The organism is Streptomyces megasporus (assembly GCF_000718985.1).
Lineage (GTDB): Bacteria > Actinomycetota > Actinomycetes > Streptomycetales > Streptomycetaceae > Streptomyces > Streptomyces megasporus.
This window is the reverse complement of the sequence record NZ_JODL01000006.1, coordinates 1-56,132: the sequence shown is the minus strand read 5'-3', so window position 1 is coordinate 56,132 and position 56,132 is coordinate 1. Positions and strand designations below refer to the sequence as shown.

Annotated in this window: 48 protein-coding genes, 1 tRNA gene and 1 pseudogene (1 of these 50 running past the window's edge); 16 read left to right on the top strand and 34 right to left on the bottom strand. The window is 72.2% G+C overall.

All coding sequences use genetic code 11. The annotated features are described in order from the left end of the window. From IF47_RS0107930 to IF47_RS0107880, 11 genes are all read right to left on the bottom strand, one after another. A protein-coding gene (locus IF47_RS0107930; protein WP_031507606.1) for a DEAD/DEAH box helicase crosses the window boundary here: on the bottom strand, nt 1–2,780 show its 5' portion. 28 nt of this gene lie to the left of the window's left edge; the window shows 2,780 of its 2,808 coding nt (coding positions 1–2,780); it begins with the start codon at nt 2,778–2,780; the stop codon falls past the left edge of the window. 45 nt (nt 2,781–2,825) lie between these two features. Continuing rightward, entirely contained in the window at nt 2,826–3,734 is a 909-nt protein-coding gene (locus tag IF47_RS0107925) for a diacylglycerol kinase (protein ID WP_031507605.1), read from the bottom strand. Between the two features lie 17 nt (nt 3,735–3,751). Then, on the bottom strand, nt 3,752–4,660 hold the full coding sequence (gene tatC, locus IF47_RS0107920; RefSeq protein WP_051717237.1) for a twin-arginine translocase subunit TatC: 909 nt from the start codon (nt 4,658–4,660) through the stop codon (nt 3,752–3,754). 113 nt (nt 4,661–4,773) lie between these two features. Continuing rightward, a complete protein-coding gene (tatA, locus tag IF47_RS0107915; protein WP_031507603.1) occupies nt 4,774–5,052 on the bottom strand; it encodes a Sec-independent protein translocase subunit TatA in 279 nt (92 codons plus the stop codon). 254 nt (nt 5,053–5,306) lie between these two features. Next, the gene (locus tag IF47_RS0107910; protein WP_031507602.1) at nt 5,307–5,507 is read right to left on the bottom strand and encodes a hypothetical protein; all 201 of its coding nucleotides are present in this window, start codon (nt 5,505–5,507) and stop codon (nt 5,307–5,309) included. Nucleotides 5,508–5,570: 63 nt separating this feature from the next. After that, complete coding sequence (locus IF47_RS0107905) at nt 5,571–6,533, bottom strand: helix-turn-helix transcriptional regulator (protein ID WP_031507601.1); 963 nt, start codon at nt 6,531–6,533, stop codon at nt 5,571–5,573. Between the two features lie 17 nt (nt 6,534–6,550). Beyond that, nucleotides 6,551–7,540: a helix-turn-helix transcriptional regulator gene (locus tag IF47_RS0107900; protein WP_031507600.1), complete on the bottom strand. Its 990-nt coding sequence runs from the start codon at nt 7,538–7,540 to the stop codon at nt 6,551–6,553. Nucleotides 7,541–7,698: 158 nt separating this feature from the next. After that, on the bottom strand, nt 7,699–8,070 hold the full coding sequence (locus tag IF47_RS0107895) for an FKBP-type peptidyl-prolyl cis-trans isomerase (protein ID WP_031507599.1): 372 nt from the start codon (nt 8,068–8,070) through the stop codon (nt 7,699–7,701). A 77-nt stretch (nt 8,071–8,147) separates the two neighbouring features. Continuing rightward, nucleotides 8,148–9,161, bottom strand: coding sequence for an FKBP-type peptidyl-prolyl cis-trans isomerase (locus tag IF47_RS0107890; RefSeq protein ID WP_031507598.1), 1,014 nt, complete (start codon nt 9,159–9,161; stop codon nt 8,148–8,150). A 175-nt stretch (nt 9,162–9,336) separates the two neighbouring features. Beyond that, nucleotides 9,337–10,698 carry a Pup--protein ligase gene (gene pafA / locus IF47_RS0107885; protein WP_031507597.1) on the bottom strand — a complete coding sequence of 454 codons (1,362 nt, stop codon included), beginning with the start codon at nt 10,696–10,698 and terminating at the stop codon, nt 9,337–9,339. Between the two features lie 9 nt (nt 10,699–10,707). Further along, nucleotides 10,708–11,991 carry an MFS transporter gene (locus IF47_RS0107880; protein ID WP_031507596.1) on the bottom strand — a complete coding sequence of 428 codons (1,284 nt, stop codon included), beginning with the start codon at nt 11,989–11,991 and terminating at the stop codon, nt 10,708–10,710. Nucleotides 11,992–12,142: 151 nt separating this feature from the next. Here IF47_RS0107880 and IF47_RS0107875 point away from each other — a divergent pair, with 151 nt between their 5' ends. Continuing rightward, nucleotides 12,143–13,207, top strand: coding sequence for a LacI family DNA-binding transcriptional regulator (locus IF47_RS0107875; RefSeq protein ID WP_031507595.1), 1,065 nt, complete (start codon nt 12,143–12,145; stop codon nt 13,205–13,207). 31 nt (nt 13,208–13,238) lie between these two features. Here IF47_RS0107875 and prcA read toward each other — a convergent pair whose 3' ends face one another. From prcA to arc, 5 genes are all read right to left on the bottom strand, one after another. Then, nucleotides 13,239–14,024 carry a proteasome subunit alpha gene (gene prcA / locus IF47_RS0107870; protein WP_031507594.1) on the bottom strand — a complete coding sequence of 262 codons (786 nt, stop codon included), beginning with the start codon at nt 14,022–14,024 and terminating at the stop codon, nt 13,239–13,241. 22 nt (nt 14,025–14,046) lie between these two features. After that, complete coding sequence (gene prcB / locus IF47_RS0107865) at nt 14,047–14,892, bottom strand: proteasome subunit beta (protein ID WP_031507593.1); 846 nt, start codon at nt 14,890–14,892, stop codon at nt 14,047–14,049. 122 nt (nt 14,893–15,014) lie between these two features. Continuing rightward, on the bottom strand, nt 15,015–15,233 hold the full coding sequence (locus tag IF47_RS0107860; protein ID WP_031507592.1) for a ubiquitin-like protein Pup: 219 nt from the start codon (nt 15,231–15,233) through the stop codon (nt 15,015–15,017). A 163-nt stretch (nt 15,234–15,396) separates the two neighbouring features. Next, nucleotides 15,397–16,908 (bottom strand): depupylase/deamidase Dop, encoded by a 1,512-nt coding sequence (gene dop, locus IF47_RS0107855; protein WP_031507591.1) that lies wholly within the window; start codon nt 16,906–16,908, stop codon nt 15,397–15,399. Nucleotides 16,909–17,192: 284 nt separating this feature from the next. Then, on the bottom strand, nt 17,193–18,959 hold the full coding sequence (arc, locus tag IF47_RS0107850) for a proteasome ATPase (protein ID WP_031507590.1): 1,767 nt from the start codon (nt 18,957–18,959) through the stop codon (nt 17,193–17,195). 277 nt (nt 18,960–19,236) lie between these two features. Between arc and IF47_RS0107845 the strand changes: the two genes are divergently transcribed. After that, nucleotides 19,237–19,548: a ferredoxin gene (locus IF47_RS0107845; protein ID WP_031507589.1), complete on the top strand. Its 312-nt coding sequence runs from the start codon at nt 19,237–19,239 to the stop codon at nt 19,546–19,548. A gap of 14 nt (nt 19,549–19,562) precedes the next feature. Here IF47_RS0107845 and IF47_RS0107840 read toward each other — a convergent pair whose 3' ends face one another. The 3 genes from IF47_RS0107840 to IF47_RS0107830 form a co-directional block, all read right to left on the bottom strand. Beyond that, nucleotides 19,563–20,255, bottom strand: coding sequence for a hypothetical protein (locus tag IF47_RS0107840; RefSeq protein WP_342667245.1), 693 nt, complete (start codon nt 20,253–20,255; stop codon nt 19,563–19,565). A gap of 184 nt (nt 20,256–20,439) precedes the next feature. After that, a complete protein-coding gene (locus tag IF47_RS0107835) occupies nt 20,440–21,339 on the bottom strand; it encodes a tRNA (adenine-N1)-methyltransferase (RefSeq protein WP_031507587.1) in 900 nt (299 codons plus the stop codon). A gap of 75 nt (nt 21,340–21,414) precedes the next feature. Beyond that, the gene (locus IF47_RS0107830; RefSeq protein ID WP_245641045.1) at nt 21,415–22,590 is read right to left on the bottom strand and encodes a site-2 protease family protein; all 1,176 of its coding nucleotides are present in this window, start codon (nt 22,588–22,590) and stop codon (nt 21,415–21,417) included. 183 nt (nt 22,591–22,773) lie between these two features. Here IF47_RS0107830 and IF47_RS0107825 point away from each other — a divergent pair, with 183 nt between their 5' ends. Together IF47_RS0107825 and IF47_RS0107820 are read left to right on the top strand one after the other, a co-directional pair. After that, nucleotides 22,774–23,703, top strand: coding sequence for a RecB family exonuclease (locus IF47_RS0107825; protein WP_245641039.1), 930 nt, complete (start codon nt 22,774–22,776; stop codon nt 23,701–23,703). A gap of 46 nt (nt 23,704–23,749) precedes the next feature. Continuing rightward, nucleotides 23,750–24,421, top strand: a complete 672-nt coding sequence (locus IF47_RS0107820) for a response regulator (RefSeq protein ID WP_031507584.1) — start codon at nt 23,750–23,752, stop codon at nt 24,419–24,421. A 93-nt stretch (nt 24,422–24,514) separates the two neighbouring features. Here IF47_RS0107820 and IF47_RS0107815 read toward each other — a convergent pair whose 3' ends face one another. The 4 genes from IF47_RS0107815 to metH all read right to left on the bottom strand — a co-directional run bounded on the left by IF47_RS0107815 (nt 24,515) and on the right by metH (nt 32,671). Then, the gene (locus tag IF47_RS0107815; protein ID WP_031507583.1) at nt 24,515–26,104 is read right to left on the bottom strand and encodes an ABC transporter substrate-binding protein; all 1,590 of its coding nucleotides are present in this window, start codon (nt 26,102–26,104) and stop codon (nt 24,515–24,517) included. A gap of 97 nt (nt 26,105–26,201) precedes the next feature. Continuing rightward, the gene (locus tag IF47_RS0107810; protein WP_031507582.1) at nt 26,202–27,797 is read right to left on the bottom strand and encodes an ABC transporter substrate-binding protein; all 1,596 of its coding nucleotides are present in this window, start codon (nt 27,795–27,797) and stop codon (nt 26,202–26,204) included. 385 nt (nt 27,798–28,182) lie between these two features. Next, nucleotides 28,183–28,908: an HAD family hydrolase gene (locus IF47_RS0107805; protein WP_031507581.1), complete on the bottom strand. Its 726-nt coding sequence runs from the start codon at nt 28,906–28,908 to the stop codon at nt 28,183–28,185. 211 nt (nt 28,909–29,119) lie between these two features. Continuing rightward, complete coding sequence (gene metH, locus IF47_RS0107800) at nt 29,120–32,671, bottom strand: methionine synthase (RefSeq protein WP_031507580.1); 3,552 nt, start codon at nt 32,669–32,671, stop codon at nt 29,120–29,122. Between the two features lie 222 nt (nt 32,672–32,893). Between metH and IF47_RS0107795 the strand changes: the two genes are divergently transcribed. From IF47_RS0107795 to IF47_RS30590, 5 genes and pseudogenes are all read left to right on the top strand, one after another. After that, nucleotides 32,894–33,658: an IclR family transcriptional regulator gene (locus tag IF47_RS0107795; protein WP_031507579.1), complete on the top strand. Its 765-nt coding sequence runs from the start codon at nt 32,894–32,896 to the stop codon at nt 33,656–33,658. A 326-nt stretch (nt 33,659–33,984) separates the two neighbouring features. Further along, a complete protein-coding gene (locus IF47_RS0107790; RefSeq protein WP_031507578.1) occupies nt 33,985–34,746 on the top strand; it encodes an MIP/aquaporin family protein in 762 nt (253 codons plus the stop codon). An 87-nt stretch (nt 34,747–34,833) separates the two neighbouring features. After that, entirely contained in the window at nt 34,834–36,351 is a 1,518-nt protein-coding gene (gene glpK / locus IF47_RS0107785) for a glycerol kinase GlpK (RefSeq protein ID WP_031507577.1), read from the top strand. A gap of 5 nt (nt 36,352–36,356) precedes the next feature. Continuing rightward, nucleotides 36,357–37,838: pseudogene (locus IF47_RS30595) on the top strand (glycerol-3-phosphate dehydrogenase/oxidase); the annotation flags it as partial. A 261-nt stretch (nt 37,839–38,099) separates the two neighbouring features. Then, nucleotides 38,100–39,179: a PAC2 family protein gene (locus IF47_RS30590; protein ID WP_425423562.1), complete on the top strand. Its 1,080-nt coding sequence runs from the start codon at nt 38,100–38,102 to the stop codon at nt 39,177–39,179. Nucleotides 39,180–39,308: 129 nt separating this feature from the next. Here the strand turns inward: IF47_RS30590 and mshC are convergent, their stop codons facing one another. The 4 genes from mshC to IF47_RS0107760 form a co-directional block, all read right to left on the bottom strand. Beyond that, complete coding sequence (gene mshC / locus IF47_RS0107775; protein ID WP_031507575.1) at nt 39,309–40,538, bottom strand: cysteine--1-D-myo-inosityl 2-amino-2-deoxy-alpha-D-glucopyranoside ligase; 1,230 nt, start codon at nt 40,536–40,538, stop codon at nt 39,309–39,311. Between the two features lie 86 nt (nt 40,539–40,624). Further along, nucleotides 40,625–41,572 (bottom strand): SCO1664 family protein, encoded by a 948-nt coding sequence (locus IF47_RS0107770; protein ID WP_031507574.1) that lies wholly within the window; start codon nt 41,570–41,572, stop codon nt 40,625–40,627. Next, nucleotides 41,536–42,126: a DUF3090 domain-containing protein gene (locus tag IF47_RS0107765; protein ID WP_031507573.1), complete on the bottom strand. Its 591-nt coding sequence runs from the start codon at nt 42,124–42,126 to the stop codon at nt 41,536–41,538. The genes IF47_RS0107770 and IF47_RS0107765 overlap by 37 nt, the downstream gene beginning before the upstream one ends. 93 nt (nt 42,127–42,219) lie before the next feature. Then, nucleotides 42,220–42,924 carry a histidine phosphatase family protein gene (locus IF47_RS0107760; RefSeq protein WP_031507572.1) on the bottom strand — a complete coding sequence of 235 codons (705 nt, stop codon included), beginning with the start codon at nt 42,922–42,924 and terminating at the stop codon, nt 42,220–42,222. A gap of 74 nt (nt 42,925–42,998) precedes the next feature. On the opposite strand from IF47_RS0107760, the gene corA reads away from it, so the two are divergent. After that, nucleotides 42,999–43,982 carry a magnesium/cobalt transporter CorA gene (corA, locus tag IF47_RS0107755; RefSeq protein ID WP_031507571.1) on the top strand — a complete coding sequence of 328 codons (984 nt, stop codon included), beginning with the start codon at nt 42,999–43,001 and terminating at the stop codon, nt 43,980–43,982. Here corA and IF47_RS0107750 read toward each other — a convergent pair. Then, a complete protein-coding gene (locus tag IF47_RS0107750; protein WP_078591645.1) occupies nt 43,960–44,802 on the bottom strand; it encodes a hypothetical protein in 843 nt (280 codons plus the stop codon). The genes corA and IF47_RS0107750 overlap by 23 nt on opposite strands. 223 nt (nt 44,803–45,025) lie before the next feature. Then, nucleotides 45,026–46,075, bottom strand: a complete 1,050-nt coding sequence (locus IF47_RS0107745) for an LLM class F420-dependent oxidoreductase (protein WP_031507569.1) — start codon at nt 46,073–46,075, stop codon at nt 45,026–45,028. A gap of 75 nt (nt 46,076–46,150) precedes the next feature. On the opposite strand from IF47_RS0107745, the gene IF47_RS0107740 reads away from it, so the two are divergent. Together IF47_RS0107740 and IF47_RS0107735 are read left to right on the top strand one after the other, a co-directional pair. Further along, the gene (locus IF47_RS0107740) at nt 46,151–47,134 is read left to right on the top strand and encodes an aldo/keto reductase (RefSeq protein WP_031507568.1); all 984 of its coding nucleotides are present in this window, start codon (nt 46,151–46,153) and stop codon (nt 47,132–47,134) included. Between the two features lie 92 nt (nt 47,135–47,226). Then, on the top strand, nt 47,227–49,233 hold the full coding sequence (locus tag IF47_RS0107735; RefSeq protein WP_051717254.1) for a helix-hairpin-helix domain-containing protein: 2,007 nt from the start codon (nt 47,227–47,229) through the stop codon (nt 49,231–49,233). An 18-nt stretch (nt 49,234–49,251) separates the two neighbouring features. On the opposite strand, the gene IF47_RS0107730 is transcribed toward IF47_RS0107735, so the two are convergent. Then, nucleotides 49,252–50,097, bottom strand: a complete 846-nt coding sequence (locus IF47_RS0107730; RefSeq protein ID WP_031507566.1) for a hypothetical protein — start codon at nt 50,095–50,097, stop codon at nt 49,252–49,254. A 47-nt stretch (nt 50,098–50,144) separates the two neighbouring features. Here IF47_RS0107730 and IF47_RS0107725 point away from each other — a divergent pair, with 47 nt between their 5' ends. Continuing rightward, nucleotides 50,145–50,333, top strand: a complete 189-nt coding sequence (locus IF47_RS0107725) for a DUF5703 family protein (protein WP_031507565.1) — start codon at nt 50,145–50,147, stop codon at nt 50,331–50,333. A gap of 88 nt (nt 50,334–50,421) precedes the next feature. Here IF47_RS0107725 and IF47_RS0107720 read toward each other — a convergent pair whose 3' ends face one another. The 3 genes from IF47_RS0107720 to IF47_RS0107710 form a co-directional block, all read right to left on the bottom strand. After that, complete coding sequence (locus IF47_RS0107720; protein ID WP_031507564.1) at nt 50,422–51,408, bottom strand: chaplin; 987 nt, start codon at nt 51,406–51,408, stop codon at nt 50,422–50,424. Nucleotides 51,409–51,578: 170 nt separating this feature from the next. Next, nucleotides 51,579–51,812 carry a chaplin ChpH gene (gene chpH / locus IF47_RS0107715; RefSeq protein WP_031507563.1) on the bottom strand — a complete coding sequence of 78 codons (234 nt, stop codon included), beginning with the start codon at nt 51,810–51,812 and terminating at the stop codon, nt 51,579–51,581. Between the two features lie 154 nt (nt 51,813–51,966). Continuing rightward, entirely contained in the window at nt 51,967–53,328 is a 1,362-nt protein-coding gene (locus tag IF47_RS0107710) for a M20/M25/M40 family metallo-hydrolase (RefSeq protein WP_425423561.1), read from the bottom strand. A gap of 107 nt (nt 53,329–53,435) precedes the next feature. On the opposite strand from IF47_RS0107710, the gene IF47_RS0107705 reads away from it, so the two are divergent. Then, nucleotides 53,436–53,520 (top strand) — tRNA-Leu (locus tag IF47_RS0107705). 112 nt (nt 53,521–53,632) lie between these two features. Here IF47_RS0107705 and IF47_RS0107700 read toward each other — a convergent pair. After that, nucleotides 53,633–55,288 (bottom strand): FAD-binding dehydrogenase, encoded by a 1,656-nt coding sequence (locus tag IF47_RS0107700; protein ID WP_031507561.1) that lies wholly within the window; start codon nt 55,286–55,288, stop codon nt 53,633–53,635. Nucleotides 55,289–55,385: 97 nt separating this feature from the next. Here IF47_RS0107700 and IF47_RS0107695 point away from each other — a divergent pair, with 97 nt between their 5' ends. Both IF47_RS0107695 and IF47_RS0107690 read left to right on the top strand, forming a co-directional pair. Further along, nucleotides 55,386–55,934: an NUDIX domain-containing protein gene (locus IF47_RS0107695; protein ID WP_031507560.1), complete on the top strand. Its 549-nt coding sequence runs from the start codon at nt 55,386–55,388 to the stop codon at nt 55,932–55,934. A gap of 12 nt (nt 55,935–55,946) precedes the next feature. Beyond that, on the top strand, nt 55,947–56,132 hold a 186-nt coding region (locus tag IF47_RS0107690), incomplete at its 3' end, for a YidH family protein (protein ID WP_031507791.1).

Here is a 56,132-nt window from a genome sequence, read left to right as displayed (position 1 = left end):
CCGCGCAGCAGCTTGTCGACCGCCCGGCGGGCGTTGCGCGCGACCGTGCCGCCCGGCGGGGCCGCCGCGGCGATCTGGCCGAGGACGTCGACGAGTTGCTTGCACCAGCGCACGAAGTCCCCGGCGGGCATGTCGATCTCCCGCAGCACCGCGTCCAGGCCGTCGCCCTCCGCCCAGCGATAGGCGGCCCAGGCGAAGCCGAGGTCGGGCTCGCGCTGGCCGACGCCCTCGGTCTGGTTGATCCGGTGCTCCTCCTCCAGCGCGTCCAGCCGGCCCCAGATGCGGACCATCTCGCCCAGGGCGTGCTTGGCCCCGCCTCCGGGCAGGGTGGGCGGCAGCGCGTCGTCGGCGTTGCGGGACTCGTAGACCAGGGCCGAGGCGCAGGCGGCCAGTTCGGTCGGGGACAACCCCTCCCAGACGCCCTCGCGCAGGCACTCGCTCGCCAGCAGGTCCAGCTCGCCGTAGAGCCGCGCCAGTCGCCTGCCGTCCTCGGTCACCTCGTCGCCGCGCAGGTAGCCGAGGTCGGTCAGCAGGGCGTAGACCCGGTCGAAGGTGCGGGCGATGGTGTTCGTCCGGCCCTCGATGCGGCGCTCCAACTGGCGGGTGTCGCGCTTGAGACGGTGGTAGCGCTCGGCCCAGCGGGCGTGGTCCTCACGCTGGTCGCAGCCGTGGCAGGGGTGGGCGCGGATGGCCTTGCGCAGCCGGGCGATCTCACCGTCGTCGACCGCCGCCGCGCGCTGCCTGCGGCGGTCGCGAGCGGGCTCGTGGTGCCCGGCCTTGGTCCGCAGCGCGGAGGCCAGGTCCCGGCGGGACTGCGGGCTGCGCGGGTTGAAGGACTTGGGAATCCTCATCCGCTCCAGCGGCTCGACGGGCACCGGGAAGTCGACGGAGGCCAGTCTCTTGACCTGGCGTCCGACGGTCAGCACCAGCGGGCGCGGCCCGTCGTGCTGGTCCCAGCCGCGGTGCCCCGGGCTGCGTCCGGCCGGGACGCCCGGGTCCAGCACCAGCGCCAGTCCGGCGAACTTCCCCGTGGGGACGTGGATCACGTCGCCCGGCCGGAGCCTCTCCAGGGAGTCCGTCGCCGCCGCGCGCCGCTGGGCGGCGCCCTGCCGGGCCAGCTCGGTCTCGCGGTCCTTCAACTCGCGCCGCAGCCGCGCGTACTCCTCGAAGTCGCCGAGGTGGCAGGTCATGGCCTCGCGGTAGCCCTCCAGGCCCTCCTCGTTGCGCTGCACCTTCCGGGAGATCCCGACGACCGCGCGGTCGGCCTGGAACTGGGCGAAGGAGGTCTCCAGCAGCTCGCGCGAGCGGTGCCGCCCGAACTGCGAGACCAGGTTGACGGCCATGTTGTACGACGGCCGGAAGGAGGAGCGCAGCGGGTAGGTGCGGGTGCCGGCGAGCCCGGCCAGGGCGCCCGGGTCCATGCCGCGCTGCCACAGCACCACCGCGTGGCCCTCGACGTCGATGCCCCGCCGTCCGGCGCGGCCGGTGAGCTGGGTGTACTCGCCGGGGGTGATGTCGACGTGCTGCTCGCCGTTCCACTTGACCAGCTTCTCCAGCACCACCGACCGGGCGGGCATGTTGATGCCCAGCGCCAGTGTCTCGGTGGCGAAGACGGCCTTGACCAGACCGCGGACGAACAGCTCCTCGACGACCTCCTTGAAGGTGGGCAGCATGCCCGCGTGGTGCGCGGCGATGCCCCTCTCCAGGCCCTCCAGCCACTCGAAGTAGCCCAGGACGTGCAGGTCCTCGTCGGGGATGGAGGCGGTGCGCTCCTCCACGATCTCCCGCACCCGCGTCCGCTGCTCCGCGGTGTTCAGCCGCAGCCCCGCGTAGAGGCACTGCTGCACGGCCGCCTCACAGCCGGCGCGGCTGAAGATGAAGGTGATCGCGGGCAGCAGCCCCTCGGAGTCCAGCCTCTCGATCACCTCCGGACGGCCGGGCGTCCAGATGCGGTTGCGCTGACGCCGCTCCCGCTCCCGGTCGGCCTCGCGCAACGGCTTGCCACGGCGCCGGTCGCGGAAGGCGGGCAGTCGGCTGTTCTCCATCTGGGCCATGCGCACCAGGTCGGGGTTGACCTCGCGCCGGCCCTTCCGCTCCTCGAACAGGTCGTACATCCGCCGACCGGCCAGCACGTGCTGCCACAGGGGCACGGGCCGGTGCTCGGAGACGATCACCTCGGTGTCGCCGCGGACGGTGTCCAACCAGTCGCCGAACTCCTCGGCGTTGGAGACGGTCGCGGAGAGCGACACCAGGGTCACCGAGTCGGGGAGGTGGATGATGACCTCCTCCCAGACGGCGCCGCGGAAGCGGTCGGAGAGGTAGTGGACCTCGTCCATCACCACGTATCCCAGGCCGTTCAGCGCCTGGGACCCGGCGTAGAGCATGTTCCGCAGCACCTCGGTGGTCATCACCACCACCGGCGCGTCGGAGTTGATGCTGTTGTCGCCCGTCAGCAGGCCGACCCGCTCCGCGCCGTAGCGTTTCACCAGGTCGTTGTACTTCTGGTTGGACAGCGCCTTGATGGGCGTGGTGTAGAAGCACTTGCGCCCCTGGGCCAGGGCCAGGTGGACGGCGAACTCGCCCACGATCGTCTTGCCGGAGCCGGTGGGCGCGGCCACCAGCACGCCCTTCCCGGCCTCCAGTGCCTCGCACGCCTCGATCTGGAACGGATCCAGCTCGAAGTCGTACATCTCGCGGAAGGGAGCCAGGGCGGTGGCCTGCTCGGCGGCGCGTTTCCGAGCGGCGGCGTAACGCTCCGCAGGGGACATGTCCTCGGTCATCGTACTTACGAGCCTACCGGCCGGCGCCGACAGAGCACCCGATCTTCACACGGCGCCGGTCGGCGGCGCGGTGAGCACCCGCACCGCTCGGGGCACCGCCTCGACCGTCAACGGCAACGGTCCCAGCGGCTCGCCGTCGGCGTAGCCGGTCACCCCGGGCGCCTCCAGGGTGACGCGGGACACCCGGTGGACGGTCACCGCCGGGTGGTCGAGGTGGGTGCCGGAGTAGACGCGGGGGAAGACCCGCAGCAGGGTGGTGCGGCTGCACGCGCCCACCACGGTGACGTCCAGCAGCCCGTCGTCCAGGCGGGCTCCGGAGCAGATCCGCATCCCGCCGCCGTAGGAGGGACCGTTGCCGACCGCGACGAGGGTGGCCTCCACCTCGCGCGTCGGCCCGTCCTCGAACGTGAGGCGGTAGGGGATGGGACGCAGGGAGGCCAGCTCGACCAGCATCGCGATGTCGTAGCGCAGCCGGCCGGCGGGCCGGCGCATGCGGTTGCCGCGGTCGTTGACGCGGGAGTCGAAGCCCGACGCCAGCACGCTGCCGAACCAGCGTCCGCCGACGCGGCCGAGGTCGACCGTCCGCTCGTGCCCCGCCTTGAGGGCCTCGGCGATCACCCGGCCGGCCCCGGCCGGGTCGCGGACGGGCAGGCCGAGGGTGCGGGCGATGTCGTTGCCGGTGCCGACCGCGACGACGCCCAGCGGCGTGTCCGTTCCCGCCACCGCCTGGAGGGCGAGCGAGACCATGCCGTCCCCGCCGACGGCGATCAGGGCGCCGGTGCCCGCGCGGACGGCCTCGCGCGCCCGCGTCAGCGCGTCGTCGGCGATGACGCCGACGACCGTCCGCACGGCGAAGCCCGCCTCCCGCAGGACACGGGCGGCGGGCTGGGCGGCGTGCGCGCCCCGACCGCGGCCGGCGGTCGGGTTGACGAAGAGGGTGATCTCGCTGGTCACGCGCGGACGATACCCGCTCAGGTGGCGTCGTCGTAACCGTTCCGCCTGGTCGGGCCGGTGTCCGAGCCGGTTTCGGGCAGCGTCGCGGGGCCGTCGATCGGCTCGGTCGCGCCGACCTTCTCCGGAGTGTGGTCGAGCGGGGACGCCTCGTCGTCGCTCAGGCCCGCGTAGGGGTCCTTGCGCTTGCGGCGGCGGTCGTTGAGCAGACAGACCCCGACGGCGGCGAAGTACAGCAGCACGATCGGCAGGGCCAGGGCGCCCATGGTCAGCGGGTCGCCGGTCGGAGTGGCGACGGCGGCGAAGATCGTGATGGACACCACCATGATCCGCCACCACCCCAGCAGCTTGCGTCCGGGGAGGATGCCGCCGAAGTTCAGCATCACCAGCAGCAGGGGCAGCTCGAAGGCGAGCCCGAAGACGATCACCAGTCGGGTGACGATGTCGAGGAAGTCGTCCAGCGGGATGAGGTTGCCGGCGGCCTCGGGGGTGAAGCCGATGAGGGCCTTGGCCGCGGCGGGCAGCGTGAGGTACGACAGGTAGGCGCCGCCGAGGAAGAGCGGTACGCCGGCCCCGACGAAGGCCCGCGCGTACTTCTTCTCGTGGCTGTGGAGACCGGGCGCGAGGAAGGCCCACAGTTGGTAGAGCCACACCGGGGAGGCGAGCACCACGCCGGTGGTCAGCGACACCTTGAGCATGATCGTGAAGGGCGCGATCAGGCCGTTGACCGTGATCTCGGCGCAGGCCTCGCCCTCCTTCGCCGCCCGGCCGAAGCCCTCGGTGCAGCCGACGGTCTCACGGACGGGCTCGGTGATGAAGTCGGCGATCTGCTTGTAATAAAGCATCGCGACCACGGTGACGGCCAGGATGGCCAGCACCGACTTCATCAGACGGTTGCGCAGCTCCCGCAGGTGCTCCGCGAGCGGCATGCGCCCTTCCGGATCTCTCTGCGGCTTCCCCTGTTTACGGGCGGACTTGAGCAACCCATGTCCTCGGTGTCAGTGGTCTGGGAGTGTGCGAGCGCTGTGCGCGACCGCTCGGGTCAGTTCTTGCCGGCCTGCTGGTTGGGCTCGGCCACCGGACGGGAGCTGGTCACGTCGCCGGGCGCGGCCTGGATGGTCTTGGGCGCGGCCTGCTGGGCCGAGGTGTCCTGCTGGGCGGCCGCCTCGCCCTCGCTCTCCTTCTTCATCGCCTTGGCCTCGCTCTTGAGGATGCGGGCCGACTTGCCGAGCGAACGGGCCATGTCGGGGAGCTTCTTGGCGCCGAACAGCAGCAGGATGACGAGGAGAATCAGAACGATCTCCATGGGCCTCAGGTTCATGTGCCACTACCTTCTCGCAGGGGCGGCGTGTCCGTGCCTGCCCTACTGATTCGGACGGGTTCCTCGTGCTGGTGCGCTGACAGCGATCGTAACCCCGGGGGGTGAACAGGGGGCAATGCCTCTGCGTCATCCCGGTGGCCGACCACGGTCGTCGGCCGCGCACCATCTTGAAGAGTACAGTCCCCGCCCTCCGGTATGGAGAGCGCGCCGGACCCGGTGTTCCACCGGGGGACGGAACGCGGTGAACGCCCGGTTCAGCGCTCGGTCCGTCCCGCCCGTGCCGCCAGGGGGGTCGCGGCCCGCTCCAGGTCCTCGGCGGCGCGGGCGAGGCGCTCACAGCCGTCGCCGACCGCGCGGGCGAGGCGCCGCACCTCCAGCCCGACCCGTACGGCGAGCACGCCGAGCACGGCGATTCCGCAGAAGGCGAGTGCGAGGAAGAACATCGGCCAGGCCATGGGGCGAGCGTAGTGGACGGCCCGGTTCCGCGGCCGTCCAGGGCTCGTTCAGGGCTCGCGGTGTCAGTCCCCGTACGCCGCCAGCGCCGCCCGCGCCGCGTCGCGGGCGCTGTCGGCCAGTTCCTCGGGCGCGACGATCCGGCCGTCGCGGCCCAGCCGCAGGGCGAGGCGCTTGAGCGAGGCCGGGTCGGGGGTGCGCAGGGTGATGCGCAGGCCCCCGTCGGGGAGTTCCTCGGCGCTGTCGTGCGGGTAGTACTCGGCGACCCAGCGTCCGCCCGGCCCCACCTCGACGACCACCTCGGGGTCCGAGGCGGAGGGCTGGACCAGCCCCTCGGACAGGTCGCGCGGCTCGATGGGCGGCGGGTCGGAGGGCTCGTCGAGGAGCTTGATCTCCGCCACGCGGTCCAGTCGGAAGGTGCGACGCGCCTCGCTCAGCCGGCACCACGCCTCGACGTAGGTGTGGCCGACGGCGAAGAGCCGGATCGGGTCGATCTCGCGTTCGGTGAGCTCGTCGCGCGCCGGCGAGTAGTAGCGGATCCACAGCCGGCGCCGCTCGGCGATGGCCCGGTCCACGTCCGCGAAGACCCCGCCCTCGGACTCGAAGGTGACCGACAGCCGGGAGCTGGCCCCGGCGCTCTCGCCCGCCGCCGCCTCGATCTTGGCGGTGGCGCGCTGGAGGGCGTCACGGTCGCTCTCGCGCAGTCCGGGCAGGGTGGCGACGGCCCGGGCGGCCACCAGCAGGGCGGTGGCCTCGTCGGCGGCGAGCCGCAGCGGCTCGCCGGTGCCGGAGCCGACCGCGTCGGCGTTGTGCCACCAGATCCGCTCGCCGTCGGTGTCGATGTCGAGGAGGTCGCCGCCGCGGAAGCTGGTGCCGCACATCGGCAGGACGTGGAGGTCGGAGATCAGTTCGTCGGTGGTGATGCCGAAGGCGCGGGCGACGTCCTCCACGCGGGCGCCGGGGCGCTCGCGCAGGTAGGTCACCAGGGACAGCATCCGGCGGGTCTGGTCGATGGCGTTGGTTGCCACGGTGGTGACTCCCCTTCTCAGCCCTTGGCGACGGCGCGCAGCCGGTCCACCACGTCGGCCCGCAGCTCGGCGGGCTCCAGCACGATCACGTCCGGTCCGAACTCCACGAGCCAGGCGTCCAGCCCGTGGCCGTAGGGAATCTCCAGTTCGTCCCAGCCGTCCCCGACGTCCCGCACCTCGCCGGCCTTGGCCCGCAGCGGGTAACCGGCGCCCTGCCGCAGCCGGATGCGGGCGGTGGCGGTGGCGATCTCCCCGGCCCAGCGCTCGACGGTCTCGCGGACGGTGACGTGGTCGGGCACCTCGGCGGTGTAGGCCCCGGCGCGGGACCGGACCGGGCCGGTGATGCGGGACAGTCGGAAGACCCGTTCGGCTCCCCGGTCGCGGTCGAAGCCCGCCAGGTACCAGTGGCCGCGCCAGCACTCCAGCGTCCACGGCTCGACGTGCCGGGTCTCGGGGCGGGCGGCGTTGGACTTGCGGTAGGCGAAGGTGACCGGACGCCGGTCGCGGCAGGCGAGCATCAACGGCTCGAAGGCGGGCTCCCGGGCGGGGATGCGCGGTTCCAGGGCGCTGTGGCCGCCGTAGGGGTCGTCGGCGCCGTCGGTGTCGGCCAGCGGCATCCCGGCGGCGCGCAGCTTCTGCAGGGCGCCGCTGGCGGCGCCGGCGAGGCGGGCCTGCTGCCAGACCTTGGCGGCCAGGGTGAGGGCGGCGGCCTCCTCGGCGTCGAGGGTGATGGGCGGGAGGCGGTTGCTGTCGCGGCGGGCCTGGTAGGCGATCTCGCCGTCCAGGTTCTCCACGGTCTCGATGACCATGCCGAGCTCGCGCAGGTCGTCCTTGTCGCGCTCGAACATCCGGTTGAAGGCGTCCTCGCTCCCGGCCCGGCCCAACCCTCCGCCGACCTCCAGGTACGCCTCGATGGACGCCCTCAGTTCGCGCTTGGTCAACGGGCGCCGGGCCCCCAGCAGGCACAGCGCCAGATTCATCAGCCGCTCGGCCTTGGCAATGGCCATCGACGCCCTCTCTCGTGCTCGTCCCGATCGTCGACCGTACCGCTCGGGGGTCGCCTGGGACAAAGCCGGGGCCCGTGCCGTACGACACGGGCCCCGACCGTGGTTCCCGGTGGTCCGGCGGGATGTGCGTGTCCGCCGTTCCCCCGGTCCCAAGGGTCTCAGACGGAGACCAGGTCGCAGACGAAGATGAGCGTCTCGCCCGGCTTGATCCGAGCGCCGGCGCCCCGGTCGCCGTAGGCCAGGTGCGGCGGGATGGTGAGCCGGCGACGACCGCCGACCTTCATCCCCTGGACTCCCTGGTCCCAGCCGGGGATGACCTGGCCGATGCCCAACTGGAAGCGCAGCGGGGCGCCGCGGTTCCAGCTCGCGTCGAACTCCTCGCCGGTGGAGAAGGCGACGCCCACGTAGTGCACGGAGACGGTGTCCCCCGCCTTGGCGACCGGTCCGTCGCCCTCCCAGATGTCCTCGATCTCCAGGTCCGCCGGGGGCTCGCCGCCCGGGAAGTCGATCTCGGGCTTGTCGATGCTCACGAAATTGCTCCTACGAAGTTCTTCGGTCGAACCGGGTCAGTCTCGCAGACCCGCCCCTCGGGGACCGTCGAAGGTCGTCAGACCTTGCCGACGATGTCCACGACGAACACCAGGGTGTTCTCCGACAGCTCCGACTGGCTGCCGCCGTAGGCCAGCTCCGGCGGGATGACCAGGAGCACGCGGTCGCCGACCTTCTTGCCGACCAGGCTCTGGTCCCAGCCCTTGACGACCGAGCCCGTGCCGATCTGGAAGGCGGTGGCGCCTCCGTGGTCCCAGGAGGAGTCGAACTTCTCGCCGTCCTCCCACTTGACCCCGGTGTACTGCGCGATCAGGCCCTCGCCGGCCTTGACCTCGGGACCGTCGCCCTCGATCAGCACCTGCTGCCTGAGCTCCTTCGGCGCCTTCTCGCCCTTGGGGACGGTGATGGTGGCGGCCTTCTGCTTGCCGACCTTCACCTCGGGCATGCCCTCCTCGACGGGGGCCTGCTCGCCGCCGACCTCGGCCTCGGCGTCGGTCTTGGTGGCGGCGACGGCGTCGACCACCCAGACCATGCCGTCCGACTCCTGGATTCCGGACTGCGGGTTGAGTCGGTCGCCGATGATCGCCTTGGCGGTGCCCTCGACCAGGACGCGGCTGCCGGTCCGCTCGCCGACCATGGCGTCCATGACGGACACGGGGAGCATCTGCTGGTCCTCGCCGAGTCGGACGACCAACTGGGTGTGGGCACCGTCCTCGGACCCGCCCGACTGCTGGTTCCAGGTGTTGATCAGCTCCTGGTCGCTGCCGGTCATCCGGGCGAAGACGTCCACCCGGACGAAGTCGCCCTTGGCCATCTTGTCGCCCTTGCCCGCGGTGACCACCTTCGTGGCCGCCTCGTCGGGGGCCTCCGCGTCCTCCGGGACGGTGACCTTCGGCTTCTCGCCGACCTCGCCGGTGACCTTCGTGGCGGCCTGGGGGGAACCGCCCTCGTCGCCGGAGCCGCACGCCGCGGTGAAGAACAGGGCGGGGACGATCAGGGCCGCGGCGACGCGGCGACCGACCGTTCCGAGGGGGCGGGGATGGGGGGGACGTGCCCCGGGAGTTTGCTGCATCAGTCCAACTCGTGGTGTAGGAGGTGTCCGGGCGTTCCGGGCGCGTGTCGGCCACTCTACGGGCCGCCCGGCCCACCTCCCACAACTCCCGGAAGAACCGATTTCGTTCCCGGGCGCCCGCCACCGGGTGCCCGGGAACGAGGGATCGCGGCGCGAGGGCTCGCTCGCGCCCCGGTCACATTCCGGCGATCAACTTCTCCACGCGCTCGTCCACCGAGCGGAACGGGTCCTTGCACAGCACCGTGCGCTGGGCCTGGTCGTTCAGCTTCAGGTGCACCCAGTCCACCGTGAAGTCGCGGCGCTGTTCCTGGGCGCGGCGGATGAAGTCGCCGCGCAGCCGGGCACGGGTGGTCTGCGGCGGCACGGACTTGCCCTCGAAGATCTTGACGTCGTTGCAGACCCTGGCCGCCTGCCCCTTCCGCTCCAGCAGGTAGTACAGCCCGCGGCGGCGGTGGATGTCGTGGTAGGCGAGGTCTATCTGGGCGACCCGCGGATGCGACATGGTGATGTTGTTCTTCGCCCGGTACCGCTCGATGAGCTGGTACTTCATCACCCAGTCGATCTCGGTGTTGACCTTGTCGAGGTCCTGGGTGCGGACCGCCTCCAGGGTGCGTCCCCACAGTTCCAGGACCTGGTCCACCACGCCCGTGCGGATGCCCCGGCGCTCGCAGAAGTCGACGGCCTTCTCGTAGTACTCCTGCTGGACCTCCAGGGCCGAGGCCTCGCGTCCGTTGGCCAGCCGGACCTTCCGCTGGCCGGTGATGTCGTGGCTGACCTCCCGGATCGCCCGGATCGGATTCTCCAGGGTCAGGTCGCGCATGACCGTGCCCGCCTCGATCATGCGCAGCACCAGGTCGGTGGCGCCGACCTTCAGCAGCATGGTCGTCTCGGACATGTTGGAGTCGCCGACGATGACGTGCAGGCGCCGGTAGCGCTCGGCGTCGGCGTGCGGTTCGTCGCGGGTGTTGATGATCGGCCGGGAGCGGGTGGTCGCGGAGCTGACGCCCTCCCAGATGTGCTCGGCGCGCTGGCTGACGCAGTAGACCGCGCCGCGCGGGGTCTGGAGCACCTTGCCGGCGCCGCAGATCAACTGTCGGGTGACGAGGAACGGGATGAGGACGTCCGCCAGGCGTGAGAACTCCCCGTGCCGGGCCACGAGGTAGTTCTCGTGGCACCCGTAGGAGTTGCCCGCCGAGTCGGTGTTGTTCTTGAACAGATAGACGTCGCCCGCGATGCCCTCCTCGTGCAGGCGGCGTTCGGCGTCGACGAGGAGTCCTTCGAGGATGCGCTCGCCCGCCTTGTCGTGGGTGACCAGTTCGATCACGTTGTCACACTCCGGAGTGGCGTACTCCGGATGCGAGCCCACGTCGAGGTAGAGGCGTGCGCCGTTGCGGAGGAAGACGTTGCTGCTACGGCCCCATGACACGACACGGCGGAAGAGGTACCGCGCCACCTCGTCAGGAGACAGGCGCCGCTGTCCCCGGAACGTACACGTGACGCCGTACTCGTTCTCCAGCCCGAAGATTCGGCGGTCCATGAGTGAACATTACGCCTGTTGCCCACTTTTGAAACCGACCTCGGTGGTCCCGTTCCGATCACGTTCCCCCCGGGTGAGGGCGTCGGAGGCGGTGGCGGGGGCGGTGGCAGGGGTGGCGGCGGGGGCGGTCAGGACGCGGCGTGTCGCAAGGAGGACGAGCAGCGCGGCGAGGCCGCCCGCGCCGGCGACGGAGAAGCCCCCGGCCGGGCCGCCCCACTCGATGACCGGGCCCACCACGGCCGTGCCCGCCGACGCGCCGACGCCGAAGGCGGTCACCAGCCAGGAGAACGCCTCGGTGACCGTGCCCGTCGGCGCGTGCCGGTCCACCACGACGAAGGCGCAGGCCAGGGAGGGCGCCAGGAAGACGCCGGAGACGCCGGCCAGGACGGTCATCGCCACCGGCCCGGGGACCAGCACCAGCGGCAGGTAGCCCACCGCCAGGGCCGCCACCAGCGCGCGCAGCCGCGACTCCGGTTCGCCCGACCACCTCCGCCCTCCGTAGAACAGGCCGCCGACGAGGGCCCCGGCTCCCAGCGCCGAGAGCAGCCAGGTGGAGATCAGGCTGTCGCCGTGGTCTTCGGCGTAGGCGACCGCGGCCACCGCGATCGTCCCGAGGGCCAGGCCGACGAAGAAGAACGCGCCGAGCAGGGCGAGCAGGGCGCCGGAGCGGAGGGCGCCCAGCCAGTGCGCCTCGCGCGGGGCCGAGCGCCACCGGCGGGAGGGCGGCGAGACCACCACGGACAGCGCGCCGAGGACACCCAGCGCGTTGATCACCAGCAGGGCGGCGGCCTCGTTCCAGACGGCCACCAGCACCGTGACGGCCAGCGGCCCGAGGGTGAACATCACCTCTTGGGCGACCGCGTCGAGCGCGTAGGCGGCGTGCACCCGGTCGGGACGCCCCAGGACGCCGGGCCACAGGGCCCGCAGAGCCCCCTCCAAGGGCGGGGTGAACAGTCCGGCGACGGCCGTCGCGGCGCAGGCGACCGGCAGGGGGTCGATGCCGACCACGGCGAAGGCCGCCATGCCGAGTCCGGAGAGCAGCGCGGCGGGCAGCATCACCCGCGGCTGGCCCCACAGGTCCACCGCGCGGCCCAGCAGCGGCTGACCGACGGCGTTCGACAGACCGTAGACGGCCGACAGGACGCCCGCCAGCGTGTACCCGCCGCCCTCCGCCCGGGTGAACAGCACGATGGCCAGGGCGGCCGTGGCGTTCGGCAGACGCCCGACCAGGGTGCCCACGAGCAGACGCATCGCGTGCCTGGCGCGCAGCAGGTCGGCGTAGCCCGTCGCCATGCGTCGGCTCCTCTCCCCCGGTTCCCCCGGCACTCGTGAAGTGTTACGTATAACGTGCTCCGTCATACGTATCATGAGGCAACCCCGGCGGTCCATGCCGGGCCGCCGGCGCCCCTCTTCCGATCACCTCACGTCCGCCTCGGGAGCAGCCATGATCACCGACCGTCCCCGGCCGACGAGTCGGGACGTGGCGCGCGTGGCCGGGGTCTCACAGGCCGCCGTCTCCCTGGTGCTGCGCGACAAGTGGCGCGGTCGGGTGTCGCCGGGGAAGGCCGAGGCGGTGCGCGCGGCGGCACGCGAACTGGGCTACCGTCCCAATCCGGCCGCGCGCAACCTGCGCCTGGGACGGACCCGTACCGCCCTGCTGGTCGTCCCGGCGCTCACCAACGAGTTCTTCGCGCGCCTCCACGCGGGCACCGCCCGGGTGGCCGCCGAGCACGGTTTCGGCGTGGTGCTCTACCCCTCCCCGGAGGGGGTCGGGCCCGCGCGGGACCCCTTCGGCTCCGCGAGCGCCGCCCTGGACGGCGTGATCGCCTCGTCGATGGCCGCCGAGGCACTGGCCGCCCTGCGCGCGGGCGGCGATCCGCCGCTGGTGATGCTCGACAGCGAACCGGAGCGGACCCGGGCGGCGGCCACCGTCAACCTCGACATCGCCGACGGCATGCGGCAGGTGGTGGCGCACCTGCTGGGGTTGGGACACCGCCGACTGGCCCACATCGCCGCGGACGTGGCCTCCTGGACCTTCGAGGTGCGCGCGAAGGCCCTGGCCGGGTCCGTGCGCGCGGCCGGGTGCGAGCCGCCGCCCGCCCGAGCCGCCGCGCTGACCGTGGCCGACGGCATGCGCGCCGCCGTGGAGGCGCTGACGGCCGATCCCCGACCGACCGCGCTGGTGTGCGACGACGACCTGCTCGCCGCGGGCGCCTGCAAGGCGGCCCGCCGGTTGGGCCTGCGGGTGCCGGAGGACGTCTCGGTCACCGGCTTCGACGATCTCTCGCTCGCCACCGCGCTCGAACCGGAGCTGACGACCGTGCGACTGCCCGCCGAGGAGGCGGGCGCGGCTGGGATGCGGGCCCTGCTGGCCGTCCTGGACGCGGAGAGCGGCGAGAACGTCACACCGGGTGGTCCGGCGGAGACCACCACCCTCCCCGTGACGCTGACCGTACGGGGCTCCACCGCCCCACCGCCAAAGACGCCCGCGCGCCCCGGCGGGCGCTGAGCGTCGCCGGGGCGCGGGCGTCGAGGTGGGATCACTTCCCCGAGGCGTCCCCCGGGGTCTCCGGGGACCCGGAGGACTCGCCCCCGGTCTCCTCCTCCGCTCCGGAGACGGTCGCACCGCCCCCCTCCAGCAGCCGGGAGAGCTGACGGCCCAGGATGCGCTTGAACTTGCGCTGCCGGGGCCGGGTGCGGTCCAGGACGGCGACCTCCAACTGGTCGGCGGTGAGGGTGCGCTCGCCACCGTTGTTGTCCCGGCTCAGGGACTCCACCGCCAGCTTCAGCGCCTCACCGAGGGTCATCCCGTCCCGGTGCCGCTGACCGAGGTAACTGCTGATCTGGTCGGCGTTGCCGCCGACCGCCACCGAGCCGTGCTCGTCGACGATCGACCCGTCGTGCGGCAGTCGGTAGATCTGGTCGTCCTCGGGGCCCTCCCCCACCTCGGCGACGATCAGTTCCACCTCGTACGGCTTCTCCGCCACGCTGGAGAAGATGGTGCCCAAGGTCTGGGCGTACACGTTGGCCAGGCCCCGCGCGGTGACATCGGTGCGGGCGTAGGTGTAGCCCCGCAGGTCGGCGTAGCGGACGCCGCCGATGCGCAGGTTCTCGAACTCGTTGTACTTGCCCACCGCCGCGAAGGCGATCCGGTCGTAGATCTCGCTGACCTTGTGCAGTGCGCGAGAGGGGTTCTCGGCGACGAACACGATGCCGTCGGCGTACTGCAACACGACCACGCTGCGGCCGCGCGCGATGCCCTTGCGGGCGTACTCGGCGCGGTCCGCCATGGCCTGCTGGGGTGAGACATAGAACGGCGTCGACACCGGCTATCCGTCCCTTCCTGTGTTAGAGCACCGGGGCCTGGGGCCCGTTGGGCGACTGGAGCCGGCCGTCGTGCACCGAACGGGCGACCTCGGCGACCTCGTCGTCGGTGAGCTTCCGGAAACCGTCCTCCGTGATCACCGAGACGACGGGGTAGATGCGGCGGACGAGGTCGGGGCCGCCGGTCGCCGAGTCGTCCTCGGCGGCGTCGTACAGGGCCTGGACGACCACCGTGGTCGCCTCCTCCTCGGTGAGGTCGTCCCGGTGGAGCTTCTTCAGGGAGCCGCGCGCGAAGACCGAACCGGACCCGACGGCCGCGAAGCCCAGCTCCTCGGAGCGTCCGCCGGTCACGTCGTAGGAGAAGATGCGGCCCTTCTCCCGGTCGATGTCGTACCCCGCGAACAGGGGGATCACCGCCAGGCCCTGCATCGCCATGCCGAGGTTGCCGCGGATCATCGTGGACAGGCGGTTGGCCTTGCCCTCCAGGGAGAGGGTGGCGCCCTCCACCTTCTCGAAGTGCTCCAGCTCCAGTTGGAAGAGCTTGACCATCTCCACGGCGAGCCCGGCCGTTCCGGCGATGCCGACCGCGCTGTACTCGTCGGCCGGGAAGACCTTCTCGATGTCGCGCTGGGCGATCATGTTGCCCATCGTCGCCCGTCGGTCACCCGCCAGCACCACGCCGCCGGGGAAGGTGGCCGCGACGATCGTCGTGCCGTGCGGCGCCTCGACGGCGCCCTTCACGGGCGGCAGCGGACGGTTGCCGGGGAGCTGCTCGGGCGCGTGCTCGGACAGGAAGTCCAGGAAAGAGGACGAGCCCGGCGTCAGGAAGGCAGCCGGCAGACGCCCTGAGCTACGAGTGTTGGCTTCCACACGTTTCCTTCCACCAGATCATGAGACCAGATCGTCGAACACTGCACGGACCTTACCCGGGGCGGCGGATGTCATCCGTCCCGCACCCCCGCCGGCGCGGGGGTGCGGGACGGGGAACGTTCCTACTCTCCGCCCTTCTGTACGAAGGACCGCACGAAGTCCTCGGCATTCTCCTCGAGCACGTCGTCGATCTCGTCCAGCACGGAGTCCACCTCGTCCGACAGCGCCTCGTGGCGCTCCTTGAGGTCCTCCGATACCTGCGCCTCGGGCGCCTGCTCGTCGACCTCCTCGGTGGAGCGTGTCGACTTCTGCTGGCCGCCGCCGGTGTCCTTGGTAGCCATATACCTCACCCCGCTCGGTTGGACGGTACAAGATCAGACCCTACAAGCCGGGTCCGACATCGACCCTTTTCCTGTCACAGACGAGTCAATTGCCTCAACGCCCGGAAGCCACCTCCATGATTCCCCGATGCGGAGGCGTTCAGCCGTCCGCCGTTGTGCCCGGTCAGCGCCCGGAGAGCGCGCGGACCAGCTCCTCCGCCGTGCGGCAGCGGTCCAGCAGCCCCTCCACGTGGGCCCGGGTGCCCCGCAGCGGTTCCAGGGTGGGTACCCGCTGGAGGGAGTCCCGACCCGGCAGGTCGAAGATCACCGAGTCCCAGGAGGCGGCGGCCACCGCGTCGGCGTACTGCTCCAGACAGCGGCCCCGGAAGTACGCCCTGGTGTCCTCCGGCGGCTTGGTGCGGGCCCTCTCGACCTCGGCCTCGTCCAGCAGCCGCTTCATCCTGCCGCGGGCCACCAGCCGGTTGTACAGGCCCTTGTCGGGGCGCACGTCGGCGTACTGGAGGTCCACCAGGTGCAGCCGGGCGGCGTCCCAGTCCAGGCCGTCGCGGCGCCGGTAGCCCTCCATGAGCTCGCGTTTGGCCACCCAGTCCAACTCGCCCGCCAGGCTCATCGGATCCGTCTCCAGACGGCTCAGGACGTCCTCCCAGCGGGTCAGGACGTCCCTGGTCTGCTCGTCGGCGTCCGCGCCCCAGCGCTCCTCCACGTACTTGCGCGCCAGCTCGTAGTACTCCATCTGGAGCTGCACCGCGGTGAGCTTCCGACCGCTGCGCAGGGTGATCGACTGCCGCAGCGACGGATCGTGGCTGACCTCGTGCAGGGTGCGCACGGGCTGGTCCACGGCGAGGTCGACGGCGATGAAGCCGTCCTCGATCATCGACAGCACCAGGGAGGTGGTGCCGAGCTTGAGGTAGGTGGAGATCTCCGACAGGTTGGCGTCGCCAACGATCACGTGCAGCCGGCGGTACTTCTCGGCGTCGGCGTGCGGCTCGTCGCGGGTGTTGATGATGGGCCGCTTGAGCGTGGTCTCCAGACCGACCTCGACCTCGAAGTAGTCGGCGCGCTGGCTGATCTGGAAACCGTGCTCGGAGCCGTCCTGGCCGATTCCGACCCGTCCGGCGCCGGTGACGACCTGGCGGGAGACGAAGAAGGGCGTCAGGTGGCGCACGATGTCCGAGAAGGGCGTCTCCCGCTTCATCAGGTAGTTCTCGTGCGTGCCGTAGGAGGCGCCCTTGTTGTCGGTGTTGTTCTTGTAGAGGTGGATCGGCTGGGAGCCGGGGTTCTCGGCGGCGCGGCGGGCGGCCTCGGCCATGATCCGCTCCCCCGCCTTGTCCCACAGCACCGCGTCGCGCGGATTGGTGACCTCGGGGGCGCTGTACTCCGGGTGGGCGTGGTCGACGTACAGTCGCGCGCCGTTGGTGAGGATGACGTTCGCCAGGCCGATGTCCTCGTCCGTGAGCTGGCTGGCGTCGGCCGCCTCGCGGGCGAGGTCGAACCCGCGGGCGTCCCGCAGCGGGTTCTCCTCCTCGAAGTCCCAGCGGGCACGGCGCGCCCGCTGCATCGCCGCCGCGTAGGCGTTGACGACCTGGGATGAGGTGAGCATGGCATTGGCGTTCGGGTGGCCGGGGACGGAGACCCCGTACTCCGTCTCGATGCCCATTACTCGCCGTACGGTCATGCGGCCCTCCTTGCCCGGCGGCGGCCCGCCCTTGGACCGCCGCTCAAGTCCCGCTGCGCGTCGAGCCCGTACCCGCTTCCCGGGTCCGCACTCCGCGTGGCGGCGGTGCGGACGAGCCCGGGACGGTCGGGCCGCGGTGGGGAGATCACCGCGGACCTCCCCGCTTTCCCGGAAAAGATCCGGCTGCGGATGCCTTCCCCTCCAAACGGGAGGGGAACCCGGGCATCCGCAGCCGGACGGTGTCTTCTTACCGGGGCTTCCTACGAATCCTCTTACAGATCTTCTTACAGGTACTGTCCGGTGTTGGCCACCGTGTCGATGGAGCGTCCGGTGTCCGCGCCCTGCTTTCCGGTGACGAGGGTGCGGATGAACACGATCCGCTCGCCCTTCTTGCCGGAGATACGGGCCCAGTCGTCGGGGTTGGTGGTGTTGGGCAGGTCCTCGTTCTCCTTGAACTCGTCCACGCAGGCGGCGAGCAGGTGGGAGACCCTCAGACCCTTCTGGTTGTGGTCCAGGTACGCCTTGATCGCCATCTTCTTGGCCCGGTCGACGATGTTCTGGATCATCGCGCCGGAGTTGAAGTCCTTGAAGTACAGGACCTCCTTGTCACCGTTGGCGTAGGTGACCTCCAGGAAGCGGTTCTCCTCGGATTCCGCGTACATGTGCTCGACGACCGACTGGATCATCGCGTCGACGGTGGCCTCGGGGTCGTTGTTGTGCTCCGCGAGGTCCTCCGGGTGCAGCGGGAGGTTGGGCGTCAGGTACTTCGAGAAGATGTCCTTGGCGGCCTCGGCGTCCGGACGCTCGATCTTGATCTTCACATCGAGGCGGCCGGGGCGCAGGATCGCCGGGTCGATCATGTCCTCGCGGTTGGAGGCGCCGATGACGATGACGTTCTCCAGGCCCTCCACACCGTCGATCTCCGACAGCAACTGCGGGACGATGGTGTTCTCCACGTCCGAGCTGACACCGGAGCCGCGGGTGCGGAAGAGGGAGTCCATCTCGTCGAAGAAGACGATGACGGGCGTGCCCTCGCTCGCCTTCTCCCTCGCGCGCTGGAAGACCAGCCGGATGTGCCGCTCCGTCTCGCCGACGTACTTGTTGAGCAGCTCGGGGCCCTTGATGTTGAGGAAGTAGCTCTTCCCCTGGGGCCGTCCGGTCACCTCGGCGACCTTCTTGGCCAGGGAGTTGGCGACGGCCTTGGCGATCAGCGTCTTGCCGCAGCCGGGCGGGCCGTAGAGCAGGACGCCCTTGGGGGGACGGAGTTCGTGCTCCTTGAACAGGTCGGGGTAGAGGTAGGGGAGCTCCACCGCGTCGCGGATGAGCTCGATCTGCCCGCCCAGACCGCCGATCTTGGTGTAGTCGATGTCCGGGACCTCTTCGAGGACGAGCTCCTCGACCTCGCTCTTGGGCACGACCTCGTAGACGTATCCGGAGCGCGGCTCCAGCAGCAGGGCGTCGCCGGCGCGCAGCGTGGTCTTCAACAGCGGCTCGGCGAGCCGCACCACGCGCTCCTCGTCGGTGTGCCCTATCACCAGGGCGCGCTCGCCGTCCTCCAGGACCTCCTTGAGGGTGACGATGTCCCCGGCGCGTTCGAACTCCATGGCCTCGACCACGTTGAGCGCCTCGTTCAGCATGACCTCCTGGCCACGCTTGAGCTCGACGAGGTCGACGCTGGGGCTGACGTTCACCCGGAGCTTGCGCCCGCCGGTGAAGATGTCGGCCGTACCGTCCTCGTTCGCCTGCAGGAAGACCCCGAAGCCGGCCGGCGGCTGGGCCAGCCGGTCGACCTCCTCCTTGAGGGCCACGATCTGGTCGCGAGCCTCACGGAGGGTGTTGGCGAGCCGCTCGTTCTGCGCGGACACGCCGGCCAGGTTCGTCTGCAGCTCGACGATCCGCTCCTCGAGAATCCGAGTGTGCCGCGGAGAGTCGGCGAGCTTGCGGCGCAGGACGGCGATCTCCTGCTCGAGATGGGCAACCTGGCCGACCGGGTCGTCGGTACCCCGTTCGGGCCGGATGCCGCGGTTGATGTCGTCGTCGTGGGCTGCCACGGTCCTCACCTCCTCCAAGGGGAGCTGGACGCTTCCTGACCCTACCTGGCGTGATGGGGGTTGAAACCCCTAGATCACAAAGACGGTGGGGACGTGTCCGATCTTCACCCTTGCGCACTCCCTTACCCCGGGTGAATACCCACCCAACCCTCCTGGAAAGCGGGCGGTTGTATCGTCGGGGTCGCCAACCCCCGTCACGGGTGGCTCTATTTCGCCAACATCACACCGGGTTTTCTTCACACAGTCCGATCACGAGGCAGGAACGGCAGGCAGCGGCATGGGTGCGCAGAACGAGCAGGCCCAGGAACTGGAAGTCTGGATCGACCAGGACCTCTGCACCGGAGACGGCATCTGCGCCCAGTACGCGCCGGACGTCTTCGAGCTGGACATCGACGGGCTCGCCTACGTCAAGCCCCCGGCCCCCGAGGGCGGCGAGGCGGAGTTGCTGACGGAGCCGGGAGCGACCGCTCCCGTCCCGCTGCCCCTGCTCGCGGACGTGGTGGACTCGGCCCGGGAGTGTCCGGGCGAGTGCATCCACGTGCGGCGGGTTTCGGACAAGGTCGAGGTGTACGGCCCCGACGCCGGGTAGCCGCCCGCCGGCGGTCACACGCTCCGCGCCGTCGGCACCGCCCTCAGCACGAACTTCCCGTCCCGCCAGTTCCATTCGACGTCCCGCATCCGGTCGGGGCAGCAGCGCGGCACCTCGTTCGAGGAGTAGCCGAGGAGCCGGGCGAGGACCGTGTCACCGCGGACGGTGAGCCGTTGGACGGTCATGCCCTCGTCCGGGTCCACCAGGGTCTCGGCGACCCGTGGCCGGGCGCCCTCGCGCGCGGGGTGCGCCAGGACGTACATCCCGCTGGGCGGGGTGCCGATCCCCGCGGCGCAGCGGACCACGGCGACGGTCTCGGCCCGTTCGTCGCCGTCGAAGTCCACCGCGACCTCGTCGATCACCTCCGGCTCCACCGGGCCGCAGTCCAGCGGGTACCGGGCCTCCCCCGCGTCCGGGCCCGGGGCCGCGGCCTCGTTCGGGCCCGGTGTGGCCGTGGCGCCGGCCGGTCCCAGGAGCGCGGACCCGCCCAGCACGGCGCCCAGCGCGGCGGCCGTGACGATCCAGTGCGCCGCGCGGGCGCGGGTGTGGGCGGGCGCGGGACGGGAAGGGGGCGGAGAGGACGGCGCCGCGGGGACGGGCTGGGAAGGGACGTACGGAACGGGCTCGGGACGGACCGAGGGGGACGGCGCGGAGGACGCCGCAGGGGACGGCGCGGAGGATGACGCGGAACCTGCCGGAAGCTGCACGCGGGTCGACTCCTGTGAGTGCGGGCGGCCGGGGGTGCCCAGCATCGTGCCACACGTCACATCACGGTGGAACGGCCGGGTCCGACTCTCCGCGGCCCTCCTCTCCACCGTGCCCGAGGAACGCGCCGGCGCCGTGGGGTCCCGAAGACCCCACGGCGCCGGCGCGTTCGTCGTGGCGGGTCGGTCAGCCCCGGCCCGAGCCGCTGCCCGGTCCGGTGTAGTCCTCCCCGTAGGCGCCCTTCGCCGGACGGCGGCGGCGCATCGGGGGCTCCACCCCGTCGGCGAGGCGGCGGGCGGTGAGCAGGAAGCCGGTGTGCCCGACCATGCGGTGGTCGGGGCGGACGGCCAGGCCCTCGACATGCCAGGTCCGGACCATCGTCTCCCAGGCCGCCGGCTCGTTGAAGGTGCCGTGCTCGCGGATCGACTCCACGGTGCGGGCGAGCTGGGTGGTGGTGGCCACGTAGGCGCACAGGATGCCGCCGGGGACGAGCGCCTTGGAGACGGCGTCCAGGCACTCCCAGGGGGCGAGCATGTCGAGGATCACCCGGTCGACCTCGGTGTCCGACAGGTTGTCCTGAAGGTCGCCGACGGTCAACTGCCAGGCGGGGTGCGGGCCGCCGAAGTAGCGTTCGACGTTCTGCCGGGCGATGTCGGCGAAGTCGGCTCGGCGCTCGTAGGAGTGCAGCATGCCCTGGTCGCCGACGGCGCGCAGCAGGAAGGTGCTCAGCGATCCGGAGCCCACCCCCGCCTCGACGACGCGTGCGCCGGGGAAGATGTCGGCCATCGCCAGGATCTGCCCCGCGTCCTTGGGGTAGACGACGGCCGCGCCGCGCGGCATGGACAGGACGTAGTCGGGGAGCAGGGGACGCAGCGCGAGGTAGGCGACGTTTCCCGTGGTACGGACGACCGTGCCCTCGGGAGCACCGATCAGCTCGTCGTGGGGGAAGGCTCCCTTGTGGGTGTGGAAGCTCTTCCCCACCTCGAGCGTGAAGGTGTAGTGGCGTCCCTTGGGGTCGGTGAGCTGGACCTGGTCCCCGACCTGGAAGGGCCCGCGACGGCGGGCGGCACCGGTCGGTTCGGACATGGGGGCAAGCCTAGTCGAGCACGGCCCGCGGACCGTAATCGAGGGCTCGGAAACGAGGCCCCGGACCGCTCGGGGTCAGGAGGCGGGCTTGGCCATGGCGGCCACGAAGGCCCGCTCGACGTCGGCCGCGGAGAGCACGCCGTAGATCTCGCCCGTCTCCTCGACCACCAGGTACTCGGTGGCCGGGGTCGCCCGCAGGTGCTCCAGCAGCTCCTCCCCCGCCAGTTCCGTCCACACCCGCATGCCCTCGGTGATGTCCTGGGCGAGGGTGCTCACGGCGACCCAGGGACGGCGGTGCTCGGGCACGCCGACGATGGCCGCCTCGCGGACGATGGCGATCGGGTCGCCCTGACCGTCCACGACCACCAGCGCGCGGGCCCCCGCCTCGTTGGCCCGGCGCAGCCCCTCCGACAGGGGCGTGTCGGAGGTGACGGGGACGGCACGTCGGGTGAGGGCGCGGGCGCTCAGCTCGGGCAGTCGCTCGCGCAGCCGGGCCATCCGCAGGCTGTTGCCGGCGCCGGTCCAGATGATCGCGGCGAGGATCGCCGCGAGGAGGGCGTCGGTGATCGAGTTCAGGCCGCCGAACCCCTCGTCGGCGTAGCCCCCGGCGTAGCCGAGCAGCGGCATCCCCACCAGGACGGCGACGGCCAGCGCGCGGCCGGTCCAGGCGGCGGCGACGGTGCCGGTCATGGGCTTGCCGCTGATCTTCCAGATCACCGCGCGCAGCATCCGGCCGCCGTCCAGGGGGAGGCCGGGCAGCAGGTTGAACACCGCGACGATGAGGTTGGAGATCATCAGCCCGGCGAGCAGCACCGCGGGCACGGTACCGGGCTCGACGGCGTACAGGCCGAGGTAGAACAGGCCCGACAGGACGAGGGAGAGCAGAGGGCCGACGAAGGCCAGGACGAACTCCCGGCCCGGGGTCTCGCTCTCCTTCTCGATCTCCGACACACCGCCGAAGAACTGCAACTGGATGCGGCGCACGGGGAGCTTGAAACGGAGCGCGGCGACGGTGTGCGCCAGCTCGTGGACGAGCACCGAGGCGTAGAAGGCGACCGCGAAGAAGAGGGAGACCAGGTAGCGGGCCGCGCCCAGCTCCGGCAACACCCGCTCCAACTGGCCGCCGAAGACCCAGGTGATCAGGGCCGCGATGGCGAACCAGCTCGGTGCCACGTAGACGGGCACGCCGAAGGGGCGGCCCATGAGAATGCCGCCGCCGCTCTCGCGCGGGCGGTCCGGTCCGTTCTTCACCGGTCCGCCGGAGCCGGGCTCCCGCCCACTGTTGTCCGTGTCCGCCACGGGTTCCCCTCGTAGAAGGTGACCTCGCACCCGCTGTCGGTGCCCCCACGGCCCTGCGGTGCGAGGGGGGTGCGAAGGGGTACTCCACCGATGGTAAGCGGCGACGTGTCGGTCGGGGGCCGTAGGGTCTTCACCATGCTCTCCGCATCGGCTTCCGGCAAGGCGTCCTCCCAGGCGTCACCGCCCAACTCCCTGTCACCGTCACGGGCCGCCGACTTCATGCAGTGCCCGCTGCTGTACCGCTTCCGGGTGATCGACAAGATCCCCGAGAAGCCGACGCCCGCGGCCACTCGGGGGACGGTGGTGCACGCGGTGCTGGAGCGGCTCTTCGACGCCCCGGCCGCCGAGCGCAACGTACGGCGGGCGCGGTCGATGGTGGTCCGGGAGTGGGAGCGGCTGCTGGCCAGGCGACCGGAGCTGGCGGAGCTGTTCACCGGCGACGGGGAGGACGGCCGGGGGGAGGGCGCCGCCGACGGCGCCGAGCTGGCCCGCTGGCTGGCCCGGGCCGAGGAGCTGGTCGAGCGGTGGTTCTCCCTGGAGGACCCCACCAGGCTGGAGCCGGCCGAGCGCGAGCTGTTCGTGGAGGCGCGGCTGGAGTCGGGGCTGCGGCTGCGCGGGATCATCGACCGGGTGGACGTGGCGCCCACCGGCGAGGTGCGGATCGTCGACTACAAGACGGGCAAGGCGCCCCGGCCGGAGTACGCGGCGGACGCGCTGTTCCAGATGAAGTTCTACGCCCTGGTGCTGTGGCGGCTGCGCGGCACGATCCCGCGCCGGTTGCAGCTCGTCTACCTGGGCAGCGGCGACGTGCTCACCTACGACCCGGACGAGGGCGACCTGCTCGGCGTGGAGCGCAAGCTGCTGGCCCTGTGGGACGCGATCCGGCGGGCGACCGAGACCGGCGACTGGCGGCCCAGGACCGGCCCCCTGTGCGACTGGTGCGCCCACCGGGCGCTGTGCCCGGAGTTCGGGGGCACTCCCCCGCCGTATCCGCTGATGATCCAGCCGCGGCTGCCCGTCGAGGCGTCGGACGACGTCCCGGGCGGGGAGGGCGTGACCCCTTAGGCAAGAATGGGGGCGTCTCGAGCCGTAGGCCCCGTGAGGAGTTTCCGTGGCAATCCGCGTTCTGCTGGTCGACGACCAGCCGCTGCTGCGCACCGGTTTCCGGATGATCCTGGAGGCCGAGGGCGACATCGCCGTGGTGGGCGAGGCCGGGGACGGACAGCAGGCGCTGGATCAGGTGCGGGCGCTCCAGCCGGACGTGGTGCTGATGGACATTCGGATGCCCCGCATGGACGGGGTGGAGGCCACCCGCCGGATCACCGGTCCCGACAAGGACGGCCCCGCGAAGGTGCTGGTGCTCACCACGTTCGACCTGGACGAGTACGTGGTGGAGGCGCTGCGCGCGGGCGCCAGCGGCTTCCTGCTCAAGGACGCCCCCGCCGCCGAGCTGGTGCAGGCGATACGGGTGGTGGCCGCGGGCGAGGCGATGCTCGCGCCCAGCGTCACCCGCAGGCTGCTGGACAAGTACGCCGGGAAGCTGCCCTCGGGCGAGGAGCAGGTGCCCGACACCCTCCACACCCTCACCGAGCGCGAGGTGGAGGTCCTCAGGCTGGTGGCGCGCGGGCTGTCGAACGCCGAGATCGCCGCGGACCTCTTCGTCAGCGAGACGACGGTGAAGACCCACGTGGGGCACGTGCTGACCAAGTTGGGCCTGCGCGACCGGGTGCAGGCCGCGGTGTACGCGTACGAGAGCGGGCTGGTCCGTCCCGGCGACCGGTGACGGAACGGGGGCGGGGCGGGACGGCCGTCCCGTCCCGCCCCGCTCGGCGTCGACTCCCCGTCGGTTCCCGGTCGACTCCCGGTCGTTTTCCGGTCAGTTCCCGGGGCCCTTGGCGATCTCCCAGAAGCGGAAGACGGTGGAGGCGTCCAGCGTCCACTCCAGGCCGGAGATGTCCTCGTGCGCCACGGCGTACTGCCTGCCCTGCCAGATCGGCAGCACCGGCAGGTCCCGGGCGGCGATGTCCTGGATCTCCCCGAAGTCCCGGACGGTGGCGGCCCGGTCGCTCTCCGCCGCGGTGCGCGGCAACAGTTCCTTGGTGATCCGGCCGGCGTCGTAGCCGTTGCCCAGCACGTTGTCCTTGCCGAAGAACGGCGCGGTGAAGTTGTCCGCGTCCGGGTAGTCGGGCACCCAGCCCTTGACGTAGACCCCGTACTCGCCCGCCTCGACGCCCTTCTCGTACCGCTCCAGCTCGACGCTCTCGACCTTGGCCTCGAACAGGCCGCTGGCGTTGAGCTGCCGGGCGATCTCCTCGAACTCCCGGACGGTGTCGGGCCCGTAGCGCACCGGGGTGGTCCACAGGGTCAGCTTCACCTTCTCGGTGATGCCCTCGGCCCGCAGGGCCGCCTTGGCCTTCGCCGGCTGCGGACGGTCGCCGTAGAGGTCGAAGAAGGCCGTGTTGTGGCCGGTGATCCCGGCGGGCACGATCGAGTACAGCGGCTCGGCGGTGCGCCGGTAGACGTCGCGGACCAGCGTGGAGCGGTCCAGCAGGTGGGCGATGGCCTGACGGACGCCCTTCTTGCCGGTGACCGGGTGGTCCATGTTGAACACCAGGTGGTGCACCTCGGCGCTGGAGCCGTCGACGACCTCGATCCCGGTGTCCCCGGCGGACTCCTCCAGGTCGGCGATGTCGTCCGTGGCCAGTCCTCGGTAGGCGATGTCCACCTCGCCGCTCTGCACGGCCTTCTTCAGCGCCTTCTGGTCCCCGTCGAAGAGTCGTACGGTCAGCCCGGAGTTCTTGACCTCGGCGGGCCCGACGTAGTCGGGGTTGACGGAGAAGACGGCCTCCTTCGCGTCGAAGGAGTCCAGCTTGTAGACGCCCGAGCCGATCGCCTTGCCGTCGGTGCGCAGTTCGTCGGCGGGGTAGGCGCGGTGGTCGACGATCGACCCGGCGCCGGAGGCGATCTTCTGCGGGAAGGTGGCGTCCGGCCGGTCGAGTTTGAAGACGACCGTCCTCTCGTCCGGGGTCTCGATCTTCGAGATGGTCGACAGCATGACGGCCGGACCGCCCGGATCGTCGATGCGCAGGGTCCGCTCGAAGGAGAACTTCACGTCCTCGGAGGTGAGCGGGTTGCCGTTGGTGAACGTCAGCCCGTCCCTGAGCGTGCACCGGAAGACCCGGCTCTCGCCGTCGGTGAACGCGCACTTCTCCGCGGCCTCGGGTTGGGGTTCCGTGCTCCCCTTGGGGAAGCTCAGCAACGACTGGAAGACGTTGTTGAAGACCAGCCAGGATCCGGGGTCGTAGCCGGACGCGGGGTCGGTGGCCAGGACCTCGTCGGTCATCCCCATCACGATCCGCTCGCCCTCGGCGGCCTTCGTCCCGTCCTGTTCACCGCATCCGGTGAGCAGGACGGCGAGCAGTGCCGTGCCGATCGGGAGCGCCCGCCAGTGGGCCCTTTTCCTCACGTGTTCGTCCTCATCCGCTCTCTGTTCGGGTTCTGCCCTTGCGCCCCCCGTTTCCGCGGTCCGCGCCGCCGGCGACGGCGACGCGGGTCCGCTCGGTTCAGCTCTGCACGCCTCGTCCCAGTTCCCACAGTTGGAGGCCCGAGGAGGAGTTGAGCGCCCACTCCACTCCCGTGACGCCCTCACGGGCGGCGACGTACTGCTTGCCCTGCCACAGCGGCAGCACGGGCACCTCCTCGGCGACGATGTCCTGGGCGCGGACGAAGTCGTCGACGGTCGCGTCGCGCTTCTCCTTCACCCGGGTCCGCGGGATGAGTCGGCCGCGGATCTCGTTGTTCGCGTACGGGGAGCCCAGGAAGTTGTCCTTGGCGAAGAACGGGGCGATGAAGTTGTCGGGGTCCGGGAAGTCGGGGAACCAGCCCATGCCGTAGATCTCGTACTGCTGCTTCCTGGCGGCGGGCAGGTACGTCTTCCACGGCACGCCCTCGACGGTCGCCTCGAACAGCCCGGAGTCGTTGAGCTGCCCGGCCAGCGTCCTGAACTCCTTCTTTGTGGCCGGACCGTAGTGGTCGGTGGTGTAGGTGAGCCGGACCTCGACCGGGGTGTCGATTCCGGCGCGCTCCAGGATGGCGCGGGCCTCCTCGGCGCTCGGCTCGCCGTAGGTGTTGAAGAAGGAGTTGTGATGGCCGGTCAGGCCGCTGGGGACGATGGAGTACAGCGGTTCGGCGGTCCGTTCGTACACGTCGCGCACCAGTTCGCCGCGGTCCACGACCTGGGCGATGGCCCGGCGCACGGCGTCCCGGCCGACGGTCTTGCCGTCGGTGGCGAAGACGAGGTAGCGGATCTCCTGGCCGGACATCTCGAAGACCTCGATGCCGTCGCTCTGCTCGCCGGTCAGCCGCTCGATCTGCTCGGGCGACATGCTCCGGTTCATCACGTCGACGTCACCGGCGCGCATGGCCTTCTCCATGGCCTCGGAGTCGTCGAAGAAGCGCAGCTCGACCCTGTCGTTCCGCACCTCGAGGTCGCCCTGGTAGCGCTCGTTGCGCGCCAGGACCACCCTGCCGCTTCCGCTGTCGAAGGACTCCAGGACGTAGGGGCCGGACCCGGTGATCTCATAGCCCTCGCGGGCCTTGTCGGCCGCGTACACCTCGCTGTCCACGATCGCCGCCGCGGGGGTGGCGAGCTTGTGGGGGAAGGTCGCGTCGGGCTGCTTGAGGTGGAAGACCACCTCGTGTTCGGAGGGGGCCTCGACGCGGTCGAGGGTGTCCAGCAGCGACGCCGGGCCGCCCGGGTCGGCGATGTCGCGCACGCGCTCGATGGAGAAGGCGACGTCCTCGGCGGTCAGTTCGTGACCGTTGGAGAACGTCAGGCCCTCGCGGAGGGTGCAGCGGTACTGCGCGCTGCGCTGGTCGGTGAAGCCGCACTCCTCGGCGGCCTCCTCCTCCGGCTGGTTGCCCGCGCGGGGCAGCCGCATGAGGGTCTGGAAGGTGTTGCGGAAGACGTTCCAGGTGGTGACGTCGTAAACGGCCGCCGGGTCCAGCGGAGCGGGTGCCTCCGCCGTCGCCTCGATTCGGTCGGTGGTACCGACAACGATCGCTCCGCTGTTTCCGCTCCCGCTCTCGTCGCCACATGCGACGAGCGCCGGAGCGAGCACGCCCACCACGGCGGGCAGCACCAGCAACTTACGGTTCATCGGTGACGGTCTCCTCGTCCGGCCGGTTGGTGCGGAATGTGTGGCCGGGGCACAGACATTAGTAGCCGCGCCGCGCTTCTTCCGGCCGGGCCATTGACGAGGAAATATCACGCTCCGATAACAGAAAAGCGTCATCCGATAAACGGACGCCGGAGCGATAGACGCGAGTGTGAACCAAACGGGACACATGGGCAGGCCGAAAAGGGGCGAAGGCCGCTCAAGATCACGACGAGACACGCCTGTCGAGCCGTGACCGCGTGACAAACATCACCCCTTCAACTGACAGACGAAAAGCAGGAATTCGGCCACCGTATTCGTCACGGAAAATAAGCGGGCCACTGCCCAGAGTTTTCCGTGTATTCGCCGTGCGGTGTTCGGAACACGCTCAGTGCGCGACCGTGACCAGAGAGCGCAGAAAAGGCAGATCCACTTCTTCCAGGGACGTCACGACCGTCCGTCCCTTCGCGGGCTCGATATGCGTCACCGACGGCACCGCCACCACCGGACATCCGGCCGCCTCCGCCGACGCCACCCCCGTCGCGGTGTCCTCCACCACCACGCACCGCCTCGGATCCGCCCCGAGCCGCTCCGCGGCCAGCAGGTACGGGTCCGGGTGCGGCTTGGTCCGCTCCACCTCGTCGCCCGCCACGGTGAGCGCGAAGTGCTCCGGCCCCAGGGAGACCAGCATCCGATCGATCACCTCGCGGTGCGAGGCCGAGACCAACGCGGCGGGCACCCCGTGCGCGACCAGCTCCGTGAGCAGCCGCCGGGCGCCGGGCATCAGGGACACCCCTCGCTCGACGCGCTCGATGAACCGGGTGTTCAACAGCACCGTCAAGTCCGCCAGCGAGATGTCCGCCCCGGTGGCCTGAATGAGGTAGGTGGCGCTCCGGCTCATCGGTCCGCCGACCACCACCTCACGGTGCTCCTCGGCCAGTTCGTGCCCCAACTCGGCGAACACCTCGACCTCGGTCTCCCACCAGAAACCCTCGGTGTCCACCAGAGTGCCGTCCATGTCCAGCAGAACGGCCTGGGGGACGCCGGCCGGGGCCACGACGGGCGCGGTCGTGCGAACGGTCGTGGGGGACGCCGCGGGGACGGCGGACGGCATGGCGGCCCGCCTGCCGAGGACGGGCAAGGAGGCGCCTCCGTCGAACGCGGGGGCCGAGGCCGCTCCGCCCAGGGTGGGGGACGTCTCGACGCGGGGCTGGGGACGGGTCATCCGATACCTCCTGTGAAGGGCGCGAAGGCCGGTTGCCCGCTCCTCCTGGGATCGGGCAACCGGCCTCTACCGGACAGATCAGTGTACGACGGACCGCCGACTATCGCGCGTTGAAGTACTTGGCCTCGGGATGGTGGACCACGATGGCGTCGGTGGACTGCTCCGGGTGGAGCTGGTACTCCTCGCTCAGCTTCACCCCGATCCGCTCCGGCCGGAGCAGTTCGGCGATCTTGGCCCGGTCCTCCAGGTCCGGGCAGGCGCCGTAGCCCAGGGAGAAGCGGGCGCCCCGGTACTTCAGGGCGAACATGTCCTCGATCGCGTCCGGGTCCTGCCCGGCGAAGCCGAGCTCGCTGCGGACCCGGGCGTGCCAGTACTCGGCCAGCGCCTCCGCGAGCTGCACCGACAGCCCGTGCAGCTCCAGGTAGTCGCGGTAGGAGTCGGCGGCGAACAGCTCCGCGGTGGCCTCGGAGATCCGGTTGCCGACCGTGACCACCTGCAACCCCACCACATCGGTCTCGCCGGACTCCTTGGGGCGGAAGAAGTCCGCCAGGCACAGTCGGCGCCCGCGCCGCTGCCGCGGGAAGGTGAACCGGGTGCGCTCAAGGCCGTCCTCGTCCAGGAGCACCAGGTCGTCCCCTTCGGAGTGGCAGGGGAAGTAGCCGTAGACGACGGCGGCCTCCAGCAGGTTCTCGGTGTGCAGCCGGTCCAGCCAGCCCCGCAGCCTCGGGCGTCCCTCGGTGGCGACCAGCTCCTCGTAGGAGGGCCCTTCGCCGGTGCGGGGGGTCTTCAGGCCCCACTGCCCCTTGAACAGCGCCCCCTCGTCCAGCCAGGAGGCGTAGTCCTTGAGCGGGATGCCCTTGACCACCCTCGTGCCCCAGAACGGCGGGGTGGGGACGGGGTTGTCGACCGCGACGTCGGAGCGCGCCGGGGCGTCCGGTTCGGATTCGACCACCGCGGCGCCGGCCGCCTTGACCCGCCGCCGGCGCAGCTCGGGGAGGGCGGCGCCGGGCACGCCGCGCTTGACGGCCATCAGCGCGTCCATCAGCCGCAGCCCCTCGAAGGCGTCGCGGGCGTAGCGGACCTCGCCGGCGTAGATCTCGTGGAGGTCCTGCTCGACGTAGGACCGGGTCAGCGCCGCGCCGCCGAGGATGACCGGGTAGCGATCGGCCAGGTTGCGGGCGTTGAGCTCCTGGAGGTTCTCCTTCATCACCACCGTGGACTTCACCAGCAGCCCGGACATGCCGATCACGTCCGCCTTGTGCCGCTCGGCGGCCTCCACGATCGCCGAGACCGGCTGCTTGATCCCGAGGTTGACCACGGTGTAGCCGTTGTTGGACAGGATGATGTCCACCAGGTTCTTGCCGATGTCGTGGACGTCGCCGCGCACGGTGGCCAGCACGATCGTGCCCTTGCCCTCGGCCCCCTCGACCTTCTCCATGTGGGGCTCCAGGTAGGCCACCGCGGCCTTCATCACCTCGGCCGACTGGAGCACGAACGGCAACTGCATCTGTCCGGAACCGAACAGGTCGCCGACCACCTTCATCCCCGCCAGCAGGGTGTCGTTGACGATCTCAAGCGCCGGCCGCTCCCGGAGCGCCTCGTCCAGGTCGGCCTCCAACCCGTTGCGCTCGCCGTCGATGATCCGCCGCTGCAACCGCTCGTCCAGCGGCAGCGCCGCCAGTTCCTCGGCCCGGGAGGCCCGCACGCTCTTGGCGTCCACGCCCTGGAACAGCTCCAGGAACCGCTGCAGGGGGTCGTAGCCCTCCCGCCGCCGGTCGTGGATCAGGTCCAGGGCCACCTCGACCTGCTCGGCGGGGATCCGGGCGATGGGCAGGATCTTGGCGGCGTGGACGATCGCCGAGTCCAGTCCGGCCTTCACGCACTCGTCGAGGAAGACGGAGTTCAGCACCATCCGGGCGGCCGGGTTCAGCCCGAAGGAGATGTTCGACAGCCCCAGCGTGGTCTGCACCGCCGGGTGCCGCCGCTTCAGCTCGCGGATCGCCTCGATGGTCGCCACCCCGTCGCCCCGGGACTCCTCGGTGCCGGTGCAGATGGTGAACGTCAGGCAGTCGATGAGGATGTCCTCCTCGCGCATGCCCCAGTTGCCGGTGAGATCGGCGATCAGCCGCTCGGCGACCGCCACCTTCCGCTCCGCGGTGCGGGCCTGGCCCTCCTCGTCGATGGTCAGCGCGATCAGCGCCGCCCCGTGCTCCTTCGCCAGCGCGGCGATCCTCGCGAACCGCGAGTCGGGGCCGTCGCCGTCCTCGTAGTTCACCGAGTTGATCACCGCACGGCCGCCCAGCCTCTCCAGGCCGGCCGCGATGACGGCCGGCTCGGTGGAGTCCAGCACGATCGGCAGCGTGGAGGCCGTCGCCAGCCGCCCGGCCAGCTCGGCCATGTCCGCCACACCGTCCCGGCCCACGTAGTCCACGCACACGTCCAGCATGTGCGCGCCCTCACGGATCTGGTCGCGCGCCAGCTCCACACAGTCGTCCCACCGGCCCTGGAGCATGGCCTCGCGGAACTTCTTCGAGCCGTTGGCGTTGGTCCGCTCCCCGATCGCCAGGTACGCGGTGTCCTGCCGGAACGGCACCGTCTGGTACAGCGACGCCGCACCCGGCTCCGGACGCGGCTCCCGCTCGGCCGGCGCCAGCCCGCGCACCCGCTCCACCAACAGCCGCAGGTGCTCGGGGGTGGTGCCGCAGCAGCCGCCCACCAGCGACAGCCCGTACTCGGTGACGAACGTCTCCTGCGCGTCGGCCAGCTCCACCGGCGTGAGCGGGTAGTGCGCCCCGTCCGCGGTCAGCTCCGGCAGCCCGGCGTTGGGCATGCACGACAGCGGGACGCGGGCGTGGCGGGCCAGGTAGCGCAGGTGCTCGCTCATCTCGGCCGGGCCGGTGGCGCAGTTCAGCCCGATCATGTCCACGCCCAGCGGCTCCAGCGCGGTCAGCGCCGCGCCGATCTCGCTGCCCAACAGCATGGTGCCGGTGGTCTCCACCGTCACCGAGCAGATCACCGGCAGGTCCAGCCCCGCCGCCCGAAGCGCCCGGCGGGCGCCCAGCACCGCCGCCTTGGTCTGCAGCAGGTCCTGGGTGGTCTCGATCAGCAGCGCGTCCGCGCCGCCGGCGATCAGCCCCTCGGCGTTGCGCTGGTAGGCGTCCCGCAGGGTGGCGTAGCCCACGTGTCCCAGGGTGGGCAGCTTGGTGCCCGGCCCGATCGAGCCCAGCACCCAGCGCGGCCGGCCGTCGGAGGCGGTGAAGGAGTCCGCCACCTCGCGCGCGATCCGCGCCCCGGCCTCGGACAGCTCCTCGATCCTCTCGGCGATCCCGTACTCGGCCAGCGCCGCGTGGTTCGCGCCGAAGGTGTTGGTCTCCACGCAGTCCACGCCCACCGCGAAGTACGCTTCGTGCACCGAGGCCACGATGTCCGGCCGGGTGACGTTGAGGATCTCGTTGCAGCCCTCCAACTGCCGGAAGTCCTCCAGCGAGGGATCGGCGGCCTGCAACATCGTGCCCATCGCTCCGTCGGCCACCACCACCCGCGACGCCAACGCCTCCCGCAGGGCATCGGCACGGGGGTTCTTCGACGGGCCCGCCGAGGCGGACGCGGACGACGAGGACACGGTGACGGACGGGTACGGCAAGGCTGCCATGGGGGGCTCCCTCGGGTGCGACGGCTGTCGGCTATGCGCCTTCCACGTGGAAGGGCACCCAGCCAGGGTATCCGTCGGCATTCCGCGGGTCGGAGGCGTCCCGAGGAGTGGACGTCCGGGCCCGGACGGCTACCACGACATCGTCATGATCCGATAGCGTTCGACATTGTCGAATCCTGTTTCCGGTCCACCGGAGCGAGAGCCCAAGAGGAGAGGTACGCGATGGCCCGGACCATTCAGTCGCTGGAGCGGGCGGCGGCGGTGCTGCGGTTGCTTGCCGGAGGCGAGCGGCGCCTGGGGCTCTCCGACATCGCCTCCGCGCTGGGCCTGGCCAAGGGGACCGCGCACGGCCTGTTGCGCACGCTCCAACAGGAGGGTTTCGTCGAACAGGACCCGGTCTCGGGCAAGTACCAGTTGGGCGCCGAACTGCTGCGCCTGGGCAACAGCTACCTGGACGTGCACGAACTGCGCGCCCGTGCCCTGGTGTGGACCGACGACCTGGCCCGGTCCAGCGGGGAGAGCGTCTACCTGGGCGTTCTCCACCAGCAGGGAGTGCTGATCGTGCACCACGTCTTCCGGCCCGACGACAGCCGGCAGGTGCTGGAGGTGGGCGCGATGCAGCCGCTGCACAGCACCGCCCTGGGCAAGGTGCTGGCGGCGTACGACCCGGTGGCGCGGAGCCAGGCGATGGACGTCGAGCGCCGGGCCCTGACGGCGCGCACGGTCACCGATCCGAAGGCGTTCGAGGAGGTCCTGGAGCTCACCCGGGCCCGCGGCTGGGGCTCGGACGTGGAGGAGACCTGGGAGGGGGTGGCCTCCATCGCCGCCCCGATCCACGACCACCGCCGGATGCCGGTGGGCGCCGTGGCCGTCACCGGCGCGGTGGAGCGGCTCTGCGCCGACGGGGCGATCCAGCCGCGTCTGGTGGCCGCCGTGCGGGACTGCGCGCGGGCGGTCTCGCGCGACCTGGGCGCGGGCCGCTTCTGAGCCCTCCTCTCCCGTCCCGCCCTCTCCCCCCGCCGCCTGCCCCTGCCCCGCGGGCCCCTGGGTCGCGGGGGCGCGTTCCATGCCCGCAGGACGCCCGTGCGACCGGCTCGGGGCGGGGCTTCGAGGCCGTCGGGGGCTTCCGATCGGTTTGACGCCGTCGGTCCGACTCCGGGCCCCGCTCCGTATCGCTCGTGCCCTTGACGGGATGTTCGCTGAGCATAAAACTGCCGTTCGGCGGTCGGCAATGTCGAACACCAAACGGGAACTGGTCCGCCTTCCCACCTCCTCCATCTGACTCCCTCCGGACACGAGCAAAGGAGTCGCGGGTGTCCAGCTCCGACATATTCCTGGGCGAGACCATCGGTACCGCCATCCTCATCCTCCTCGGCGGGGGCGTCTGCGCCGCCGTCACGCTCAAGCGTTCCAAGGCGATGGGCGCGGGCTGGGTCGCCATCACCTTCGGTTGGGGTTTCGCCGTTCTCACCGGCGCCTACACCTCCCTGGGCCTCTCCGGAGCCCACCTCAACCCGGCCGTCACCGTCGGCATCGCCGTGCAGAGCGGACAGTGGGGCGACGTGCCCGTCTACGTCGCGGGCCAACTGCTCGGCGCCATGGTCGGCGCCGCCCTGGTGTGGGTCTGCTACTACGGCCAGTTCCACGCGCACCTGACCGACCGCGAGATCGTCGGCGGCTCCGGCGCGCGATCCGACGCGCCCGGCCCGGTGCTGGGGGTCTTCTCCACCGCCCCCGAGATCCGCCACCCCGTACAGAACCTGGCCACCGAGACCGTCGCCACCACCGTGCTGGTCCTGGCCATCCTCACCCAGGGCCTCACCAAGGGGCTGGCCCTGTCCGGAACCGGCGTCCTCATCACCGCCCTGGTCGTCGTCGGGCTCGGCCTCTCGCTGGGCGGTCCGACCGGGTACGCCATCAACCCGGCCCGCGACCTCGGTCCGCGCGTCGTGCACGCCCTGCTGCCGCTGCCGAACAAGGGCGGGTCGGACTGGGGCTACGCCTGGGTGCCGGTGGTCGGCCCCCTGCTGGGCGGGGTCGTCGCGGGCGGCCTCTACCGGCTCGCGTTCGCCTGAGCGCCCTCCCCGGCCCCCCTCACCCTCTCCCTCCGGTGCCTCCGCCGCATTCCCCGTGTCCCCCGCGCCCCTTTGGAGCATCCCACCATGAGCGACAACCGCCGCGAGTTCATCGCCGCCATCGACCAGGGCACGACCTCCAGCCGCTGCATCGTCTTCGACCGGGACGGCCGCATCGTCTCGGTCGGCCAGAAGGAGCACGAGCAGATCTTCCCCGAGCCGGGCCGGGTCGAGCACGACGCCGCCGAGATCTGGGCCAACGTCCAGGAGGTCGTCGCGGAAGCCCTCGACAAGGCCGACATCACCCGCGAGAACGTCCGGGCGCTCGGCATCACCAACCAGCGCGAGACGACGCTGCTGTGGGAGAAGGCCACCGGCAGGCCGGTCCACAACGCCATCGTCTGGCAGGACACCCGCACCGACGCCCTCTGCCGGGAACTGGGCCGCAACGTGGGGCAGGACCGCTTCCGCCGCGAGACCGGCCTGCCGCTCGCCTCCTACTTCGCGGGCCCGAAGATCCGCTGGCTGCTGGACAACGTCGAGGGGCTGCGCGAACGCGCCGAGGCCGGCGAGATCCTCTTCGGCACGATGGACTCCTGGGTCATCTGGAACCTCACCGGCGGCACGGACGGCGGCGTGCACGTCACCGACGTCACCAACGCCTCCCGCACCCTGCTGATGAACCTCCACACCCTGGACTGGGACCCGCGGATCTGCGAGTCCATCGGCGTGCCCATGGCGATGCTGCCCGAGATCCGTTCCTCCTCCGAGATCTACGGCGAGGCCCGGGGCGTCCTGGAGGGCGTGCCGGTGGCCTCCGCGCTCGGCGACCAGCAGGCCGCCCTGTTCGGCCAGACCTGCTTCTCGCCGGGCGAGGCCAAGTCGACGTACGGCACCGGCACCTTCCTGCTGCTCAACACCGGCTCGCAGGTCGTCAACTCCTACAACGGCCTGCTGACCACCGTCGGCTACCGGATCGGCGACCAGGACCCGGTGTACGCGCTGGAGGGCTCGATCGCCGTCACCGGCGCGCTGGTGCAGTGGATGCGCGACCAGATGGGGCTGATCAACAGCGCCGCCGAGATCGAGACGCTGGCCAGTTCGGTGGAGGACAACGGCGGCGCCTACTTCGTCCCCGCCTTCTCCGGGCTGTTCGCCCCCTACTGGCGCTCCGACGCGCGCGGGGTCATCGCGGGCCTGACCCGGTACGTCACCAAGGCCCACATCGCGCGGGCGGTGCTGGAGGCGACCGCCTGGCAGACCCGCGAGATCGTCGACGCGATGGAGAAGGACTCCGGTGTCGAGCTGACCGCCCTTAAGGTGGATGGCGGGATGACCAGCAACAATCTGCTGATGCAGTGCATCTCGGACGTGCTGGACGCCCCGGTGGTGCGGCCCATGGTCGCCGAGACCACCTGTCTGGGCGCCGCCTACGCGGCCGGCTTGGCCGTCGGGTTCTGGCCCGACACCGACGCGCTGCGCGCCAACTGGCGACGGGCGGCGGAGTGGACGCCGCGCATGGAGGCGGACGTCCGCGAACGCGAGTACGAGAACTGGCTCAAGGCCGTGGAACGGACCATGGGCTGGATCGAAGAGGAGAAGTGAGCAGCATGAACACCCTGCGAGGCGTCCCCACCCTCGGGGCGCGCCCGGCCGCCGGGCCCAATCCGGGCCGTGCCGAGACCAGGGAGGTGCTGTCGGGCGCCGTCTTCGACCTGCTGGTCGTCGGCGGCGGCATCCTGGGCACCTCGGTGGCCTGGCACGCGGCGCAGTCGGGACTGCGGGTGGCGATGGTGGACGCCGGCGACTTCGCCGGCGCCACCTCCTCCGCCTCCTCCAAGCTCGTCCACGGCGGGCTGCGCTACCTGCAGACCGGCGCGGTGAAGCTGGTCGCGGAGAACCACCACGAGCGGCGGGTGCTGGCCAGAGACGTGGCCCCGCACCTGGTCAACCCGCTCACCTTCCACCTGCCGGTCTACAAGGGCGGCCCGCACGGCGCGGCCAAGCTCGGCGCGGGCGTCTTCGCCTACTCCGCCCTGTCCGCCTTCGGCGACGGGGTGGGCCGGCTGATCTCCCCGGCCAAGGCCGCCGCCGCCAACCCCGCGCTGCGCACCGAGGGCCTCAAGGCCGTCGCGGTCTACGGCGACCACCAGATGAACGACTCCCGGGTCGCGGTGATGACCGTCCGTGCCGCCGCGCACTGCGGCGCCGTGGTCCTCAACCACGCCGAGGTCACGGGCCTGCGCTTCACCCACGGCCGGGTCACCGGCGCCGAGGTGCGGGACCGGCTGGACGGCACCGAGTTCGGCGTCGACGCCCGCCTGGTGCTCAACGCCACCGGCCCGTGGGTGGACCACCTGCGGCGGATGGAGTACGCGGGCGCGGCCCCCAGCGTCCGCCTCTCCAAGGGCGCCCACCTGGTGCTGAGGCGCAAGGCGCCGTGGCAGGCCGCGCTGGCCACGCCCGTCGACAAGTACCGCATCACCTTCGCCCTCCCCTGGGAGGACCACCTGCTGCTGGGCACGACGGACGAGGCGTACGAGGGCGACCCGGCCGAGGTCGCCGTCACCGACGCCGACATCCGGCAGATCCTGGACGAGGCCGCGTTCTCCGTGCGGGACGAGCACCTGGACCGCGACCTGATCACGTACGCCTTCACGGGGCTGCGGGTGCTGCCCGGCGGCGCGGGCGGCGTGGAGTCCGCCAAGCGGGAGACGGTGGTCACCGAGGGACGCGGTGGAATGCTCTCGGTCGCGGGCGGCAAGTGGACCACCTACCGGCACATCGGCCGCACGGTGCTGCGGAAGCTGGCGAGGCTGCCGGGCGTCTCGGCCACCGGGATCACCGAGGACGCCGTGCCGGTCTCCGAGCTGGTGCGCCGGGTACCGCTGCCGGGGGTGGCCAACCCCGACGCGGTCACCCACCGGCTGCTGGTGGAGCGCGAGCCGGGCGTCCCGCTCGACCCGCCGACCGCCCGACACCTGGCGACCCACTACGGGGTCCTGGCCTTCGACATCGCCCGTCTGGTCCACGAGGACCCGTCGCTGGGCGAGCGCATCCACCCGGACGCCCCGGCGCTCCTGGCGGGCGTCCCCCCCCCGGCCGGGGGGGGCCCCCCCGGGGGGGGGCCCCGCCCCGCGCCCGCCGCCGGGGGGGGAGGGGGGGCGGCCCGGGGGGGGCTCCCCCCCCCGGGCGCCCCCCCCCCCGCCGGCGGGGGCCCCCCCGCCAGGAGCGTCCGCGCCGCTCCCGTGCCGCGCCCGTCCCACAGGAGGCCGTCCCGAAAGGCCGCCCCGAAAGGCGTGCGAGGGCTGCGGAGCGGGCACGGTCACGCCGTAGGCTGGGGCCGCACGGTAATGAGACGTCAGCCGGTACGGAGCGCGTGCTCCGCGTCGGCCGGAAGGAGGCACTGGGTGATCGAGCTCGAGGGGGTTCCCGAGCTGGTTGACCCGGTCATGGTGGCCGCGTTCGAAGGCTGGAACGACGCCGGTGACGCCGCTTCCGCCGCGGTCGCCCATCTGGAGCGGGAGTGGAAGGGGGAGGTGTTCGCGGCGCTGGACGCCGAGGACTACTACGACTTCCAGGTCAACCGGCCCCAGGTGTGGCTGGAGGGCGGGGCCCGCAGGATCACCTGGCCCACGACCCGCTTGTCGGTGGTGCGGCTCGGCGAGACCGACGGCCGGGGCCGGGCCCGCGATCTGGTGCTGGTGCGCGGCATCGAGCCGAGCATGCGCTGGCGGTCCTTCTGCAACGAGATCCTGGGCTTCGCCCACGAGCTCGGCGTGGAGATGGTCGTCGTGCTCGGCGCCCTGCTCGGCGACACCCCGCACACCCGGCCGGTTCCGGTCACCGGAACGACCTCCGACCCGGACCTGGCCCGCACCCTGGACCTGGAGGAATCCCGTTACGAGGGGCCCACGGGCATCGTCGGCGTCCTGCAGGAGGCGTGCGCGCACGTGGGCGTGCCGGCCGTGAGCCTGTGGGCCGCGGTGCCGCACTACGTCTCGCAGCCGCCCAACCCCAAGGCGACCCTCGCCCTGCTCAACCGGCTGGAGGACCTGCTGGACGTGCGGATACCGCTGGGCGAGCTGGCGGAGGACGCCCGGGCCTGGCAGTTGGGCGTGGACCAGCTCGCCGCCGAGGACAGCGAGGTGGCCGAGTACGTGCAGTCGCTGGAGGAGGCGCGGGACACCGCGGACCTGCCGGAGGCGACGGGCGAGGCCATCGCCAAGGAGTTCGAGCGCTACCTGCGGCGCCGCGACGGCCACACCGCCGGCGGCGGCACGGCCTCCGAGAGCGGCTCGTATCTGCGGGACACCTCCGGCGACCTCGGCGGCCGGGGCCGCCCGTCGAAGTCCTCGGACGAGGGCTCCGACGGCGGGGAGGGACCGGAGCGCCCCGACGCCGGGGAGGGTCCCGGGGACGGAGACGCCTGACGGTCGCCTGACGGTCGGGACACGGACCGCGAGACGGCGGAACGCCCCGGTCGGCCGTGCGGGCCGACCGGGGCGTTCCGGTGTTTCCCGGGCTCCTCGGGTCCTTCGGGTCCCTCGGGTCCTTCGGTGTCAGAGCGCGACGCCCAGCAGCGCGTCCACGGCCCGCGTCACCAGACCGGGGGCGCCGGTGTCCGTGCCGCCCTCCTCCCGCTGACGGGCGGCCCAGCGGTCGACGGCGGCCAGCGCGGCGGGGGCGTCGAGGTCGTCCGCGAGGGCCTCGCGGATCTCCTCCACCAGGTCGTCGGCCGGCGGCCCGTCGGGACGGGAGACGGCGGCCCGCCAGCGGTCGAGCCGCGCGACCGCCTCGTCGAGGACGGCGTCCGTCCACTCCCAGTCCGAGCGGTAGTGGTGGGCCAGCAGCGCCAGGCGGATGGCGGCCGGGTCGACCCCGTCGCGGCGCAGTCTGCTGACGAAGACCAGGTTCCCCTTGGACTTGGACATCTTCTCGCCGTCCAGCGCGACCATCCCGGCGTGGACGTACGCCTTGGCGAAGGGGTACTCCCCGGTGAGCGCTTGGGCGTGCGAGGCGCCCATCTCGTGGTGGGGGAAGGCCAGGTCGGAGCCGCCGCCCTGGATGTCGAAGCCCATGCCGAGGTGTTCCAGGGCGATGGCGACGCACTCGATGTGCCAGCCGGGGCGACCGCGGCCGAGCGAGCCGCCGTCCCAGGACGGCTCGCCGTCGCGGGCGGCCATCCACAGCAGGGGGTCGACCGGGTTCTTCTTGCCCGGACGGTCGGGGTCGCCGCCGCGCTCCGCCGACAGGTGCCGCATCGCCTCGGCGTCCAGGCGGGAGACCTCGCCGAAGTGGGGGTCGGAGGAGACGGAGAAGTAGACGTCGCCGTCGATCTCGTAGGTGGCGCCGGCGTCGCGCAGCCGCTCGATGAGCGGGACGATCATGGGTATGGACTCGACGGCGCCGATGTAGTGCTTCGGGGGGAGCATGCGCAGGGCGGTCATGTCCTCGCGGAAGAGCGCCGTCTCGCGCTCGGCCAGCGCGGTCCAGTCCTCACCGGTGGCGGCGGCCCGCTCCAGCAGCGGATCGTCGACGTCGGTGACGTTCTGCACATAGTGGACCTGCCGCTTGGTGTCGAGCCACACGCGCTGCACGAGGTCGAACGCGTTGTAGGTCGCCGCGTGCCCGATGTGGGTCGCGTCGTACGGCGTGATGCCGCAGACGTAGACGCGGGCGACGGGGCCGGGGGCGAGGGTCACTCGTCCACCGGTCGCGGTGTCGTGGAGGCTGAGGTCGCGGCCCTGACCTGGCAGGGCGGGCACCTCGGAAGCGGGCCAGGCATGCATGGTCACGAGCGTAACCGGCGATTGGTGGTGCCCACGAGTGGGATGGGCACAGTAGCCGGAACGCGCGGTCGGTTCCGGTCGGCGGGTCAGACGGGCGGCCAGGGGATGGCGGGCCAGTCCCCTCCGGGCAGCGGGTGGCGGCCGGAGGCGAGCAGGCCGTCGATCCGTTCGCGCAGGGCGGCCACCTCGGCCGGGGTGATCAATTCGGCCATTCGGGCGGCGAGCGGGGCGCCGTCGGTCAGTGCGGCGGCCAGGTCGCGCAGCGGTTCCAGGGTCTCGGCGGGCAGCGGCTCGCCCGCCCAGCCCCACAGCAGCGTGCGGAGCTTGTCGTCGGCGTGAAAGGTGACCCCGTGGTCGATGCCGTACAGCCGCCCGTCCGCGCCGGTCAGCAGATGCCCGCCCTTGCGGTCGGCGTTGTTGATCACCGCGTCGAGGACGGCCAGACGGCGCAGGCGCGGGTCGTCGGCGTGCACCAGCAGCGCGGTGCGTCCCTCCCCCACGTCGACCAGGCCGATGGGCTTCCAGCCGTCCTCGGGCTCCTCGCCCTCCACGAGCGCGAGGAGGTCGCCGGCCGCGGGTCCGCCGCCCCTCTCGGGGTCCTTCTCGGGCTCCCGGAGGCCTTGGGGGGCCTCGGGGTCCTGGGGGCCGCCCGCCGCCCCGTCGGCCCCTGTTCCGGTCCCGGTCCCGCCGACCGGCGACGGCCCGATCCACAACTGGCACATGCCCTCGCCGTACGGACCCTCGCGCAGCACGGTCGGCGGCACCAGGTGCCAGCCGAGCGCCTCGGACACCTCGTACGCCGCCACCTCGCGCCGCGCCAGGGTGCCGTCGGGGAAGTCCCACAGCGGGCGCTCGCCGCGCACCGGCTTGTAGACGCAGGGCACCTCGCGCCCGGCGTGGGCGACCGTGCAGTACAGCACCGCGTTGGAGGCGTCACGGAGGCGTCCGCGCACCGTCAACTCGCCGCGGGCCAGCAGCTCGGCCGTCCCGTCCGGCGTCACGACTGGCGACGGTATCCGTTCTGGCGCGGGCATACGTGTCCTTCCGGATCGAGAGGCAGGCTGCACAGCGGGCACGGCGGGCGGCCCGCCCTGACGACGTCCATGGCGCGCTTGGCGAAGGCCCGGGCCATGGCGCCGCTGATCCTCACACGCAGCACCGGCGGGCCGTTCTCGTCGTCCCGCAGCAGCCTCTCCTCGGCCTCGACCAGGTCCTCCTCGGACTCCACGTCCAACTCGACCAGGGCCTGGGCCTCCACGACCACGCACTCCTCCTCTCCGTCCCAGGCGAGTGCCATGGTGCCGACCCGGAACTCCTCCTCCACGGGGGTCTCCAGGGGGTCGGTGTCGGCTGCCTCGGCGGGCGCGACGGCCGGGACGGGGGCGCTGCCGCCGGTGCGCCGCACGACCTCGTCCAGGAGTTCGTCGATGCGCTCGGCGAGCGCCTCGACCTGCGCCTTCTCCAGGGCGACGCTGGTGGTGCGGCCGGCCGCGGACGCCTGGAGGTAGAAGGTGCGGCGGCCAGGCAGCCCGACCGTACCGGCCACGAAGCGTTCCGGGGGGTCGTAGAGGAACACCTGACGGGACACGTCCTGCTCCGTTGGGTCGACTGCTGGGTCACTGGCACCCTACTGCGCCCGGCGATCACCGTGCCGACCACGGTGCGCCGTCGGTGGCTCCGGTCAGGCCCCGCCGCCCACGGCGGCGGTCCCGTCGCCCCCGGCCCGCGGCGCGCCGTCTCCCGCGTCCGTCTCGCGCGGGGCGAGCGAGGCGAGGTCCCCGGTGTCACCCAGCCGCAGCAGGAAGGGCCGCAGCGGGGTGTAGCGGATGACGGTGATCGAGCAGGGCTCCACGTGGACGCGCTGGAAGAGGTCCAGGTGCATCCCGAGGGCGTCGGCGACCAGCGCCTTGATGACGTCGCCGTGGGAGCACATCAGGTAGGTGGCGTCGGGCCCGTGCTCCTTCTCGATCCGCTCGTTCCAGTCGCGTACGGCCTCCACCGCTCTGGCCTGCATGCCGCGCATCGTCTCGCCGCCGGGGAAGGCGACGGCGGAGGGGTGCTGCTGGACGGCGGCCATCAGCGGCTCGTCGTTCAGCTCGGCGAGCTTGCGGCCGGTCCAGTCGCCGTAGTCGCACTCGTTGATCCGCTCTTCGACGTACAGCGGCATCTCCGGCCGGACCCGGGCCAGCGGGCCCAGGGTCCGGCGGCAGCGCTCCAGCGGGCTGTGGACGGCGGCGACCAGCGGGACGGGCGCCAGACGTGCGGGGAGCGCGTCCGCCTGGGCGGCGCCGTGGTCGTCCAGGGGCACGCCGGGGGTGCGCCCGGCGAGCAGCCCGGAGGTGTTGGCGGTGGACCGGCCGTGCCGGACGAGGAGCAGCGTGGGCATGGCAGCCAGCGTAGGCGAGGCCGGAGGGCGGCCCTCACCCACATGCCGTACCGCGGTGGGGGCACGATGGCCTTGTGGCAGTGGACTGCGTCATCTACCGCGGCGGACGCCGCACCGAGGGTCCCGCGGAGCCGGCCGAGGCGATCGAGGCGGCCCGCGCGGCCGGTGACGCCTTCCTGTGGATCGGCCTCCACGAGCCCTCCCCGGAGGAGGTCGGCTCGGTCGCCGAGGTGTTCGGGCTGCACCCGCTGGCGGTGGAGGACGCCCTGTCGGCCCGCCAGCGCCCGAAGCTGGAGATCTACGACGACTCGCTGTTCCTGGTGCTCAAGCCGGTGGAGTACGACGAGGCGACGGACACGGTGAGCGCCGGGGAGCTGATGCTGTTCCTCGGCGACTCCTTCGTGGTGTCCGTGCGGCACGGCGACGTCGATCCGCTGGACCGGGTGCGCGAGCGCCTGGAGCGGGACCCCGAGGTGCTCCGTGACGGTCCGGCCGCCGTGGCGTACGCGGTGAGCGACGTGGTGGTCGACCGCTACACGGAGGTGGCCGCCGAGTTGCACGCGAACCTCGAGGCGCTGGAGGAACGGGTCTTCACGCCGGGCGGCATGGACGGGCGCACCGTCGCGAGCCGCATCTACACCGTCAAGCGGCAGTTGCTGGAGTTCCGTCGGGCCTCCGGACCGCTGACGGAGCCGATGGAGCGGCTGGCGGGCGCCGGGGTGCCCTTCGTGCCGGAGCGTTCGCGCCCGTTCTTCCGGGACGTCCACGACCACCTGACCCGGGTGAACGACCAGGTCGAGGGGTTGGACCGGCTGTTGTCGGACATCCTGTCGGCTTATCTGGCGCAGGTGGGGGTCCGGCAGAACGACGACCTGCGCAAGATCTCCGCCTGGGCCGCCGTGGCCGCGGTCCCGACCATGATCGCCGGGGTCTACGGCATGAACTTCTCCCACATGCCCGAACTGGACCACCCGCTGGGCTATCCGGGGGCGATGGTGCTGATGGTCGCCGTGAGCGTCGGTCTGTACCGGCTGTTCAAGCGCCGGGGCTGGCTGTAGCGGCGGGGTCGGGCGGCCCGTCGGGGGTGTCGGCGTCCACGGCGCGATCAGGCGGGGCCGGCGGGACGGGGGGCGCGGGGCGCTCGAACGGGGCGAGGCCCACCATGCGGTGCCGGCCGACGAGCCACTCGCCCGCGTACACCGCCCGGACCCATGTCTCCATCGCCACCGACCTGGCCATCCGCCAGCCCAGCAGGTGCCCCAGGTGGGCCAGCAGGGCGACGCCGGCGTCGCGGTGCGCGCGGATCTCCGCCAGCGCGCTCTCTCGCAGCAGCCACCGGACGGCGGCGCCGTGTCCGGCGCGCGTGAAGCGCAGCAGGCCCTCCCGGCAGTAGGCGAGGTGGTCCCGCTTGGCCAGGGCGATCTCCCGCGCCAGGAGCGCGGCCTCCGGGTCGCCGGAGAGGTGTTCGGCCGCTCGGGCGAGCCATGTCGCGGCGCGCGTCTCGGCGACGTACGCGTGGGCGAGGTGGGCGATGACGTCCCGTTCGTTCAGGGGGTTCCCGCGGTCCAGCTTGGCGTGCGCCGGGCAGGCCCCCCGGCGTTCCAGGAGCAGGGCGTGGTCCGCCTCGCGGGGCACGGCGACCGGTTCCAGGCCGCGCCGGACGGACAGCTCGCCCAGCAGGCGGGCGTGCCGCTCCTGCTGGGCGCCGTGTCGGGCCATGTCGGGCGCCAGGTCGCGCCGGCAGAGCGGCACGGACGCGGCGATCCTGCCGTTCCCCCGTCCGTTGCGGGCCTCGGTGTCGGCGGCCAGGGAGCACAGCAGTCGGAAGCCCGCGTCGTCGTCGAGCGCCTCGCGCAGCGGGTCCCCTGTCCAGAGCATGACCGGTACCTCCGTGGACGTGTCCGCAGAAGTCGAGTCAAACGGGGCGCCCGGCCCGCGGCAACAGGTCGCTCCGCCGCCTGGGCCGAACGGGGGGCCCGGCGCGGCGGGCGTAACCCGCCGACCCGCGGGGCGTTGTGCTCGGTGACGGCCGTGGCGGGGAGACCCCGAGCCCCCACCACGGCCGTGAACACGTCCCGGGACGGGCGTCGCCCGCCGCCCCTCAGGCGACCCCGGACCGCTCCAGCGCCTCCACCCCGGACCGCAGCGCGGCGATCCGCTCCTCCAGGGTGAAGCCCGCGGGCGTGAGCGACAGGGTGGTCACCCCGGCCTCGGCGTAGGCCCGCATCCGGTCGGCGATCCGGTCGACGGGGCCGAGCAGCGTGGTGGAGTCGATGAGCCGCCGGGGCACGGCCGCCGCGGCGCCCTCCTTGTCGCCGGACAGGTACTTGTCCTGGATCTCGGCGGCCTCCTTCTCGTACCCCATCCGCTGGGCCAGCTTGTTGTAGAAGTTCTGCTTGCGGCTGCCCATGCCGCCGACGTACAGGGCGGTGTAGGGGCGGAAGGTGTCGGCCAGGGCGTCGACGTCGTCGCCGACGGCCAGGGGCACGGTGGGCACCACGTCGAAGCCCTCGAGGGTCTTGCCCGCCTTCTCGCGTCCGGCGCGCAGCGCGCCGAGCGTGGTCTCCTCGGCGTGTTCGGGCGAGAAGAAGATCAGCAGGGCGCCGTCGGCGATCTCGCCGGTCTGCTCCAGGTTCTTCGGCCCGATGGCGGCGATGTACAGCGGGATGTGCTCGCGGACCGGGTGCACGGTCAGCTTCAGCGGCTTGCCCGGGCCGTCGGGCAGCGGCAGCGTCCAGTGCTCGCCGGTGTGGGTCAGGCGCTCGCGGGACATCGCCTTGCGGATGATCTCCACGTACTCGCGGGTGCGGGCGAGCGGCTTGTCGAACCGCACCCCGTACCAGCCCTCGGAGACCTGCGGTCCGGAGACGCCGAGCCCCAGCCGGAAGCGTCCGCCGGAGAGGGTGTCGAGGGTGGCGGCCGTCATGGCCGTCATGGCGGGGGTGCGGGCGGGGATCTGGAAGATCGCCGATCCCACGTCGATCCGCTCCGTCTGCGCGGCGACCCAGGCGAGCACGGTGGCGGCGTCCGAGCCGTAGGCCTCCGCCGCCCAGCAGACGGAGTAGCCGAGGCGGTCGGCCTCCTTGGCGACCGCGAGATTGTCCGCGTCCATCCCGGCTCCCCAGTAGCCGAGGTTGATCCCGAGCCGCATCGCGCTCCCCTTACTGATCAGTAACGTGCTTGTCCACGGGACTCTAGCGCGCGGCCACAAGTACGCTCAACGCCCATGGAGCACAGGCACGTGGGCCGCACCGGCCTCCGCGTATCCCGGATCGGGCTCGGCACCCTCACCTGGACGCGGGACACCGGGGAGAGGGAGGCAGCCGACCTGCTGAAGGCCTTCTGGGAGGCGGGCGGCACACTGGTGGACACCGCCGACGTGTACGCCGACGGGGGCGCCGAGTACCTGCTGGGACGGCTGATGGCCGATCTGGTGCCGCGCCGGGACCTGGTGGTCGCCACCAAGGCGGGCGGCGTGCCGGACCCCGAGCGCCGCTCCGACTGCTCGCGCGGCCACCTGCTGGCCGCGCTCGACGCCTCGCTGGAGCGGCTGGGCACCGACTACGTGGACCTCTGGCAGATCCACGCCTACGATCCCGTCACCCCGCTGGAGGAGACCCTCCAGGCGGTCGACACCGCGGTGAGCAGCGGTCGCGCCCGCTACGCCGGGGTGACGGGCTTCTGCGGCTGGCAACTGGCCAAGGCCGCCACCTGGCAGCTCGCCGCGCCCGGCACGCGCACCCGGCTGGCCGGCGCGCAGATGGAGTACTCGCTGCTCCAGCGCGGGGTGGAGCGGGAGGTGCTGCCCGCCGCGCTGGACCTGGGCGTCGGGCTGCTGCCGTCCTCCCCGCTGGGACGGGGCGTGCTCACCGGCAAGTACCGCGGCGGCACGCCGCCGGACTCGCGGGGCTCCTCGGAGCACCTGGCGCCCTTCGTCGCGCCCTACCTCGACGACGCGGCGGCGCGGATCGTGGACGCGGTCGCCATAGCGGCCGACGGGCTGGCCGTCACCCCGCTCCAGGTGGCACTGGCCTGGGTGCGGGACCGGCCGGGGGTGGCCGCGCCGATCGTCGGCGCGCGCACGTCGCGGCAGCTCGACGAGGTGTTGTCGGTGGAGAGCCTTACGCTTCCGGTTGAGATCCGCCGGGCGCTGGACGACGTGTCGGCCCCGGTGCACCGCTATCCCGATCACGACTGGAGCACGCTGTGACCGCGCCCGGTTCCGACAGTCCGGACGACGCCAGGGACGGGACGGCCCGGGAGCCCTCTCGGGACGCCGCCCGGGACGTCACGCGAGACGCCATGCGAGACGCCGCGCGAGACAAGGCCGCCGAACTCATGGCCGCCGTGCGCGCCGTGGAGAGCGGCGAACGTTCCGCCGCCGAGTTCTTCGCCGAGCCGAAACCCGCTCCCCGGCGTGCGGCCCCCACGCCCCGGCCCGTGCCCGCTCCCGGCGCGCGGCCGACGCCGGCCGGCCCCGTGGCGGTGCCCGCGGGCGTCGTCGCGCTGCTCGCCGAGGGCGGCGCGCCCGAGGCGCTCGGCGCGCGGGTCGTGGAGGCCCTGGGCGAGGGGGCCGAGGAGGTGCTGCGCGCGGACCCGTGGCAACTGTTGGCGGTCCCCGGCGTGCTGCCGGAGCAGGCGGACGGCTTCGCCCGCGCGCTGCTGGGCGCCGAGTGCGGTCCCGGCGACGAGCGACGCGCCCGGGCGCTTGTGACGTGGCTGCTGGAGCGGGCCGCGCGGACCGGGCACACCGTCCTGCCGCCCGCGACGCTCGCCGGGGAACTGGCCCGGTACGCCGTGCCGGACCCACAGGAGGCGGTGCGCGAGGCGATCGACTCCGGCACGGTGCTGGCCTTCGAGGACGCCGAGCGGGAAGCCGTCTCCGGCACCGCCGAGGACGCCGAGGACGGCGCCGGAGGAGAGGGCGAGGACGGGCCGCCCGTGCGGCTGCTGCTGGGCCTGGAACGGTACGCCCTGGCCGAGGAGAGCCTGGCCGAGGGCCTGGCCCGGCTGATGGGCACCTTCGTCCCGCCCGACGCACAGGAGGCGGAGCGCTGGGAGGCGACCGCGGCCGGGGCGCCCACCCCGTCGGCGGCCGAGTTGATCCGGACGGTGGCGCGCGGTGGCCTGGTCGTGCACACCGGAGGCGAGGCCGCCCGCGCCGAACCCGCCGCGCTCGTCGCCGCGGCCCGGTCGCTGGGGCTGCGGGCGTACGCCGCGGCCCACGGCGAGGACGGCAGGCGGCGGCTGGCGGAACTGCTCGGCGACGGCACCGGTACCGGGGCCGACGACGGGGACGGGGCCGGGGACGGCGAGAACGGCAGGGGACCGGACTCCGCGGCCGTGACCGTGGACGGCCTGTTGGCCGGCCGGGAGGGCCCCGGACGGGACGAGGAGGGCGCCTACGCGCTGGATCTGCTCGCCGTGTCGGACGCCCCCCAGCTCGACGCCGAGCGGGCGGCGGCCCTGGTGGAGGCGCTGCCGGACGGTGCGCGGCTGGTGCTCAGCGGGGATCCGAACCTGCTCGGCGCGGCGGGCCCCGGCCAGGTGTCGGCCGATCTGCTCGCGGCCCGGGTCTGCCCGCACGTCGTCTCCCGGACGCCGGACGCGGGCCCGATCGGCGAGCTGGTCTCGGGCATCGGGATCGGCGAGCTGAACGAGGTGGCGGCCCCCGACCGGGAGGTGGTGATCGTCCCCGTGCGCGACGCCGCGGAGGCGGTGCACCGCACCGTGCAACTGATCGCCGACTCGGTGCCGAGGGCGATCGGGGTGCCCGCCGAACGGACCCAGGTGATCACGCCCGGCCACGGCGGCGCCGCGGGCACCCGGGTGCTCAACGCCGCGCTCAAGGAGCGTCTGAATCCCGGTCCCGGCCGGTTCGGCGGCTTCGACCCCGGCGACCGGGTGGTCCACTCCCCCGCCCCCGGCCGTGCCACACCGGGCACGGTGGTCTCCGCGGACGCCGAGGGGCTGCGTCTGGAGTGCGCCGGGCGCGGGATCACCGTCCCGCGCGAGCGGGTGGCGGACACCGTGCGGCACGGCTGGGCGATCACCGCCCACCAGGCCGTGGGCACGCGTTGGCCGGCGGTCGTGGTGGTGCTGCCGGGCGACGCGGTCAAGGCCCTGGACCGGGCGTGGGTGTACACCGCGTTCGGCCGCGGCGAGCGGCACCTGTCCGTGGTGCACGGCGTGGACGGGGCACTGCCGCGAGCGGTGGCGGAGGTGCCGGCTCCCGCGCGCACGACCCGCCTGCGCACGCTGCTGCACACGCAGGCGGAGGCGGTCGGGGAGCCGGGCCTGCCGGACTGACGGCGGGGTGGCGGCGGCTCAGCCCGCCGCGGCCCCTCCGGGGCCGGGAGCCGGGCCGCCGTCGCCCCCCTCGTCGTCGGCGTCGTCCCCCTCGTCGTCGGCATCGTCCTCGAACTCGATCTCTTCGAGGTCCTCCCCGATCTCCTCGGCCTCGTCGATGCCCTCGTCGATGGCATCGTCGACGCCGCCGCCGACCCGGCCGTAGAAGCCGTCCTCCTCGTCGAAGACGGCGCTGACGTCGAACCGGCAGACGACCCGCTCGGGGTCGGCCGATTCGAAGGGGGCGCCCAGCCACTCCCCGGGCTCGGGCGGCTCGTCGCCCGCGATCACCCACAGGGTGGAGTCGCCCTCCTCCAGACCGAACTCCTTGTGCCGGGTGGCGATCTCGTCGGGCTCGTACTCGCCGAACAGCACCCCGAGCGCGGCGTGCGCGCCGCTCCCGGCGAAGGGGCCCTCCAGCACCTCCGTGTCGCCGTCCACCGAGTCCGGATCGAGCTCGGTGACGCGCTGCGCCTGGGCCATCAACCGCTGCGGCTCCACGACGGTGTAGTCACGGCGGATGAAGACGCTGAGGGTGCCGGGCTCCTCCGGTCCGGAGTAGGCGGCCATGCCGTCTCCGCCGGGCACCTCGAAGGGGGTGACCTCGTCGTAGACGTCGTACAGCAGTTCGTCGTAGGCCTCTCCCGCCGCGGCGAGCTCGTCGAACGCGGCGTGAACGGCGGCATCCGCCCGGGCGATCTCGGCGGCCGTGCCGTCCTCGGCGGACCGTCGCTCGACGGCTTCGAGGTGACGGTCCAGCGCGGTCTTCAACGCTTCGGCGGCGGCTCGTACCTCGGCAGCGCTGGGCTGCGCAGCATCAGACATAGTGCAGACGCTATCCGTACCGGGCCCCTGCCCGCACAATGGATGTGATGCCGGAATACGAATTTCGCGATCTGTACGTTCCTCGCGGGGTATCCCGCAAGGCCGCCACACAACTGCTGACCGACCACGCCGAGTACGGACACTGGGAGCTGGATCGACTGAGGCTCAATTCCGACGGCAGCCGCCAGGTGCGGCTGCGGCGGCGGATCATCCGCCAGTTGCGCGCCACCTGGTGACGCGGTTCACACGGGGAGCGGACCCCGATCCCACCGTGGGGAGCGGGGCCCGCTTCTCGTCGTGTTCTTCCGTGTGCCGGTCCGGCGGTCAGCGCTGCGCGGCGCGGGCGCGCCGGTAGAGCAGCGTGCCGCCGAGCAGCGCACCGGCGCCGAGCGGGAGGAGCGTGCCCAGCGCGGGCGCGCCGGTGTCCGCCAGCGAGCCTCCGAGCACCTCCGGGCCGGATCGGCCCTGCTCGGGGGCGCGGGTGTCGGGCTTGGGCTTCTTGTCACCCTCGTCCCGCGGCTTCTCGGGCTTTCCGGGCTTCTCGCACTCGCCCTTGCCGTCCTTGCCGTCCTTGCCGTCCTTGCCGCCCTCGTCCTCGCAGCCCGGCTCCTCGGGGTGCCCCGGCTTGCCCGGCCTCTCGGGCTCACCCGGCTTGCCCGGCTTGCCCGGCTTGCCCGGCTTCTCGGGGTGATCCGGCTTCCCCGGCTTGTGCCCGGAGTCGTCGTTGACGCACTTGTTGCCGAAGGAGGGGTTGAGGGCGCCGACGACCGACACGGAGTTGCCGCAGACGTTCACCGGCACCTCCACGGGCACCTGGACGGTGTTGCCGCTGCCGACACCGGGAGACCCCGCGGCGACGCCCCGGGTGCCGCCGGCCCGCTCGTGCCCGCGGTCGTACCCGCCGCCGTGTCCGCCGTGTCCGCCGTCCGACCCGTGGTGTCCGCCACGGTGACCACCGTGGTGCCCACCGTCCGACCCGTGGCTCCCGGGGTACTCGTGATCGTGGGACTCGTGCCCGCCGTCGTACCCGCCGTACCCGCCGCCGTGGTGGTGCCCGTAGTGGTGCGAGTAGTCGTTGGCGCACCGGTTGGCGAAGGAGGGGTTGAGAGCGCCTCCGCCCGACACGGTGTTGCCGCAGGCGTTCACCGGCGCGTGGACGGGCGCCTGGACGGTGTTGCCGGACAGCACGCCCGGAGAACCGACGGCCGCGCCTTGGGTGCCGGTGCTCGCGTGGGCGTAGCCGCCCGACATGGCCAGCATTCCGCCGGCCGCGGCGATGGTGATCAGGCCCTTCCTGGTGACCTGTCGCATGTGTTCTTCCTTGCCCTCTGCTGATGGGGTGCCTTGGTGCCTTGCGATCCGCACGGGACCGCGACCGGAGGGCGCTCCTGGCCTCTCCGCCCGCCGAAACAGCGGCCCCGGAGCGCATGGCGCGCACTCCGGGGCCGCCGTGCGCCGGACTCACCTGTCCGGCAGCGACGTCACTGGTTGATGCAGACGTTGCCGAAGGCGGGGTTCAGCACTCCGATCACGCTGATCGTGTTGCCGCAGACGTTCACCGGAACGTGGACGGGCACCTGGATGACGTTGCCCGAGACCACACCGGGGGAACCGAAGGCGGCGCCCTGGGCGCCGGAGTGGGCGGAGGCCGCACCCGCGCCCGCGAGTACGAGACCGCCGGTGGCAGCCGCGACAGCGACGACCTTCTTGATCATTCTTCCTCCTTGTTGGCAATGCGATCCCAGCCGCGGACCGCACTCCCTGTAACGACAACGGAGGAACCGGGCTACGGCCCCCGAACGCTTTCACCCGTCCCGGTGACATGCGCACACAGTGTCGAATGCCCGGGGCACCCCGGCCCGGAGGCCGTCAGCAGTGGTCGAGGAAGCGGTCCAGGACCCGCACGCCGAACCGCAGACCGTCCAGCGGCACCCGCTCGTCCACGCCGTGGAACATCCCGGCGAAGTCCAGCTCCGGCGGCAGCTTCAGCGGGGCGAAGCCGAAGCAGCGGATGCCCAGGTCGTCGAAGGACTTGGCGTCGGTGCCCCCGGAGAGCATGTACGGCACGGCGCGCGCGATCGGGTCCTCGGCCCGCAGGGCGGTCTGCATCGCGTCCACCAGGGCGCCGTCGAAGGTGGTCTCCACCGCCTTGTCGGCGTGCACGTCCTCGCGCTTCACCCGCGGGCCCAGGATCCGGTCGAGGTCGGCCAGGAACTCCTCCTCGTATCCGGGCAGGAAGCGCCCGTCGACGTGGGCGGTGGCCTGGCCGGGGATCACGTTGACCTTGTAGCCCGCGCCGAGCATCGTCGGGGCCGCGGTGTTCCGCAGGGTCGCCCCGATGATCTTGGCGATGCCGCCCAGCTTCGCGAGGGTCGCGTCCATGTCCTCCGGGTCCAGCTCGACCCCGAGGGCGTCGGAGAGCTCGTCGAGGAAGGAGCGGACCGTCTTGGTCACCCGCACGGGGAACCGGTGCCGACCCAGGCGCCCGACGGCCTCGCACAGCTCGGTGATCGCGTTGTCGGTGTTGGTCATCGAGCCGTGCCCGGCCGTGCCGTCCACCGTGAGCCGCATCCAGTGCATGCCCTTCTCGGCCGTCTCCACCAGGTACAGCCGCAACTTCTCGTTGACGGTGAAGGAGAAGCCGCCGACCTCGCCGATCGCCTCGGTGACGCCCTCGAAGAGCTCCGGGTGCCGGTCCACCAGGTACCGCGCCCCGTAGGTGCCGCCGGCCTCCTCGTCGGCGAGGAAGGCCAGCACGATGTCGCGCGGCGGTTTGCGGCCGGTGCGCAGCCGGTCCCGGACGACCGCCAGCGTCATCGCGTCCATGTCCTTCATGTCGACGGCCCCGCGGCCCCACAGGCAGCCGTCGGCGATCTCGCCGGAGAACGGGTGGTGGGTCCAGTCGTCCGCGTTCGCCGGGACGACGTCGGTGTGGCCGTGGATGAGGAGGGCGGGCCGCGAGGGGTCCTCGCCCTCGATCCGGGCCACGGTCGAGGCCCGTCCCGGGTGGGACTCGAAGATCCTCGGTTCCAGTCCCACCTCCGCGAGCTTCTCGGCCACGTACTCGGCCGCGGCCCGCTCGCCGGGCCCGGAGTGGTCTCCGTAGTTGCTGGTGTCGATCCGGATGAGGTCACGGCACAGGTCGACGACCTCGTCCTCGCCCCTGACGGTGTCCGCCGCGGTCGCGCTCGGCTCGCTCACACTGCCTCCTCCTGTAGCGGGGCGTCCCATCCTCCCGCTTCCGCCGGCTCCCGCACAGCGGCGGGTGTGATCGCCCGTCCCTTCTCCAGTGCTATGGTTTACACGTCGCCACGGCAGTGGTCGACGGCGCTCTCCTCGTCCGGGTGGCGGAATGGCAGACGCGCTAGCTTGAGGTGCTAGTGCCCTTTATCGGGCGTGGGGGTTCAAGTCCCCCTCCGGACACCGACACGATGTCCCCCGTGGGTCTCCCACGGGGGACGTCGCGTTGTGGGCGCCCCGAGGGGCGCGGCGGGGAGCCCGCGGCCCACCCCCGGCCCGCGCCCGCGGCCCGCCGTCAGCCCACGGCCTTCGCCGCCGCGCGGCCGGCCGTGCGGCCCGAGAACAGGCAGCCGCCCAGGAAGGTGCCCTCCAGGGAGCGGTAGCCGTGCATGCCCCCGCCTCCGAAACCGGCGGCCTCGCCGGCCGCGTAGAGGCCGGGCAGCGGTGCGCCGTCTCCGGTGAGCACGCGCGAGGACAGGTCGGTCTCCAGGCCGCCGAGGGTCTTGCGGGTGAGGATGTTCAGGCGCACGGCGATCAGCGGGCCCGCCTTCGGGTCCAGCAGGCGGTGCGGCGGGGCGACCCGGATCAGCCTGTCCCCGAGGTAGGCGCGGGCACCGCGGACGGCGGTGATCTGGAGGTCCTTGGTGAAGGCGTTGTCGATCTCCCGGTCGCGGGCGGTGATCTCGCGCCGCAGGGCGTCCTCGTCGATCAGTCCCTCGCCGGTCAGCGCGTTCATGCCGCGCACCAGGGCGGACAGGTCGCGCTCCACGACGAAGTCGGCGCCCTTCTCCATGAAGGCCCGCACCGGTCCGGGCGCCCCCGCGCGGGCGCGGCCGAGCACCTGGCGGACGCTGCGGCCGGTGAGGTCGGGGTTCTGCTCGGAACCCGAGAGCGCGAACTCCTTCTCGATGATCTTCCGGGTGAGGACGAACCAGGTGTACTCGTGCCCCGTCCGCATGATGTGTTCGAGGGTGCCGAGGGTGTCGAAGCCGGGGAAGAGCGGCACCGGCAGTCGCTTCCCGGTGGCGTCCAGCCACAGCGACGACGGGCCGGGCAGGATGCGGATGCCGTGGCGGGCCCAGATCGGGTCCCAGTTCTCTATGCCCTCGGTGTAGTGCCACATCCGGTCGCGGTTGACGACCCGGCCGCCGGCCTCCTCCGCGATGCCGAGCATCGCGCCGTCGACGTGGGCGGGGACGCCGGAGAGCATCCGCCGGGGCGGGGTGCCCAGACGCTCGGGCCAGTTGGCGCGGACCAGCTCGTGGTTGCCGCCGATGCCGCCGGAGGCGACGATCACGGCCTGCGCGCGCAGTTCGAAGGTGCCGACCACCTCGCGGCCGCTCGCGGTGCCGCGCGGGGCGTCGCTGGGGGCCAGCACCTCGCCGGCGACGGTGTCCACGGCGCCCGAGGTGCGGGCCAGGGAGGTGACGCGGTGCCGGAACCTCAAATCCACCAGGCCCTTGTCGACGCCCTGTCGTACGCGCCGTGCGAAGGGTTCGACCAGGCCCGGTCCGGTGCCCCAGGTGATGTGGAAGCGGGGGACCGAGTTGCCGTGTCCGGTCGCGTCGTGGCCGCCGCGCTCCGCCCAGCCGACGACGGGGAACAGCCGCACTCCCTGGGCGTGCAGCCAGGCCCGCTTCTCGCCCGCGGCGAAGTCGACGTACGCCTCGGCCCAACGGCGCGGCCAGGCGTCCTCCTCGCGGTCGAAGCCGGCCGTGCCGAGCCAGTCCTGCCAGGCCAGTTCACGGCTGTCGCGGACGCGCATGCGGCGCTGCTCGGGGGAGTCGACGAGGAACAGGCCGCCGAAGGACCAGTGCGCCTGGCCGCCGAGCGAGCCCGAGGGCTCCTGGTCCAGCAGGATCACCCGCCGTCCGGCGTCGGCCAGTTCGGCGGTGGCCGCGAGTCCGGCCAGGCCCGCCCCGATCACGATCACATCGGCGTCGTACGCCATCTGCCCACCCGTCCCTCGGCTCGTCCGCGCTGGTGGACCGGAGGGTAACCCCCGGTCCGGGCGGACGACACCCCCCGCGTACTGCTTGGATGGACGGATGATCGACGAGGCGGCGGGCAGGTCCGCGGACGAGGTGCTGGACATCGTGGACGAGGACGACCGGGTGGTCGGACGGGCCCCGCGCGGTGTGGCCACGGCGCGGCGGATGCGGCACCGGAGCGTCTCGGTGCGGGTGTACGACGCCGAGGGACGGATCTTCGTCCACCGCCGCACCCCGGAGAAGCTGGTCTTCCCCTCGATGTACGACGTGGTGGTCGGGGGCGTGGTCGGCGCGGGCGAGAGCTATGACGAGGCGGCGCTGCGGGAGGCCGAGGAGGAGTTGGGGGTGAGCGGGCTGCCGCGCCCCGAGCACCGGCTGAAGTTCCTCTACGAGTCGCCGGAGCACACCTGGTTCCTGTCCGTGTACGAGGTGCGGTGCGAGGTGCCGGTGGACCCGCAGGCGGAGGAGGTCGCCTGGTGGGCGTTCCTGCCCGAGGAGGAGGTGGAGCGGCGGCTGCCGGAGTGGGACGTGACGCCCGACGGGTTGGAGTGCCACCGGCGGCTGCGACGGTGGCACCGGGAGCGCGGAGGCGGAGTTCTTGCGTAGGGTCGGAGCGTGATCGACAGGTTCCGGACGGCGGCGCGGCTGTGGTGGGCGCCGGAGCGGCTGCGGGACGAGGGGCAAACCCCCGACTACCGGTTCTCCCTGGCCAACGAGCGGACGTTCCTGGCCTGGATTCGCACCGCCCTGGCGCTGGTCGGCGGCGGGCTCGCGGTGAACCAGTTCCTGACCGGGATACGCCCG

What these genes read in the sequence shown, in the direction of transcription:
- tatC (WP_051717237.1), bottom strand. Translation starts at nt 4,660, where the DNA reads ATGCCGCTCGCGGAGCACCTGCGGGAGCTGCGCAACCGTCTGATGAAG.
- tatA (WP_031507603.1), bottom strand. Translation starts at nt 5,052, where the DNA reads ATGAACCTGAGGCCCATGGAGATCGTTCTGATTCTCCTCGTCATCCTG.
- IF47_RS0107910 (WP_031507602.1), bottom strand. Translation starts at nt 5,507, where the DNA reads ATGGCCTGGCCGATGTTCTTCCTCGCACTCGCCTTCTGCGGAATCGCC.
- IF47_RS0107900 (WP_031507600.1), bottom strand. Translation starts at nt 7,540, where the DNA reads ATGGCCATTGCCAAGGCCGAGCGGCTGATGAATCTGGCGCTGTGCCTG.
- IF47_RS0107890 (WP_031507598.1), bottom strand. Translation starts at nt 9,161, where the DNA reads ATGCAGCAAACTCCCGGGGCACGTCCCCCCCATCCCCGCCCCCTCGGA.
- pafA (WP_031507597.1), bottom strand. Translation starts at nt 10,698, where the DNA reads ATGGACCGCCGAATCTTCGGGCTGGAGAACGAGTACGGCGTCACGTGT.
- IF47_RS0107880 (WP_031507596.1), bottom strand. Translation starts at nt 11,991, where the DNA reads ATGGCGACGGGCTACGCCGACCTGCTGCGCGCCAGGCACGCGATGCGT.
- IF47_RS0107875 (WP_031507595.1), top strand. Translation starts at nt 12,143, where the DNA reads ATGATCACCGACCGTCCCCGGCCGACGAGTCGGGACGTGGCGCGCGTG.
- IF47_RS0107860 (WP_031507592.1), bottom strand. Translation starts at nt 15,233, where the DNA reads ATGGCTACCAAGGACACCGGCGGCGGCCAGCAGAAGTCGACACGCTCC.
- dop (WP_031507591.1), bottom strand. Translation starts at nt 16,908, where the DNA reads ATGACCGTACGGCGAGTAATGGGCATCGAGACGGAGTACGGGGTCTCC.
- IF47_RS0107845 (WP_031507589.1), top strand. Translation starts at nt 19,237, where the DNA reads ATGGGTGCGCAGAACGAGCAGGCCCAGGAACTGGAAGTCTGGATCGAC.
- IF47_RS0107835 (WP_031507587.1), bottom strand. Translation starts at nt 21,339, where the DNA reads ATGTCCGAACCGACCGGTGCCGCCCGCCGTCGCGGGCCCTTCCAGGTC.
- IF47_RS0107825 (WP_245641039.1), top strand. Translation starts at nt 22,774, where the DNA reads ATGCTCTCCGCATCGGCTTCCGGCAAGGCGTCCTCCCAGGCGTCACCG.
- IF47_RS0107810 (WP_031507582.1), bottom strand. Translation starts at nt 27,797, where the DNA reads ATGAACCGTAAGTTGCTGGTGCTGCCCGCCGTGGTGGGCGTGCTCGCT.
- IF47_RS0107805 (WP_031507581.1), bottom strand. Translation starts at nt 28,908, where the DNA reads ATGCCGTCCGCCGTCCCCGCGGCGTCCCCCACGACCGTTCGCACGACC.
- metH (WP_031507580.1), bottom strand. Translation starts at nt 32,671, where the DNA reads ATGGCAGCCTTGCCGTACCCGTCCGTCACCGTGTCCTCGTCGTCCGCG.
- IF47_RS0107795 (WP_031507579.1), top strand. Translation starts at nt 32,894, where the DNA reads ATGGCCCGGACCATTCAGTCGCTGGAGCGGGCGGCGGCGGTGCTGCGG.
- glpK (WP_031507577.1), top strand. Translation starts at nt 34,834, where the DNA reads ATGAGCGACAACCGCCGCGAGTTCATCGCCGCCATCGACCAGGGCACG.
- IF47_RS30590 (WP_425423562.1), top strand. Translation starts at nt 38,100, where the DNA reads ATGAGACGTCAGCCGGTACGGAGCGCGTGCTCCGCGTCGGCCGGAAGG.
- mshC (WP_031507575.1), bottom strand. Translation starts at nt 40,538, where the DNA reads ATGCATGCCTGGCCCGCTTCCGAGGTGCCCGCCCTGCCAGGTCAGGGC.
- IF47_RS0107770 (WP_031507574.1), bottom strand. Translation starts at nt 41,572, where the DNA reads ATGCCCGCGCCAGAACGGATACCGTCGCCAGTCGTGACGCCGGACGGG.
- IF47_RS0107760 (WP_031507572.1), bottom strand. Translation starts at nt 42,924, where the DNA reads ATGCCCACGCTGCTCCTCGTCCGGCACGGCCGGTCCACCGCCAACACC.
- IF47_RS0107750 (WP_078591645.1), bottom strand. Translation starts at nt 44,802, where the DNA reads ATGCTCTGGACAGGGGACCCGCTGCGCGAGGCGCTCGACGACGACGCG.
- IF47_RS0107745 (WP_031507569.1), bottom strand. Translation starts at nt 46,075, where the DNA reads ATGCGGCTCGGGATCAACCTCGGCTACTGGGGAGCCGGGATGGACGCG.
- IF47_RS0107740 (WP_031507568.1), top strand. Translation starts at nt 46,151, where the DNA reads ATGGAGCACAGGCACGTGGGCCGCACCGGCCTCCGCGTATCCCGGATC.
- IF47_RS0107735 (WP_051717254.1), top strand. Translation starts at nt 47,227, where the DNA reads ATGCGAGACGCCGCGCGAGACAAGGCCGCCGAACTCATGGCCGCCGTG.
- IF47_RS0107730 (WP_031507566.1), bottom strand. Translation starts at nt 50,097, where the DNA reads ATGTCTGATGCTGCGCAGCCCAGCGCTGCCGAGGTACGAGCCGCCGCC.
- IF47_RS0107725 (WP_031507565.1), top strand. Translation starts at nt 50,145, where the DNA reads ATGCCGGAATACGAATTTCGCGATCTGTACGTTCCTCGCGGGGTATCC.
- IF47_RS0107720 (WP_031507564.1), bottom strand. Translation starts at nt 51,408, where the DNA reads ATGCGACAGGTCACCAGGAAGGGCCTGATCACCATCGCCGCGGCCGGC.
- chpH (WP_031507563.1), bottom strand. Translation starts at nt 51,812, where the DNA reads ATGATCAAGAAGGTCGTCGCTGTCGCGGCTGCCACCGGCGGTCTCGTA.
- IF47_RS0107710 (WP_425423561.1), bottom strand. Translation starts at nt 53,328, where the DNA reads ATGGGACGCCCCGCTACAGGAGGAGGCAGTGTGAGCGAGCCGAGCGCG.
- IF47_RS0107700 (WP_031507561.1), bottom strand. Translation starts at nt 55,288, where the DNA reads ATGGCGTACGACGCCGATGTGATCGTGATCGGGGCGGGCCTGGCCGGA.
- IF47_RS0107695 (WP_031507560.1), top strand. Translation starts at nt 55,386, where the DNA reads ATGATCGACGAGGCGGCGGGCAGGTCCGCGGACGAGGTGCTGGACATC.